The following is a 56,422-nucleotide window of genomic DNA, read 5'->3' as shown; positions in this document are numbered from 1 at the left end:
CGCAGCTGTTTGTGCCGGTCACGGTGGTCTTGCTGTGCTTCATCATGGGTTTGCAAAACGCGGTCATCACCAAAATCTCCAAAGCCGAAATCCGCACCACCCACATCACCGGCCTGGTGACCGATCTGGGCATCGAGCTGGGCAAACTCTTGTACATGAACCGGAGCCAGCCCGGCACCCCGGTGCGTGCCAACCGCCAGCGCCTTCGAGTGCACCTGGCACTGGTGCTGGGTTTTTTTCTGGGCGGGCTGATGGGGGCGCTGGGGTTCAAATACTGGGGCTACATCACCACCGTGCCCTTGGCAGCGCTGCTTTGGCTGCTGTGCCTGCGCCCCTTGTTGGACGACCTGCGCTGGCGTGCCGCATAACTTCTCTTTAAAAAAATTACGAAACACCTATGAACTGGATGCAGGCTACGTTTTTTTTCCGGCCCAAATTGTTGGACTGCTTGCATGCTTACAACCGTGATCGCTTCTCCCGGGACGTGGGCGCTGGCCTCACCGTGGGCGTGGTGGCCTTGCCCCTGGCCATGGCCTTTGCCATTGCTTCGGGCCTCAAACCCGAAGCAGGCCTGTTCACCGCGATCATCGCGGGCTTTTTGATTTCGGCCCTGGGGGGCAGCCGGGTGCAAATCGGCGGTCCGGCCGGGGCCTTCATCGTGATCGTCTACGGCATCGTCGAGCGCTATGGCCTGGCCAACCTGATTTTGGCCACCGCCATGTCGGGCGTGCTGCTGTTCCTGCTGGGTTTGTTCCGCCTGGGCACGCTGATCCGATTCATCCCGGTCGCTGTGTTGATCGGTTTCACCAACGGCATTGCGGTGCTGATCATGCTGTCACAAATCAAGGACTTGCTGGGCCTGAAAGTGGCCACCATGCCGGCCGATTTCTTTGGCATCCTGAAGACCCTGTGGCTGAACCTGCACACGGCCAATCTGGCCGCCTTGCTGCTGGCTCTGGCGTCCTTGTCGCTGGTGGTCGGCTGGCTGCGCATGAGCCGCCGCTTGACGGACACCCGCTACCGCTGGGCCAGCATGGTGCCCGGCTCCATCATTGCGCTGGTGTTTGCCACCGTGGTCACTTGGCTGCTGAACCTGCCCGTGGAGACGATTGGCAGCAAGTTTGGCGGCATTCCCTCTTCGCTGCCCGGGTTTTCTTGGCCCGAGTTCAGCTGGGACAGCGCCCGCTTTTTGCTCATGCCCACCTTGACTTTGACGCTGTTGGGGGCGGTTGAGTCGCTGCTGTGCGCCCGCATCGCCGACGGCATGATCGGTGACCGCCACAACCCCAACCAAGAGCTGATGGCCCAAGGCGTGGCCAACTTTGTCACGCCGTTTTTTGGTGGCATGCCCGCCACCGGCACCATTGCCCGCACCGTGACCAACATCAAAAGCGGCGGCACCACCCCGATTTCGGGCATGGTGCATGCCCTGACCTTGCTGGCCGTGGTGCTGGTGGCCGCGCCCCTGGCCGGGCACATTCCACTGGCGGCGCTGGCGGCCATCTTGATGTTTGTGGCTTGGAACATGGGCGAATGGCGCGAATTCATGCACTTGCGCCAGTACCGCCTGCCCTACCGCGTCACCTTGCTGGCGGTGTTTTTCCTCACCGTGGTGTTTGACTTGACGGTGGCCATCGAAGTGGGCCTGATCGCCGCTTGCCTGACCTTCATCTACCGCATCTCCAGCCTGAGTCGCAGCGAAGCCGTGACCCGCATGGAGCAGCCAAGTCTGGCAGGATTTGAGCACCAGGTTCAAGCCTGGCGCTTGTACGGCGCGCTGTTTTTTGGGGCGGTCAAACTGATCGAATCCATCGAGGACCAGATCAGCACACCCACGCTGGTGCTGGACCTTAAAAACGTCATTTACATCGACTCATCCGGAGCCGATGCGATGATGAGCCTGGTCGAGACCTGTCGCAAGAAGCAGGTGCACCTCATTGTGTGCGGCCTGGCGCACCAGCCATTGGACATGGCTCGGCGCAGTGGTCTGGTGGAACACCTGCAGGCCCACCTGCAACCTGACCTGCGCAACAGCGTGGCCTTGGCCGTCAGCCTGAGCGCAGACCCGGCCCGTTAAAATGCTGTCATTCTGGTTTTGGTGGTCTTCAGGGGCTGCCAAAACCCTTTTGTTTTTGCCCCTCACGGATTGCCTGCCATGTCCTTTTTCCGCCGCCCCGATTACAGCTCTGACGCCAGCCAGTTCATTGACCAGCTCAAAGCCCAGCGCCCCGAACTCGAGGCCGAACAGCGCCAAGGCCGCAGCTTGCTGTGGGACAAACCGATCGATCGCGACATCCAGGCCGAATTCAAGCAAGGTCGCGTGGCGCAAAAACCTTACGTGTACCAGACCTAGGCCTGAACTTCACGGGGTCAGCACGGCCCCTCCCAGCCTCATTTTCAAGCCCAACCCACCCGCGTGAGCACCGATACCCCCAAGCCCTTGCAGCTGCCCCAAGCCATGGCCAGCGCGGCCATGCCTGCCGTGGTCGACCAGGTGGCGCTGGCGCGCTTGTATGGCGAGCCGCTGTTCGCCATGCCCAGCGATCTGTACATCCCACCGGATGCGCTGGAGGTGTTTTTGGAGGCCTTCGAAGGCCCGCTGGACTTGCTGCTGTACCTGATCCGCAAGCAAAACTTCAACATCCTCGACATCCCCATGGCCGGCGTGACACGCCAGTACCTGAGCTATGTCGACGAAATTCGCCAGCGCAACCTGGAGTTGGCCGCCGAATACCTGCTCATGGCGGCCATGCTGATCGAGATCAAGTCACGCATGCTTTTGCCGCCCAAAAGAGCGCCTGAGGGCGAAGAGGCCGAAGACCCACGTGCCGAATTGGTGCGCCGCCTGCTCGAGTACGAGCAGATAAAACTGGCCTCGATGCAGCTGAACGTGATCCCGCAATACGGCCGCGACTTTCTGCAGGCCCAGGTCTTCATCGAGCAAAGCCTGCAACCTCGCTTTCCCGATGTGGGCATGGACGAGCTGCAATCGGCCTGGCGTGACATCCTCAAACGTGCCAACCTGGTGCAGCACCACAAGATCAGCCGCGAAGAGCTCAGCGTGCGCGAGCACATGAGCATCGTGCTCAAGCACTTGCAAGGACGCAAATTTGTGGAATTTGAACACCTGTTCGACCCGAGTCTGGGCGTGCCGGTGCTGGTGGTCACCTTCATCGCCTTGCTGGAGTTGGCCAAGGAAACCCTGATCGAAATCACCCAGGCCGAGGCCTTCGCACCGATTTACGTCCGCCTGGCCTACTCACCCCAGTGATCGCTCAGCGTCAATGGCTGCGCCCGCTGCGGAACATGCCGTGGGTTTTGCGGCTGAGCACGCCTTGCGCGGCCAGTTTGTTCATGGAAGGGCTGGCATGGGCGTGGGTGATGGCCATGCCCAAGGCATCGGCCGCGTCTTGCCGGGGCAGCACAGGCAACTGCAGCAAGCGCTTGACCATTTCCTGAATTTGCGATTTGGCTGCACGGCCATGGCCGGTGACCGATTGCTTCATTTGCAAAGCGGTGTATTCGGCCACGGGCAAGTCGCACGACACCAAGGCCGTGACGGCGCAGCCCCGCGCCTGACCCAAGAGCAAAGTCGCTTGCGGGTTGACGTTCACGAAAACAATCTCGACCGAAGCCACATCGGGTTGGTAACGCGCGGTGATTTCACGCACGCCGTCGTAGATGATTTTCAATCGGGCAGGCAGGTTGCCCATGTCACCGCGTGTGGTCTCGATCACGCCGCTGGCCACGTACTGCAAGCGCGAGCCGGTGATCTCGATCACGCCAAAGCCGGTGGTTTGCAAGCCAGGGTCGATGCCCAGGATGCGAATGCTGGCGGGGGGCGGGGTGCTCAGGCTCATGGCAGGACCACGTCGTTCATGCGGGCCATGATGGTCTCAGCGCGCCGCGCCAAATAGGCCGATTGCGCCAGCTTTTCAAAATAACGGGGGCGGGGCAGCATCACGGCCAGGCGGGCTGCCTCCCATGCGTTCAGGCGAGCGGCGCTTTTGCGAAAATAGTGCTGCGCAGCCGCCTCGGCACCAAAAACGCCCTCGCCCCATTCCACGCTGTTGAGGTAAATCTCCAAAATGCGCTCTTTGCTGAGCAAAGACTCCAGCATCAGCGCCAGCACCATCTCTTGCCCCTTGCGCAGCAGCGTGCGCTCACCCGACAAAAACAAGTTTTTGGCCAACTGCTGGGTGATGGTGGAGCCCCCCACAATTTTGACGTCCACCGGTTTGTCGGGTTGGCGTTGGACGCGTTTTTCGGCCTGCGCTTTGGCCTGGGCGTTTTTCTGCCATGCCTTTTCAAGGGACTGCCACCAGATGCCGTTGTGTTGGGTGAAGGCCGCGTCCTCAGAGGCGATCACGGCGCGCTGCAAACCTTTGGAGATGGCTTGCAATGCCACAAACTCTTGCCGCCAAGGCAGTTGGCCCTGACGCACCAGGATTTGCAAAACTTGCGAGCGCTGGAAGCTGGTCGACTCAGGCGCGAGCCAATTCATGCCCAAGATCCGCAGGGCAAAAAACAGCTGCAGGCACACACCCGCCATGGCCAGCAACAGCAACCAACGTCCCAAAGCGCGCATCAAGCCTTCTCCTTGTGGCGTGTGTTCAATCGCATCATGGTTTGCCCTGCACAGCCGTCATCACCTGGGTTCCCAATGTGTCATCACGCGAAAAATTAAAGCGCGTGACCACCACGATTTGATCGGCCTGGGCCCGCATGGGGGGGGTGAAATTGCCAAACGGTGCGGCATTGCGAACAATGGCCACCGCACGTTCATCGAGCAAGGGCCGGCCCGACGAGCGGGCCACTTCGGTGCTCAGCAACTGCCCCCGACTGTCCACTGCGATCACCATGGTCAACTGACCATAAAGTTTTTCCCCTGCTGCCTCCGGAAAGTTCAGTGTCCCCCGGTACTCGATGGTGCGGCGCATTTTGTCGTAGTACATCGCATAGACCACCTCTTGCGTGGCAGGGCTGATGTAGCGCTTGCGGGCCGCGCCCTGGGTTGGGTCCACGCGTTGCTCGATTTGCGCCAATTCGCGTGCCAGTTGCTGCTGACGTTGCACCTTGGCTTCACGATCAGGGCTATCGGCTTTGTCGCCTGCATTTTCACGGGTGATCTCGGCCAACTCATCCTTGAGTTGTGTCAACAAATGCATTTGCTGCATTTTGAGCACTTCGATTTTTTTTTGCGTCGCGCTGAGGTCCATGCCCGGGTCAGCGTTCATCGCAGCGGGCAAGGGCGAGCTGGACATGCGCGCCTGAGGCACCTCGCCGCCGCCCGCCAGACGCACCTGGGCCAAGGCCTGGGCTTGCTGGGGACGCTCTTGACTGCGCGCATTGACCAACATCACTTCCAGCGAGGTGTCCTGAAAGACACGGCCATGGGCCTCGGGTACCCCAAACCGGAAACCTACCAAACCCGCATGCACCGCCACAGACAGGCCCAATGCCCAGCTCAAGCCCCAGTGCGGTGAAGGCTGCAAACGACCCGCAGTGGGGCGAGCCCCCCTGGCGAACTGTGTGTTTTTTTCAGGGCGCATCAAGGGGTGTGCTGTCGTTCAGGTCCACCGCGATGGTCACCGGGCCCGCAGGCAGGTTGTCATCGTCCTCGGCCTCTTGTTCCGCTTCTTCGCTGCCCGCGCCTTGGCCCTCGGCATCCAGGTGCGCGAGCACGGTGCCGCGCACATCCAGGGCCATCAGGTCCACGTCGGCCAGCTTGACGCGCACGCGTGCACCACGTGGCAGGTTGTGTGCGCCCATGACGCTGAACATCAATGGCAAGGCGTCGGCGCGCACCAACCAGATGCCGCCACCCATCTCCTTGACCAGGCTGGCGTCCAGCGACTCGATGCTGTGCTGCTGCACATGGCGCAGCGTCCAGTAGCGCTCCATGCTGGACTGCACGCTGTTGTAGGCGCTGTAGGCCGCATCAAAACCGCTGATGATGGAAAACAACTCGGCGTCTTTGGGTTTGAAGGGCGCGGCCAATGCGGCCGTAGCGCCATGCTTGGCACAGGCGATGATTTGCCACTGGTTGACCAAGTCGGTGTAACGGCGCAGCGGCGAAGTGCTCCAGGCGTAGCTGGGCACGCCAATGCCCGCATGCGGCAACGCCTTGGTGCCCATGCGCACCTTGACGCCCGGCGCCAAACTGGCCTGGCTGCGGTAAATGCCAGGCACACCCAAACTGGCCATCCACTGGCCCCAGGTGCTGTTGGCCAGGATCATGGCCTCGGCCACCATCAAATCGAGCGGCGCACCGCGTTGGCGAGTACCGATGACCACGGTTTCGTCCCCGGAAGGCGGCGTATCGTTGTTGTCGCGCTCCAACTTGAAACTGTAGTCCGGTCGGTTGAAGTTTTCTGGCTTGCCGCGCACCACTTCGCGCCGCGCTTTCAGGGTCTGGGCCAGACGCCAAAAAAACGCCAGCGTGGCGCGGCTCACGGGCACGTCGGCGTGGTCGCTCTGGTCTTCGCCCTCCAGCCATTCGCGGGTGATGCGCCCGTCCAGCTGGTCATGGCGTAAGTTGACCAAAATCGGTACGCGCTCCAGGCGGGTGACAGCGCTTTGCACCTCCAGCGTGTCTTCGCTGAAGGTGACGTACAGCGACACCGCCGGGCAGTCACGTCCTTCGATCAGGGTGTAGGCCTGCACCACGCTGTCGGGCAGCATGGTGATTTTGTATCCCGGCATGTACACGGTGGACAGGCGGGCGCGGCCCAGCTGGTCAATCGGGCTGCCAGGGCTCAGGGCCAAGCCAGGTGCTGCGATGTGGATGCCCACGGTGACCGTGCCTGTGCCCAGGCCTTGCAGGGACAGGGCGTCGTCGATTTCGGTGGTGTGCGAATCGTCAATCGAAAACGCCTGCACCGGGGCCAGCGGCAAGTCGTCGGTGATGGCGGGCGCCTGCAAAGGGGGAAAGCCCGTGCCCTTGGGGAACAGTTCAAACAAGAACCGTTGCCAATGGAAATCCCAGGGCGAGGCGATGGCCCCTGCGTTTTGCAGCAAGTCCAAAGGCGCCGTCTGGCTGCTTTTGCTGGCCTCGACCACGGCCTTGTACTCGGCGGTGTTTTTGTCGGGGCGAAACAGGATTTTGTAGAGCTGCTCGCGGATCGGATCCGGGCAACTGCCCGCCACCAGATCGGCCGACCAGGCTTCGATCTGGGCCTGGACCTGCTTTTTCTTCTCGATGGCCTGCAAGGCCTGCTGCACGATGTCGGCCGGGGCTTTGCGAAAGCGCCCTTTGGCACCGCCCCGGCGGAAGTAATGCGGCGCTTCGTGCAAGCGCAGCAAGGCCGCCACCTGCTCGGTGGTGCTGGCGTTGTTGCTGAAATAGTCTTTGGCCAGGTCGCCAAAGCCAAACTCATCGTCCGGGGCGCATTCATAAGCCAGTTCCAACTCGATGGTTTGACTCAGCTCCCCGGCCTCGGCCAGCAAGGCGGCCGGGGCCGGTTTGTCGAACTTCAGCAGCATGTGGGCCGATTTGACCTTGACCCGTTTGCCGGAGTCGAGTTCGACCTGCGCGGAAGCCTCGGCTTCGGCCATGATCCGTCCGGCCATGAATTTGCCGGCATCTTCAAATAATACGTACATGGCCTGATTTTCCCATGCCGCCCAAGCATTCGGCCCGGTGGGCTTCACGCCAGTTGCAGAAATTCAAGGATTTGCGGCAAGTGCTCGTCAAAATCGCTCAAGGCGTGGTCGCTGCCCTCGATCAGCCGCACCTTCCCGGCCTGGTGGCGGGCCAGCATTTCGCGCCAGTCCAGCACCTCATCGCCCTTGGCGATCAAGGCCAGCGTGGCGGGAAAGGTTGGCAAGTGCTGACTTTCAAGCAGTTTGAGCTCTTGCAAATGAGCCGGCTCAAAAAAAATGCTTTGTGATGGGTCTTGCCAGACCGGGTGCTGGCCAATGTAGCGCGCCAGATCGCGCGAGGGGTGCACGGCCGGGTTGACCAGCACCGCAGGAACACCCCAGTGAGCCGACAGCCAGGCGGCATAAAAACCGCCCAGCGAAGAACCCATGACCGCCATCTGCCCACGCGGCCAAGCGGCTGTGCCCTGCCGCAACAGGTCAATGGCTTGGGCGGGCGATGCGGGCAATTGCGGGCACCACCAGGTGACACCAGGGTGGCGGGCCTGCACCCACTTGGCCATGATTTGGGCCTTGGCCGACTGGGGCGACGACCTGAAGCCGTGCAGGTAGAGCAAATGGGTGGTGCGCACAGGGCCTCAGATTTCGATTTTGGAGCCCAGCTCGACCACCGCATTCGTGGGCAGGTTCAAAAACGCGGCCGCGCCGCTGGCGTTGTGGTGCATGTTGGCAAACAATTTTTCGCGCCAAGTGGCCATGCCCCCGCCGATGGTGGGAATCACGATGTCGCGCGACAAGAAATAACTGGTCGTCATGGGGTCGAGCTTGTAGCCGTCGTCCTCAATGACGGCCAGTGCCGATGGCAAGTCGGGGTTGTCCTTGAAGCCGTAGTTGACGATGACTTGCCAGCAGTCATGCCCCAGCGGTGTCACATCCAGACGTTGACCGACGTCCACACGCGGCACCTCGTGGCTGCGCACGGTGACAAACAGATTGCGCTCGTGCAGAACCTTGTTGTGCTTGAGGTTGTGCAACAAAGCGTTGGGCACATTGCCAGACTCAGCCGTCAGAAACACGGCCGTGCCCTGCACCCGTGCCGGCGGCGAAATGAACACCGCCTCCATAAAATCCGTCAGGTGCAAAGCGTCCGAGCGCAAAGAGTCATTGAGCAAGCGACGTCCATCGTGCCAGGTGAGCATCAGTGTGAACACCGCCGCGCCGATGAGCAGCGGGAACCAGCCGCCGTCGAGCAACTTGAGCATGTTGGAGGCCCAAAACGCCAGGTCGACCACAAAGAAAAAGCCGGTGGCACCAATACACAGCGCCAGTGGCAACTTCCAAGCGTAGCGGATCACGAAGAAGGTGAGCACCGTGGTGATCAGCATGTCGGTGCACACCGCAATGCCATAGGCCGCCGCCAAGTTGCTCGACGACTTGAACATGACCACGGCCAGCACGATGGCGACAAACAAGCCCCAGTTGACGAAGGGCATGTAGATTTGTCCGGTGTCGGTTTCGCTGGTGTGTTGCACCTGCAATCGCGGCAGATAACCGAGCTGAATGACCTGTTTGGTCACGCTGAAAGCGCCAGAAATCAGGGCTTGCGAGGCGATGACCGTGGCCATGGTGGCCAGACCCACCAAGGGCACCAAGGCCCAGTCGGGGGCCATCATGAAAAACGGGTTTTTCACGGCCTCGGGCTCGGCCAAAAGCAAAGCGCCTTGGCCAAAATAGTTCAAGGTCAGGCAAGGCATGACCACGCTGAACCAAGCCAGGCGGATTGGTTTTTTACCGAAGTGGCCCAAATCGGCGTACAGCGCTTCGCCACCCGTGACGCACAAGACCACCGCCCCCAAAATGATGAAGGTGGTACCCGGGTTGTTCCACATGAAGCCCAAGGCATAGTGGGGGCTGATGGCCAGCAAAATCTCGGGGTGGTGGGCGATGTGTGTCACGCCCAGCACCGCGATGGTGACGAACCAGACCAAGGTGATGGGGCCGAAGAATTTGCCAATGCCCGCCGTGCCGCGCTTTTGCACCCAAAACAGCAGGAACAAGATGACCAAGGTGAGCGGGATCACCGCCTTCTTGAAGTTCGGGGAGATGATCTCCAGGCCCTCAACGGCGGAGAGAACGGAAATGGCGGGTGTGATCACGCCGTCGCCATAAAACAAGCAAGTGCCAAAAATGCCGACCACCAACAAGACTTTGCGCAACTGGGGCTTGTCCTTGACCGACTGTGAAGCGAGCGCCAACATGGCCACCAAGCCGCCTTCGCCGTGGTTGTCGGCGCGCAGCACCAGAACCACGTACTTGACCGACACGATGGTGGTCAGGGTCCAGAAAAAGATGGAGAGGATGCCGTAGACGTTGTTGTGCGTGAAGGGCACATGGCCGGAGCCAAAGACCTCTTTCATGGCGTACAGCACGCTGGTGCCGATGTCGCCATAAACCACGCCAATGGCGCCCAGCGTCAGGGCGGCGAGAGAGGATTTTGTTGAGGACACAAAAAAAGCCTGACTGAAGTCAGGCTTGGTGACTGAGATGCGCCCTATTTTGCGCCCACTTCAGGCGGTCTGTCATGGCCCCATCGGCAAATATGTTGCAGCGCAACAACTTTTGACAACTTCGAAAAACAGGCAAGGCCTCAAATCACCCCAATTGCAGATTTCAGGCCACCCAAACGCCAAAAACAGTCTCTTTCAGTCGTACACCTCGGCCTCGGGGTCGGTGGCTTCGAGCTCGTAGCTGGCCGCCAACATGGCCAGGCGGCCAATCACGCCGTACATGTAAAAGCGGTTGGGCACGCTGGCACCGGGTTTGACACCCGGCTGGGGCAGGTGCGGCGTGTCGGCAAAAGCCAAGGGCACAAAGCTGGCACCCGGGGCGTTCAGGTTCTCGTCCACGCCGCGCTCGGCATGCACCCGGTAAAAACCGCCCACCACATAGCGGTCCATCATGTAGACCACCGGCTCGGCCACGGCATCGTTGATGCGCTCGTTGGTGAGCACGCCTTCCTGGATGATCACGTCGTTCACCGTCTGACCGTCCTTGATGACGTTCATCTTGTTGCGGGTTTTGCGGTTCAGGACGTCCAAGTCCGCCACATCGCGCACCGTCATGATGCCCATGCCATAGGTGCCGTTGTCGGCTTTGACCACCACAAACGGCTTTTCGTTGATGCCGTATTCCTTGTATTTGCGCTTGATCTTGGTCAGCAATGCATCCACATTGCTGCGCAGGCAATCCATGCCTGTGCCTTCGGCAAAATTGACGTCGCCACATTGGCTGAACATCGGGTTGATGAGCCAAGGGTCGATGCCCAGCAGCTTGCCGAAGCGCTTGGCCACTTCCTCGTAGCTTTGAAAATGCTTGGTCTTGCGGCGCACGCTCCAGCCTGCGTGCAGGGGCGGCAACAAAAATTGCTCGTGCAACTCTTCCAGAATGCCCGGCGCACCGGCCGACAGGTCGTTGTTGAGCAAGATGGTGCAAGGGTCAAAGTCTTTCAGGCCCAAGCGGTGCTGAGTGCGCACCACCGGCTCCAGCGTCACACTTTCACCATTGGGCAATTCAATGACCGTGGTTTCCTTGATTTCAGGGCTGATCGAACCCAGGCGCACGTTCAGGCCCGCCATGTGGAAGATGCGCTGCAGCTGAACCACGTTGGCCAAATAGAAGGTGTTGCGCGTGTGGTTCTCGGGAATGATCAGCAGGTTTTTGGCCTCGGGACAGATCTTTTCGATGGCCGCTTGCGCCGCCTGCACGGCCAAAGGCAGCATTTCAGGCGTCAGGTTGTTCCAGCCGCCGGGGTAGAGGTTGGTGTCCACCGGGGCCAGCTTGAAGCCGGCGTTGCGGATGTCCACCGAGGTGTAGAACGGCGGGGTGTGCTCCATCCACTCCAGACGGAACCAGCGTTCAATCGCAGGCATGGAGTCCAGAATGCGTTGCTCCAGCTCATTGATGGGGCCGGTCAGGGCGGTGACGAGATGGGGAACCATGGGCATCCTTTGTCGGGAAAAATCAGGTCAAAACAGGAAAATCATATGGGGCCGTTCAGCGCCATTGCAAGCGCATCACGGACACTGTGCTGCCAGGCCAAGACCTGTGCACAAATATTGCGGCGCTCAAGCGCGCACCTCGCCCTCACCCAGCACCACGTATTTGAGTGAGGTCAGGCCTTCGATGCCCACGGGGCCGCGAGCGTGGAACTTGTCGGTGCTGATGCCGATCTCGGCACCCAGCCCGTATTCAAAGCCGTCCGCAAAGCGGGTGCTGGTGTTGACCATGACGCTGGCCGAATCCACCTCGCGCAAAAAGCGCTGGGCGTGCATGTGGTCGCGCGTCAGGATGGCATCGGTGTGGTGGCTGCTGTAGTGGTTGATGTGGGCAATCGCCTCGTCCAGGCCTTCGACCACCTTGATGCTGATGATGGGGGCCAGGTACTCCTCGAACCAGTCTTGCTCGGTGGCGTCTTGGAGCTTGGCTTTGGCGACCTGGCTCAAGATGGCCTTGGCCTTGGGGCAGCAGCGCATCTCCACGCCTTTGGCGGCGTATATTGCACCGATTTTGGGCAGAAATTCAGCGGCCACACCCCGTGCCACCAACAAGCTTTCGCTCGCGTTGCAGGGGCTGTACTTTTGGGTTTTGGCATTGTCGGCCACGTTCACAGCCATGTCGATGTCGCACGGTGCGTCCACATAGGTGTGGCAATTGCCATCCAAGTGCTTGATGACGGGCACTTTGGCCTCAGCGCTGATGCGCTCAATCAAACCCTTGCCACCCCGCGGGATGACCAAGTCCACAAACTGCGGCATGGTGATGAGCTGGCCCACGGCGGCGCGGTCGGTGGTTTGCACCAGTTGCACGGCGTCCACTGGCAAACCGCTCTCGGTCAGGGCTTGCTGCACCAGCAGCGCCAGGGCCTTGTTCGACTCGATGGCCTCGGAGCCGCCGCGCAAGATGCAGGCATTCCCACTCTTGATCGACAGGCTGGCCGCTTCGATGGTCACGTTCGGGCGGCTTTCGAAAATCATGCCGAACACGCCAATGGGCACGCGCATTTGGCCCACGCGGATGCCGCTGGGCACTTGTTTCATGCCCAGAATTTCGCCAATCACATCGGGCATGGCAGCCAATTGCTCGCAGCCTTGGGCGCAAGTTTCCAGCACTTGGGGGGTCAATTTCAAGCGGTCCACCATCGGCTCGGCCAGTCCGGCGGCGCGGGCGCGCTCCAGGTCTTTGGCGTTGTCCAGCTGCAAGGCATCGGTGTTCTCGCGCAGCAAGGCGGCCAGGCGACGCAAAGCCCTGTTTTTGGTGGCAGCAGAGGCCTTGGCCATCAGTGCAGACGCTTTTTTGGCCTGCTGGCCCAAGGCATGCATGTGTTCAGCGGTGTTCAATTCGGTCATGGGTTCATTTTCGCAGAAGCCAAAGACACTTTGGCCCCACCCTGCCATGCACCTGGCGGGTTATGGGCCGCTGGCGACCCTAGCGCACGATGCAAAAGCGCGAAAAGCGAACGGCAAGGCGCTGCAGCGCCTGCCAGGGGTCGGTGGGCCAGTCGGGCACTTTGAGCCCTTTGACGATGCCGTCCACATGATGAGCCGCTTGCAGCAGGCCGTTCAAGCGGGCTTCGCTCATGCGCGGCAGCACGCGCTCGAACAAGCGTTCACGCGGGCCCCAGACGCGCTGTTCGCGCAGCGCCATGGGCAGGGGTTTGCCAGCGGCCATGGCGTCTTTCACGCGCTTCAAGGCACGGATGTCTTCCGCAAGGGTGTAGTGCACCAGCACCGCCGCTTCGCCCTCGGCCTGCAGGCCGTCGAGCATGCGCTGCACCCGGGCGACCTGGCCCGACAAGACCGATTCGGACAACTTGAACACGTCGTAGCGGGCCACGTTGACCACGGCCGACTCGACCTGCGCCTGGCTGAGTTCGCCCGCGGGGTAGAGCAGGCCCAGCTTCTGGATTTCCTGGTGTGCGGCCAGCAAATTGCCCTCCACCCGGTCGGCAAAAAATTGCAGCGTACGCTGGCCCTCTTCTCCTGCAGCCACGCTTTGGCCCTGCAGTTGCAGGCGTTGGGCGATCCAGGGTGGCAAAGCGTTGCGCTCGACGGGATCGATCTGGATGGACACGCCACCGTTCTCGAGCGCACCAAACCAGGCCCCTTTGCGGGTGGCCGCATCCAGGCGCGGCAGCAAGACCAAGGTCAAGGTGCTGTCGTTGCCTTGAGCCGAAGCCACCAATTGCTGAATGGCGGTGCTGCCTTCTTTTCCCGGCTTACCTGAGGGAATACGCAATTCGACCATTTGTTTGTCGGCAAACAGGCTGAGCGAGCCGCCTGCGGCCAGCACCTCGCTCCAATCGAAATGGGCCCCAGACACGGTGTGCACACTGCGCTCGGTGTAGCCCTGCGCACGGGCGCTGGCGCGGATGGCATCGGCCGCCTCTTGCTGCATCAGGGGTTCGTCGCCGTGCAAGACGTACAGGCTGCGCAAGCCTTTTTGCAGGTGCGCACCGAGCTGGGGCAAGGCCAGTTGCATCTTGCGACTCAGGGTTTGGCCGAGGGCAAGGCCCGGGGCTTGACCGCCGACAACCGCCGCATGATCTGCTGCACGATGTCGGTCTGCATGTCGCGGTACATCGTGGCTTGCTCGATTTCTTTGGACAACGCTGCGGTTTCGGTGAAGCTCAGGTCGCGTTGCTGCGCCAGCCCGACGGGCTCGATCAAGTTCAGGCCTTGAGGAGTGCGCAGACGAAACCGCACCCGCAAGCGCAGTTGGAGCTCTCGCACTTGGCCCGAGGCGTTCACGCCCACCACCGCCTGCTCCCTGTTTTCGCTCAAGATGTCGAGAACCGCATCGGCTGTGGCCAATTGCTTGGGCTCGCTCAGCAGTGTGATGCGGCCTGTGCCCAGCAAATTGCGGCGCAGCTCCACGCCCAGGGGCGAGGTGGTCGAGAAATTGGCGTACAGGGTTTTGAACGGGTAATCGCCCGCGCTGCGCAGCTGAAAGCCGCAGGCCGACAAGCCGGCCAGCAAAGGCCCGGCACCGAGCAACAAGCCAAAGCGGCGGCGTGAAGTGTTCATCACAGGGCGATCATCGGGGTGTGCGGGCATCAGACCGTGAAATCACAACACGATGTTGACCAAACGGCCAGGCACCACGATGAGCTTCTTGGGCGCGGCACCCGCCGCCTGCTTGACGACAGCTTCATGGGCCAGTGCGGCAGCTTCGATCTGGGCCTTGTCAGCGCTGGCAAGCACCCAGATGGACCCGCGCAGCTTGCCGTTGATCTGCAGCATCAGCTCAATCTGGTCGCGCTCCAGTGCCGACTCGTCCACGGTGGGCCAGGGCGCGTCCAGCAACTCACCCACGGCCTTGACGTAGCCCAGTTGTTGCCAAATTTCGTCTGTGATGTGCGGGCAGGCGGGGTAGAGCATGCGCATCAAAATCGACACGCCTTCGCAAAGGGCGGCGGTATCGCTCTCTTTGAAAGGTCCACTGCCATCGGGCTTGAAGTCTTCCAGCGCGTTGAGCAACTTCATGCAACCGGACACCACGGTGTTGTACTGCATGCGCTCGTAGTCGTAACCCACCTGCTTGAGCACCAGGTGCATCTCGCGGCGAAGGGCCTTGGCCGCATCACCCAAGGTAGCCTGGCTCAGGTCTTGGCCTGTGGCCGAGCGCAGCAGTTCGTGGTGCTTGAAGGCGAAGTTCCAGACACGGCGCAAAAAGCGGTAGCTGCCTTCCACGGCCGAGTCGTTCCACTCCAGCGTCACCTCAGGCGGCGCGGTGAACATGGTGTACAGGCGCGCGGTGTCGGCACCGTATTTTTCAATCAGGTCTTGCGGGTCCACGCCGTTGTTTTTCGACTTGGACATGGTGCCCACGCCCTCGTAGTCGATGGCGGTGCCCACAGGCAGGCAGCCATCGCCGCTGTCGGCTTCGTTCTTGAGCTTGGCACCGATGACTTTGCCGGTCTCGTCCAGAACATGCTCCACATCGTGCGGCCAGAAGTAGTCCTTGCCGCCCTTGGCGGTGCGGCGCGAATAAATGTGGTTGAGCACCATGCCCTGCGTGAGCAGCTTGCTGAAAGGCTCGTCCACCTTCACCAAGCCAAGATCGCGCATGACCTTGGTCCAAAAACGTGCGTACAGCAGGTGCAAGATGGCGTGTTCGATGCCGCCGATGTATTGGTCCATGCCGCTGCCGCCCGCGGCCAGGTGTTGGTCACGCATCCAATAATCCGCGCCCTCGCCCACCATGCCATCGACCTTGGTCGGGTCGCAATAGCGCATGAAGTACCAGGACGAATCCACAAAGGTGTCCATGGTGTCGGTCTCGCGGCGGGCCGCTTTGCCGCACACCGGGCAAGTGACCCCAGCGTGAAAGCCTTCGTGCTTGTGCAGCGGGTTGCCCGAGCCGTCGGGGATGCAGTCTTGTGGCAACACCACGGGCAGGTCTTTTTCGGGCACGGGCACAGCGCCATGCTCGTCACAATGGATCATCGGGATCGGCGTGCCCCAGTAGCGCTGGCGGCTCACGCCCCAGTCGCGCAGACGCCAGGTGGTTTTCTTCTCGCCCAAGCCTTTGGCGGCCAACAATTCGGCCACTTTGGAGGCAGCGACTTTTTGGGTCAGTCCATCGAGTTCACCGGAGTTGACGCAAACGCCATCCTTGGTCGCATACCACTCAGACCAGGTGGAATCATCAAAAGCGGTCTTGGCGCTGCCTGCGTTGGGCAACGATGAGATAGCGTCTGTCGCACCCGACGCAGGCGACGACAAGGCCGCCCCACGCTGAGCCACCACCTGCTTGATCGGCAAGGCGTACTTCAAAGCAAAGGCGAAGTCGCGTTCGTCGTGCGCGGGCACGCCCATCACCGCACCATCGCCGTAGCTCATGAGCACGTAGTTGCCGACCCAAATTTCGACCTGCGCGCCCGTGATCGGGTGCGTGACGAACAGGCCCGTGGCCATGCCCTTCTTTTCTTGTGTGGCCAGCTCGGCCTCGGTCGTGCCCCCGCTCTTGCACTCTTCCAAAAATGCCGCCAAAACGGGATGGCTCTCAGCGGCATGCGTGCTCAGAGGATGCTCGGCCGCCACCGCGCAAAACGTCACGCCCATGATGGTGTCGGCGCGGGTGGTGAAGACGTACATCTTGCCGTCGCCAATCAAGCCGCCCGAGGCATCGCGGATGTCGTGCGGGAACGCGAAACGCACGCCTTCGCTCTTGCCAATCCAGTTTTCCTGCATCAGGCGCACTTTATCGGGCCAGCCGTTGAGCGTGGCCTTCTCGTTCCCGATTTGGACATGGTCCAGCAGCTCTTGTGCGTAGTGGGTGATGTTCAGGTAATAGCCCGGAATTTCGCGCTTTTCGACCGGAGCGCCCGTGCGCCAGCCTTTGCCGTCGATCACCTGCTCATTGGCCAGCACGGTCTGGTCCACCGGGTCCCAGTTCACGACCTGGGTCTTGCGGTAAGCAATGCCTTTTTCCAGCATCTTCAAAAACAGCCACTGGTTCCACTTGTAATACGTCGGGTCGCAGGTGGCGACTTCGCGCGACCAATCGATCGCCAGGCCCATCGCCTGCATCTGCTTTTTCATGTACGCGATGTTCTCGTATGTCCACTTGGCCGGGGGCACGCCGTTTTTCAGCGCCGCATTCTCGGCGGGCAGGCCAAAAGCGTCCCAGCCCATGGGCATCAAGACGTTGAAGCCCTTCATGCGCAGGCTGCGCGTGAGCATGTCGTTGATGGTGTAGTTGCGCACATGGCCCATGTGCAGCTTGCCGCTGGGGTAAGGCAGCATGGAGCAGGCGTAGAACTTCTTTTTGCTGGCGTCTTCGGTGACGCGGTAGGCATCGCGGGTGTTCCAACGGGATTGCGCAGCGGGTTCGACTTCGAGGTGGTTGTACTTGTCTTGCATAGGGCTAAATTGTAGGGGCTGGGCGGGTCATCGCCGGGTGCGGGCGCAGCAAGGCCACTGCCATATGCGCCAGCTTGGGTTCAGGGTGAAACCACCTCGGCGACAAAGCCGATCCGGCTCAAACCGGCTTTTTGGGCCAGACCCATGGCCTCGACCACCCGGCCGTAAGGCACTGACGCATCGGCACGCAGCTCCAGCTCAGTCAGTGGGTTGCGGCGGGCAGTTTTGGCCAGTTGTTCGCGCAAGGCGTTTTCGGCGATCGGCTGGTCGTTCAGGAACCAGCGGCCTTGCGCATCGACCACCAGGACCACAGCCTGAGGCGCAGCCCCCGGTTCACCGCCTTCGCTTTGGGGCAGGTCCAGGCGGATGGCGCTGGTCATCAAAGGTGCGGTCAGGATGAAGATAACCAGCAGCACCAGCATCACGTCCACCAGGGGCGTGACGTTGATGTCACTCATCGGCGCATCGACGGGGCGGCTGGACAGGCGACCAAAAGCCATGGCCGCTCAGTCTCGGGGGCCGACGAGCAAAGCGCGCACATCGTGAGCAAAGCCTTCGAGCTCGGCCTCGATCTGGCCAATGCGCCGACCCAACAGGTTGTAGCCCAGCACCGCCGGAATCGCCACCGCCAGACCAGCAGCGGTCATGACCAGGGCTTCGCCTACGGGCCCGGCAATCTGCTCCATGCGGACAGGGCCACCTTCGGCCATGCCACTCAGGGCATTGAAGATGCCCCACACCGTGCCCAACAAACCGATGAAAGGTGAGATGGAACCTGCCGTGGCCAGCAGCACCTGCCCCCATTGCAAGCGGCGCAGCACCGATTGCATGGCCTCGCGCAGCACGCGGGTGAGTTGGTGGTGGCGCTGACCCGCTGAGGCCAAAGTGCCGCCCAAGGGCAGCAAGGTGGCGTCGAGCAAGGGCAGCACACAGGCTTCGCGGTCAAACTGAGCCACGCGCTGGCGGGCATCGTCGAAACCCGGGGCCTGCCAGAATGCGGCCACGCTGCGCGGTACGTCTTGCGTGACTCGCGCGAGCAAACGCCATTTCCAGGCGATCACCACCCAACTGCCCACCGACAAGGCCAGCAACATGAGCGCCAGCACGCGGCTGACGACATCGCTGTGCAGCAAAAAGTCGTTCAGGCTCATGGGTAGCTTTCAGGTAGGGTGCATCAGCGCAGCTTGAGCACGTCGAACATGTCAAACAGACCACGCGGCTGACGGGTCAGGAAGCGCACGGCACGCAAACTGCCTTGCGCATAAGTGGCGCGGCTGGAAGATTTGTGCGTGACCTCGATGCGCTCGCCAATGCCCGCGAACAACACGGTGTGTTCGCCCACAATGTCGCCGCCGCGAATGGTCGAAAATCCGATGGTGGAGGGGTCGCGCTCCCCGGTGTGACCATAACGCTCGTAGACGGCGCACGCTTTCAAGTCGCGCCCGATGGCCTCGGCAATCACTTCGCCCATCTTCAGGGCCGTGCCCGAAGGCGCATCCACCTTGTGGCGGTGGTGGGCTTCGATGATCTCGATGTCGTAGCCTGTGGACATGGCCTGCGCGGCCATTTGCAGCAATTTCAAGGTGACGTTGACACCCACACTCATGTTCGGGGCCATCACGATGGCGATGTCCTGGGCGATCTCGGCGATCTCAGCTTTTTGTGCATCGGTAAAGCCGGTGGTGCCAATCACCGCCTTGACGCCCAGTTCACGACAGACTTTGAGGTGGGCCAGCGTGCCCTCGGGGCGGGTGAAATCAATCAGGCAAGATGCGCCTTGCAGGCCGGCATACAGGTCGGCGGTGACTGCGGTGCCTGTGACCCGGCCAAGCGCAGCGCCTGCGTCTTGCCCAAGCGCTGGGCTGGCTGCGATGTCCAGCGCACCAGCAAGGCGGCAGTCGTCGGTGGCCAAAATGGCTTCGATCAGCATATGCCCCATGCGGCCGGACGCGCCAGCGACGGTGATGGGCAAAAAGTTCGTTGAGGTCATGGCTTAAATGGGCAAAAAATGATGAGCTCGGTCCCAAAAGGGCTCTGCGGCTGGGCCCCCTTCAAGGACAACCAGCGCTGGGCGTTCAGCGTATGGCCGGCTCCAAAGGCGGGTAGCTGCGTGTCAAAGCTGCAGGCGCGGTGGGCATCTCGGTCCGAGTTGGGTTGGAGGCCGGTGAAAATTTCTTTAAATCCTCTTCGCTGGCCTGCAGGGGTGGCAGTTTGCCCACCGACTGGGGACGCACCAGGCGCCCGGCAAAATCCGACTCGCTGGGCAGCACGTCGCTGTCGACTTGTTCGAGCACATCGCCCTTGAAGTACACCGTGAGCCTGAAGTTTTGCGCTGGCACGCCCTGGCGCTGAATGCTGAAGGCGTAGTCCCAACGGTTGGCATGGAACAAACTGGCGATCAAGGGCGTGCCCAGGATGTCGCGCACCTGCGCGCGCGCCATGCCGGGGCGCAAGGCCTGGCGCTGCTCGTTGGAGACAAAGTTGCCCTGCACCACCTCGGGCACAAAGGGTTTGAAGGTGTCCCGGCTCACAGAGCCGGACAGGCCGCCACAACCGGCTAGGCTCGCACCCAGCAAGAGGGCTGCCAGGCCATGGACGGAAAGACGGAAAGTCAGGGAAGCTGTCATGGTTGAGGGTGTGCCGATATGATCAGGTCATTGTAGCGGCAGCCTTGCCGCAGGACCGCCCCTGGCGACCCCACCCACACAGCCCATGAGCCAGATCGACGAACTGAAAAACAACGGCCTCAAAGCCACCTTGCCGCGCCTGAAAATCCTGGAAGTTTTTCAAAACGGCTTGATGCGCCACATGACCGCCGAGGATGTGTTTCGTCAACTCCTCAAGGACAACGCCGACATTGGCCTGGCCACCGTTTACCGGGTGCTGACCCAGTTCGAGCAGGCAGGCATCCTCAGCCGCAACCACTTTGAAAGTGGCAAAGCCGTGTACGAGCTCAACGAAGGCCAACACCACGACCACATGGTGTGCTTGGACTGCGGTCGGGTGGAGGAGTTCTATGACGCGGAAATTGAGTCGCGCCAGCAAGCCGTGGCCCAGGCCAAGGGCTTTGTGATCGCCGACCATGCACTGAGCCTGTACGCCCACTGCACGCAACAGCCCTGCCCGCACCGCAACGCCCGCTGAAGAAGCGCTTGCCCCAACTTTCAGCCCATGGCGCGGCGCTGTCGCTCGATGAAGTCCTGGTAGGTGTCGATGCCACGCATTTGCAAGATGGTGTTGCGCACAGCCGCCTCCACCAACACCGCAATGTTGCGCCCGGCCATGACCTGGATCACCACCTTTTGCACCGGTATGCCCAGCACGTCTTGCCGCAAGGGCTCGGAGGGCAGGCGCTCGTAGTCACGCTCAAGGGTTTCACGCCGCACCAGGTGCACGATGAGTTTGAGACGCATTTTTCGGCGCACAGCCGTCTCGCCAAAGATGGCTCGGATGTCCAAAAGGCCAATGCCGCGCACTTCCAGCAGGTTTTGCAGCAGATCAGGGCAACGCGCTTCGATGGTGGTCTGGTTGATGCGGTACAGGTCTACCGCATCGTCGGCCACCAGGCCATTGCCACGTGAAATCAATTCCAAGCCCAGTTCGCTTTTGCCCAGACCTGACTCTCCCGTGATCAACACACCCATGCCCAAAATGTCCATGAACACACCGTGCATGGTGATGCGATCGGCAAAGTGTTTGGACAAATAAGCACGCAACACATCGATCACGAAGGCCGAGGACTGCTGGGTGGCAAACATGGGGATTTGCGCCCGCTCGCACATGGCCAGCAAGGCATCGGGCGCGGTTTGACCGTCGGCCAGTACCAGCACCGGCGGCTCCAGCGTCACGATGCGCGAAATGCGCCGGGAGCAGTCGTCAGGCGAGCCATTCGTCAGGTAAGCAACTTCGCGAGGCCCCAAAATTTGGACGCGGTAAGGATGGATGTAATTGAGATAACCCACCAGATCCGCGCCGGAGCGGGCTTGTCGCACGGCGACCTCGTCAAAGCGCCTCTCCGATGCACCCAAGCCTGCTTGCCACTGCCACCGTAGTTGTTGGCGGTGGTCCTCAAAGAGAACATCGGCGCTGATGACGGAGGGCTTCATCGCCTGCAGACTGTCAAAAAGGGATCAGGCGGTTTGAGCCGATTGCCACTGGGCGATCAACTGGTGCAGGCCGGCCTGGGCCGTGCTGCTTTTGATGCTTTCGCGCAAAGCGGTGTCGCTGAGCAACTCGGCAATCTCGGACAAAATTTCCAGGTGCTTTTGGGTCGCCGCCTCGGGCACCAGCAAAAAGATCAGCAAGTTGACCGCTTGCTCGTCCGGTGCATCAAAACCAATGGGCTGGGCCAACTGAAATACGGCGGCCATCGGGGCTTTGAGGCCCTTGATGCGACCGTGCGGGATGGCCACACCGTGGCCCAGGCCCGTGGAGCCTAAACGCTCACGGGCAAACAGGCTGTCGGTGACCAAGGCACGCGACAGGCCGTGCAGATTCTCAAAGAGAAGTCCGGCTTCTTCGAATGCACGTTTCTTGCTGGTGGCTTCCACCCCCACAAGAACTTGGGCAACAGGCAATATGGATGAGAGTCGGTTCATGGTCGAGGCAGGATTATGCACCCTATCCACCATCAGGCTTTGTCGCTGGCCCGATCGGTACTCAGCATGGGGTGTCTTGGTGCACCCAGGTCGCGAAAAAAGGGCCGCTTGCTGCGGCCCCAGTGAATCCATGGAGAGATCACATCATGCGCTTGGGCGCACTGTGGTGGTGGTCCGTCATGCGGTCCTTGTGTTTGACCACTTGACGATCGAGTTTGTCCACCAGATCGTCCACCGCGGCGTACAGGTCTTCATGAGCGCTTTCAGCAAACAGGTCATTGCCTTTGACATGGATGTTGCACTCTGCGCGTTGGCGCTTTTCCTTTTCCTTGATCTTTTCGACGGTCAGCAGCACTTTGACATCGACCACCTGATCAAAATGCCGGGTGATGCGGTCAAGTTTTCCCGTGACGTACTGGCGCAAAGCCGGGGTCACTTCCAAATGGTGCCCGCTGATGGTTAAATTCATAATCGTCGCCTCCATAGATTCAGGGTCGGGGAAAGCCCCGCTGGTGCGGGACTCTGAAACCACCTTTTCGGGGTGGCTCAACCCCACTATGCGCCCCCAAAAATGGAAAAGCAATACGCCCTCAACTAAACCTGTAAAGCCCGCCGCTTTTGGACTCAACGGGCCATTTCAGTGCTATTGTTCGACTTGAAGCCAAGATCTGTCCCACCGACTTGACCCCCTGCAAGACCCCAGCATCCCCTGCAACTCAGCCAACAACCGGCGCAGGAGCCCCATGCAGGCGCAAATGCCCGGCCAACCAGACGCTGAGCACACTGGCCAAAACCCCCAACAAGCCCGCCACCCAATACAAGGTGAGCTGCCCTTGCGCATCGCGCCCGATGATCAGCCCCGCCACCAAGGCCGCCAAGCCCATCGAGGTCGACTGCACGGCCGAGTTCAGGGTCATGAACGTGCCGCGCAAACGGGGCAGGGCAGCTGAAGAAATCATCGCCATGCCGGGAATCATGCGCCCGCTCATGACGGTGAAAAACAGCGTCGATATGACCAACAAGCCCCACAGGGGCAACCCTTGCGAGAGCGTGGTGGCCATCAAGGGCACGGTCACCGCCAAGGCCAGGCGCTGGAACATTCGGACTTTGCCGACCCGGTCCGTCAGGCGGCCAAAATAGCGCGCGCTCAGCAAGGTGGCCAAGCCGCCGCACAGGTAGATCCAGGGCACCTGAGCGGCCTGCATGCCCGCGTTGGACTGCAGGTAAATGGTGATGTACGGAATGACGGTGAAGGCTGCGAACATCATCAGGCCCGACACGGCAAACGCCTTGAGGTGGTTGGGCTCGGCCAGCACCTGGCCGATGCCGCGCCAAACGCTCACCCTCTCGGGGTGGTGCAAGTGCGCATCCAACCGGGGCAAGGTTTGCCAGGCCCCCAGCGCCAGGAGGCCCACCAGCACAGCGATGCCGACAAAAGGCGCGTGCCAGTTGAAATGCGCTGCCAAAAACAAGCCCAACGGCACGCCCGCCACGGTGGATACAGAGAATGAGGTCATGACCACACTCATGGCACGGCCCCGGCGCTCAAAGGGGATCACATCGGCCACGATGGTCTGCGACAGGGCCGACAAGACGCCACCAAATAAACCTGCGGCCACACGCGCCACCATCAACCACACATAGTCGGGCGCCAAGGCGCAAGCGAGCGTGGCCAACCCGAACAGGCTGTACATGGCCAGCAGCAACTGCTTGCGGCTGAAACGGTCAATGTAGGTGGCCGCCATCAAACCCGAAAAGCCCGCCGACAAGGTGTAGGCCGACACCAACAACCCAAACTGGGCGTTGCTGATGCCGAACAAAGCCGTGAAATGCGGCCCCAGCGGCATCATGATCATGAAGTCAAGGATGTGGGTGAACTGGATGCCAGCCAGTGTCAAAAGCAGCCAGCACTCGCGGCGCGGGGTCAAGTGGGGGGTGGTCATGGAACAATGCTATTGAATGGACTGAATCTAACACCCCGAGCCCTGCACAGCCACCCTCCCCCTCACATGCCCATTGACCCCTTGACGAGCGCCCGTCCAATGTCACCCCCTGCAGCCCACCGGGCTGCTCATCCGCACTCCATGCTGGGTCTGGTCCTGATGGGCGGCGGTGCGCGAACCGCTTACCAAGCGGGGGCGCTGCAGGCCATTGGCCAGTTGTTGAGCCACCAGGCTGGCTCTTCTAAAGCTTTTCCGTTCCAGGTGCTGGCGGGCACCTCGGCCGGTGCTTTGAACGCCACATTTTTGGCCAGCAAGGCCATGGATGGCTTGGCAGGACTGGACGCATTGGCCCATTTCTGGACCGGCATCCGCACGGAAGCGGTTTACCGCTTGCCCCAGACCCCGCTGGACAAGTTCAGCCGATGGGCCACCGCTTTAGGTTTGCTGCGCTCTGCCCGCGCCCATGCTGCAGCGATGGACAGCCTGGCCTTGGTCAACACCTTGCACCGGGCGATTGCCCTCGATCGGATCGACACAGCCTTGCAACACGGCGTGCTGCAGGCTCTGGCGGTCACCGCGTCCAGTTATTCCAGCGGTACTCATTGGACGTTTTGCCAAACCCGCGACGGCCAGCCCATCCCGTGGAGTCGCCCGGGCCGTCGCGCCGAACAGCAACCCATCACCATCGAACACTTGATGGCGTCCAGCGCCATCCCCTTTATTTTCCCGTCTACGCCCCTGTGGGTGGACGGCGGCATGGAGTTTTTCGGAGACGGCTCGATGCGCCAAATCTCGCCCTTGTCCTCGGCGGTGCAGCTCGGGGCCGACCGGATTTTGGCCATTGGCGTGAGCCAACCGCCACGCGCCAGCCAGGTGGCTTCAGCCCGCACCGCAGGGCCCCCTTCCTTGGGCACCATCGCTGGCCACGCCATGGCCAGCGTCTTCCACGACACCCTTGAGGCCGATGTGGAGCAGATCGAACGCATCAACAAGGCCCTGCAGCACCTGCCCGAGGCGCTCCGCGGGGGTCTACCTCTGCGCCCAGTTCAGGTCTTAACACTGCAGCCCAGCGCCTCGCTCGACGCCTTAGCACAAGACCACGCTCACACGCTGCCCCGGCCCATTCTTCGGGTGCTGGAGGGGCTGGGCGCCCTGCGCGGCAGTGGTGCGTCGCTGGCCAGTTATTTGCTGTTCGAGCCGGGCTTCATCGGGGCGCTGATCGCCCTGGGCCAAGCCGACGTACAGGCCCGCGCTGACGAAATCCTGTCTTTTCTCAACCCAGCAGGGGAACATCCGGTGCGATAATCCGCCGATTCATTCTGGAGACACATTGCCGTGGAAACTACCCCGAGTCGGTAGCTTTCGGACGCCTTGAGCATGGGCCCATCGTTCGAAAGCTGCAGAAAATATCCCTTCGCCGCCCCTTTGAACCTTTGGCACCTGGCCATTTTTCGGATTTGCCATGCTCAACATCTTCACCCTTGTCAACGGCCGCCTCTTCCAGGAAGAGATCGAGTCACTGGAAGAGCTCTCCCGTTTCCAGCCCATCTGGGTTGACCTGGAATCGCCTACGCTGGAAGAAAAACGCTGGATCAAGCAGTACTTTGGCTTGTTGATCCCCGAAGACGCGATGGACGAGGACATCGAAGAATCCGCGCGCTTTTACGAAGAGGACAACGGCGAGTTGCACATCCGCTCGGACTTTTTGATCGCCGACGATGACGAGCCCCGCACCGTGCGCTGCGCTTTCATCTTGAACCAGCACAACGCCGACCTGAAAAGCCAGGGCGTGCTTTTTTCCATCCACGACGAGGACGTGCCGGTGTTTCGCCTTTTGCGCATGCGTGCACGGCGGGCACCCGGACTGATCGAAGACGCCAAAGAAGTGCTGCTCAAACTGTTTGACGCCGACGCTGAATACTCAGCGGACACACTCGAGGGCATTTACGACCAGCTGGAAAAAGTGGGCAACACCGTGCTTTCGGGCAATGTGACCGACGCCATGGCCAGCGAAGTGCTGGGCGCGATTGCACGGCAAGAGGACATGAACGGCCGCATCCGCCGCAACGTGATGGACACGCGCCGCGCCCTGAGCTTCATGATGCGCTCCAAAATGCTCAACGCCGACCAGTTTGAAGACGCACGCCAGATCATGCGCGACATCGACTCGCTCGACTCGCACACGGCCTTTCTGTTTGACAAGATCAACTTTTTGATGGACGCCACCGTTGGTTTCATCAACATCAACCAGAACAAAATCATCAAGATTTTTTCGGTGGCCAGCGTCGCCTTGCTGCCGCCCACCTTGATCGCCAGCTTGTACGGCATGAACTTTCAGTACATGCCCGAGCTGTCCCAAAAATGGGGTTACCCCTATGCCCTGGCGCTGATGGCCGCCAGCGCCGTGGTGCCCATGTGGTACTTCCGCAGGCGCGGTTGGCTCAAATAAAACCCACTCAGGCGGTTGGGCGTTTGGCCAACCACTGCGACAAAATGGCCCGACTGTAGCGGCTGGCCACCTCACGAATGAAATGATTGAAATCGGTGTGCGCTGTGTCGTCTGCGCGGTCCGAAATGGTGCGCACAGCTGCAAACGGCACGCCATAGTCCCAGCACACCTGCGCCACTGCTGCGCCCTCCATCTCCACCGCCAAAGCCTCTGGCAAGGCCTCTCGAAGCGCCTGACTTTCGGCGTTGGTCGAGACAAAGCGGTCACCGCTGACGATCAAGCCCTGGTGCACCGTGGGCGTACTCAGCTGAAACTGGGCCAAGGTGTCAGGACCCAAATGTCGCTCAGCCGCCTGTAGCACCTGCTGGGAGGCTTCGGCCAGTTGCACCGACAAAGCGGCGTCAGCCTTAAATAGAGCCCGACCATACAGCGGCACTTCGTGCCTGGGAAACAGTGGCGACGCATCCATGTCGTGCTGAATTAAGCCACTGGCCACCACCACATCGCCCACGCGCACCCCCGGACCCAATCCACCCGCCGCGCCAGTGAACACCAGCGCATCCACCCCAAAGCGCTCCAGCATCACCGTGGCGGTGGTGGCCGCCGCCACTTTGCCAATGCGCGAGAGCACCGCCACGACCGCATGGCCTTGCCAATGTCCCCGCCAAAAGTCGCGCCCCGCCACCACCACCCGCCGCTCATCGGGCATGTCGGCCAGCACAGCCGCCAACTCTTCGTGCAGGGCACTCATGATGCCGATCACCGCCATGGCTCATCCTTTGTTCTGTGCGTCAAAAAGAGGCGTCAAATTGACAACGGCCACAAGAAAAATTGTGGCCGCCAAACTCAGCCCCGGCGCATCAGGGGCAGCCCGACATCAAGCATTGTTGCGCAACTCACGCCGCAAAATTTTACCCACAGGCGTTTTGGGCAACTCGGTGCAAAACTCGATCACGCGCGGCTGCTTGTAAGCGGTCATGTGCTGTCGGCAATAGGCCATGATTTGCTCGGCGGTCAGGGCGGGGTCTTTCTTGACCACCACCAGCTTCACGGCCTCACCGGTTTTCTCATCGGGCACACCTATGGCCGCGCATTCCAGCACACCCGGACAAGCCGAAGCGACTTCCTCGACCTCGTTGGGGTAGACGTTGAAACCACTGACCAGAATCATGTCTTTCTTGCGGTCAACAATTTTGAAGAAACCCCGCGCATCCACCGTGCCGACATCGCCGGATTTGAAGTACCCATCGGCCGTCATGACCTTGGCGGTCTCATCAGGACGCTGCCAGTAACCGGCCATCACCTGCGGGCCTTTGATGGCGATCTCGCCGGGTTGCCCCACTTCGGTCACTTCATGGCCATCGTCGTCCAGCAACTTCATCCAGGTCCCGGGCAAGGGCACGCCGATGGTGCCGGTGAACTCGGTACTGGTGGTCGGGTTGCAACTGGCCGATGGGCTGGTCTCGGACAAGCCGTAACCTTCGCAGATCGGGCAACCGGTTTTCTCTAGCCAGAGCTTGGCCACGTTGGGCGTGACGGCCGTGCCGCCACCCAAAGACACTTTCAGGTTGGACCAGTTAACCGTGTTGAAATCCGGGTGGTTTGCCAAACCATTGAACAAGGTGTTCACGGCCGGGAGGCTGTGAAAGGTGTGCTTGGACAACTCCTTGAGCACAGCTGGCAGATCACGCGGATTGGGAATCAGGATGGTCTTGCCACCCATGCGCAGACCCAACATCATGTTCACCGTGAAAGCAAAGATGTGGTACAGCGGCAAAGCACACACACTGGTGGGCTGCTCACCAGCCGGGATGCGCTTCATGACGGGCGCATTCCAGGCCTCGGACTGCAAAACGTTGGCAATGACGTTGCTGTGCAGCAGGACCGCACCTTTGGACACGCCGGTGGTGCCGCCTGTGTACTGCAGCACCGCGATGTCATCGGCTGTCAGCTCGGGCTTGCGAAAGGCTTGTTGGCGCCCTTTGGACAAAGCGTCATTGAAACGCACCGCCCGGGGCAGGCGAAAGGCAGGCACCATTTTCTTGACGTTGCGCACCACGTAATTGACCAAGCCGCCCTTGAGCAGGCCCAGCCGGTCACCCATGGCCGCCAAAATCACATGCTGAACCGGGGTTTGTGCGATGCACTTTTCAAGGGTGGCGGCAAAGTTCTCGATGATGACAATCGCCTTGGCCCCCGAGTCCTTGAGCTGGTGTTCCAGTTCACGGGCGGTGTACAACGGGTTGACATTGACCACCACCAAACCGGCCCGCAAAATGGCCGCCACCGCCACGGGGTACTGCGGCAAATTGGGCATCATGACCGCAACGCGATCGCCTTTGCTCAGGCCCAAGGATTGCAAGTAAGCCGCCAGGCCCAAGCTTTCCTGATCGGCTTGGGCAAAGCTCATCTCTTTGCCCATGAAGCTGTAGGCCGGGCGGTCCGCGTATTTGGAAAAACTCTCCTCAAGCAAGCCCACCAGCGAACTGTATTGGGTGGGGTCGATGTCGGCGGGGACATCTTCGGGGTAACTCTTGAGCCAAACAGGGTTCAGGTTCATGTGGGGTTCTCCTGTGGACCAGTCTAACGTACTCCTGACGTCAAACTGACCCTTGCAGATGCTGGATTTCCCGAGGTTTGCCCGCAAAGGCCATGCGCTCTTGGCGCCCCACTGTGCACGATGAAAGGACCGTGCATAAATGACCCATGAACCCGGGACAACGGACACCAAGGAAAAGACCGGATCGCATGCTTGCGTCGTGAACCTGGCCGATGCAGGCAGGGGCGCAAGGGGTGGCCGCAAACCCCCATCAGACCCAAGGGGCCACAGGGGGCCCTTGTCTGAAGTGCAACGCCAGCATCAAGCCTTCAAGGCCATCAGCACCTCGTCCAGCATCTTCTTGGCATCGCCAAACAGCATGCGGTTGTTGTCTTTGTAAAACAGCGGGTTGTCCACGCCGGCGTAGCCGCTGGCCATGGAACGCTTCATCACGATGCTGGTGCGGGCCTTCCAAACCTCAAGCACCGGCATGCCAGCGATGGGACTGGTCGGGTCGTCTTGCGCGGCCGGGTTCACGATGTCGTTGGCACCGATCACGATGGCCACGTCGGTGTCAGGGAAGTCGTCGTTGAGTTCGTCCATCTCAAACACGATGTCGTAAGGCACTTTGGCTTCGGCCAAGAGCACGTTCATGTGACCGGGCATGCGGCCGGCCACGGGGTGGATGCCAAAGCGCACGTTCACGCCTTTTTCACGCAGGTGCTTGGTGATTTCAAACACCGTGTGCTGAGCCTGCGCCACCGCCATGCCGTAGCCCGGCACGATGATCACGTTCTTGGCGTCGCGCAGCAACTCTGCGGTCTCGGCAGCCAGCACAGGGTTGACTTCACCGACCGGCTCGGCCGGGCCACCCGCGGGCTTGGGCGTGGCTGCGGTGGTGCCAAAGCCCCCCGCGATCACACTGATGAAGCTGCGGTTCATGGCGTTGCACATGATGTAGGACAGGATCGCGCCCGAGGAGCCGACCAAGGCACCCACCACGATCAGCAAGTCGTTGCTCAGCATGAAGCCGGTGGCCGCAGCGGCCCAACCGGAATAGCTGTTGAGCATGGACACCACCACCGGCATGTCGGCGCCACCAATGGCCATGACCATGTGGATGCCAAACAGCAAAGCAATGGCCGTCATGATGAACAGCGGCAGCATGCCCTCTTGCACGGTTTCGGCCAGCATGAATTCGCGGCCAAAGTAAACCACCGCAATCAGCCCGGCCAAATTCAGCCAATGGCGCGCAGGCAGCAACAAGGGGCTGCCGCCCATGCGGCCAGACAACTTGCCAAACGCGGCAATAGAGCCCGAGAAAGTCACCGCACCAATGAAGATACCGAGGTAGATTTCACCCGCGTGAATGGCGTGCGCCGCGCCTTCCAAACTCTTGGCGGCTTCTGGGTCCACATAGGTGGCGTAACCCACCAGCACCGCGGCCATGCCGACCATGCTGTGCATGAGCGCCACGAGTTCGGGCATTTGGGTCATTTGCACCGAGCGTGCGGCGTACAGGCCAATGCCCCCGCCGATCGCCAATGCGCCGATGATCCAAGGGATGCCCGCGGCCGTCACCTGGGGGCCCAATACCGTGGCCAACACGGCCAGGGTCATGCCCAACATGCCGTAAAGATTGCCACGCCGAGCGGTTTCCTGCTTGGACAAACCGCCCAGGCTGAGGATGAAAAGAATGGTCGCGCCAATGTAGGCGACCGTGGCCAAGCTTGAAGTCATAACTGTCTCGTTTCTTAATCGGTTGGGGACAGCGCTAAAAATCCGTCCCCAAAGTCTTATTCAGTCGGGGACAGAGCTGAAGATCCGTCCCCAAAGTCTTAGTCAGTCGGGGGCAGCGCTGAAGATCCATCCCCAAAATCATTATTTTCGGAACATCGCCAGCATGCGCTGGGTCACGGCAAAGCCGCCAAACATGTTGATGGCGGTGAGCACCAAGGCCGCCGATGCCAGGACGATGATCAGCGTGTTGGGGCGGTCAGCGGCGGTGGCGATGGGCGAGATTTGCACCAAGGCGCCGATGGCGATGATCGAACTGATGGCGTTGGTCACGCTCATGAGCGGCGTGTGCAGCGCAGGCTTGACGTTCCACACCACCATGTAGCCCACAAAGCAGGCCAACACAAACACTGTGAAGTGCGACAAAAATTCGGCCGGGGCATACGCGCCGACCACCGCAAACAGCACCGCCGTGACAGCCGCCACGATGAGCAGTTTGCCCGCGGGCATGGGGCCCGAAGGCTCGCCGTGACCGTGGCCTTTTTTGGCCGCAGGGGCAGTGGCGGGTTTGGGCGCAGGCTTGGGTGCAGCGGCCAAAGGGGGCGCAGGCCAAGTGATTTCGCCGTTTTTCACCACGGTCAGGCCGCGGATCGCGTCGTCTTCCATGTTGACGTTGATGACGCCGTCCTTGGTCTTGCACAGCTCTTCGGTCAAGCGGTACAAGTTGGTGCCGTACAGCGTAGACGACTGGCGTGCCATGCGCGAAGCCAGGTCGGTGTAACCGACGATGGTCACGCCGTGCTTGACCACCGCCTTGCCGGGTTCGGTCAACTCGCAGTTACCGCCTTGCTCGGCCGCCATGTCCACGATCACGCTGCCGGGCTTCATGCTTTGCACCATCGCGGCGGTGATCAGCTTTGGCGCGGGCTTGCCGGGAATCAGCGCGGTGGTGATGATGATGTCGCACTCTTTGGCCTGCTGCGCGTACATCTCGCGCTGCGCAGCCTGAAAGCCTTCGCTCATGACCTTGGCGTAACCGCCGCCGCCCGAGCCCTCTTCTTCGTAATCCACCTTGACGAACTCACCACCCAGCGAGACGACCTGGTCGGCCACTTCGGCGCGGGTGTCGTTGGCGCGCACGATCGCGCCCAGGCTGGCAGCCGCACCAATGGCGGCCAAACCGGCCACACCGGCACCGGCGATGAACACCTTGGCCGGGGGCACTTTGCCAGCGGCCGTGATCTGGCCGTTGAAGAAACGGCCAAAAGCGTTGGCGGCTTCGACCACCGCGCGGTAGCCGCTGACACCGGCCATGGAAGTCAGCGCGTCCATTTTTTGGGCGCGGCTGAGCGTGCGGGGCAAAGCGTCGATGGACAGCGCAGTGATCTTTTTGGCCACGAGCTGCTGCATCAAATCGGGGTTTTGAGCAGGCCACAAAAAGCCGATCAGCGTCTGGCCTTCGTGCATCAGCGCCACTTCGTCAGGCGTGGGGGCACGCACCTTGAAGACGATGTCGCTGCCGCTCCACAGCGCAGCAGCGTTGGGGGCAATGGCCGCGCCAGCTTCGATATAGGCCGCATCGGACAAGTCGGCGAGTTCTCCCGCGCCTTGCTCCACGACCACGGCAAAGCCGAGTTTGACCAGTTTGGTCACCGCATCGGGGACCGTGGCCACCCGTTTTTCGCCAGGGAAAACCTCTTTGGGCACGCCAATGCGCTGCGGCATGGGGGCGTTATCGCCTGTCTGCATGTCTGTCTCCTCACTCAATCCACAAAAAAAATACGGCTAATGTGAAAGCTTAACCGAAGTCAATCCATTCGAGCCCAAAGCAAGTCCTTCGCAAGCGTATTGGGTCGTCAGGGCCCTAAAAGATCAATAAAGACTGATGCAAAGGGGTTTAATTGGCCCACCCGGGCACTTTTTGGGTGCCAAAGCGGGGATGCCAGGCATTTTGACAAGTTGGGCCAAGGATAATGGAGGTCATGGACACACGCTGGAAACCCAATGTCACCGTGGCCGCCATCATCGAACGTGATGGTCGCTACCTCTTGATCGAAGAGCACACCCAAGAGGGCTTGCGCCTGAACAACCCGGCTGGGCACCTGGACCCCGGCGAATCGCCCGCGCAAGCCTGCGCACGCGAAGCGCTGGAGGAAACGGCCCAGCCGTTCACGCCCACCGCGTTGGTGGGCATTTACCTCTCACGCTTTCAGCGACCGGCTACGGGCGAAGACATCACCTATGTGCGCATGGCCTTTTGCGGCGACATCGGCGAGCTGCAACCCCATTTGAGTCTGGACGAGGGCATCGTGCGCACGCTGTGGATGACACCCGAGGAAGTGCGCGCCAGCACTGAGCGACACCGCAGCCCCCTGGTGTTGCGTTGCATCGAAGACCACCTGGCCGGACAACGCTTTCCAATGGGTGTGATCCACACCGACCCGGCCGTGGCCGATTTACCCCCTCTGTCAACATGAGCGCAGCCTGCCCGCCGAAGCACTGCGGCGGCTAACGGGCGTGACCGCTTTCGCCGCAGGCGTGATCAATTCCTTCGCCGTAGGTGGCAGCTTCATCACCTTTCCTGCCTGGGGGGTTACCGGAGAGCCGCCCTTGGAAGCCACACCAGCACCATGGCCGTCAGCCCAGATTGATTTGACTCACTGCACCGGCACGATGACGCCTGCAGCCACCTGATCGAGCAAGGCCTGCTCCGCCAGCACCTTGGCCACATAGCCGCCGTCTTCGGTCAGCTCGTAGCCCCCCAGATAAAACTTGAGGCCGTCTTCGATGGAGCCACCCCGAAGTTTGATGGCGTCCGACAGCACGCCCACACCGACACGCAAATTGCTGATGGGATCAAAAGCAGCCAATTTGCCCCCATAGGCTTCGTAGCGTTGGGCATGAATGCCGGTGACGACTTGCATCAGCCCTTGTGCACCGGCTTGGCTTTGCACGTAAGGGTGGAAATTGGACTCGATGGCCATCACTGCCAAGATCAGATGGGGCGGCAGCTTGCTCTTTTTGGACAGCACATGCGCCTCAGCCACCAGCGCGGCCAAAGGCTCCGGGGCCACTTTGTATTTGCGGCCCAACCACTGCGCCACGGCCGCCTGGGACTGGGGCAAAGCATTCAAGTCAACCGCGGTGGCACGCTCGGCGGTGTTTTCAGGCAACCAAGACATCAACACCTGGCGATCGCGCAACCAATCAAAAAGTGCCCTTTCAGCTTGGTTCAACCAATGGGGCTGCCACCACAACGCCACCAGCAAGGCTGCCACGCTCAGGCCCACCATGGCCAAGCCACTGTGGGTCACGATGAACAGGCCTCGCGCCGTGTCGCGCAAGAAAGTTCGAATGGGGAGGCACCATGTGCAATGCAAGGTCATGAATTTGAACCAACTGCGCATTATAAATTTTCGCCAACCGCTGACCGTGGCACCGTGCGCTGGATAATTCGGTCATGTCACACTTTTCACGCGTGGTCGTCGGCTTGTCCGGCGGCGTCGACTCTGCCGTTACCGCCCACCTGCTCAAACAACAGGGCCACGAGGTGATTGGCATCTTCATGAAAAATTGGGAAGACGACGATGACAGCGAATACTGCTCGTCCAACATTGACTTTGTGGATGCCGCTGCCGTAGCCGATGTGCTGGGCATCGAGATCGAACACGTCAATTTTGCAGCCGACTACAAGGACCGGGTCTTTTCCGAGTTTGTGCGCGAATACCAAGCCGGACGCACGCCCAACCCGGACATCCTGTGCAACGCCGAGATCAAATTCAAATCATTTCTGGACCACGCCATGCGCCTGGGGGCCGAAAAAATCGCCACCGGCCACTATGCCCGCGTGCGGCAGAACACTGCCAGCGGTCTTTTTGAGCTGCTCAAGGGCCTGGACCCCAGCAAAGATCAAAGCTATTTCCTGCACCGCCTGAACCAGGCCCAGCTGTCCAAAACCCTGTTTCCGGTGGGCGAGTTGCACAAGACCGAAGTGCGCCGCATTGCCGAAAAGATCGGTTTGCCCAATGCCAAAAAGAAAGACTCCACAGGTATCTGTTTCATTGGCGAGCGGCCCTTCCGCGATTTTTTAAACCGCTACATCAGCAAGGAACCGGGCCCGATCAAGGACCCCACAGGCCGCAGCATTGGCCGACATGTGGGGTTGAGCTTTTACACCTTGGGCCAGCGTCAAGGTTTGGGCATTGGCGGCATCAAGGCCAAAGGTGACGACATGAAAGCCCTGGAGGCGCGCGGCTTGCGTGGCGCGGGCGAGCACTCACCCTGGTTTGTGGCCCACAAGGACATCCCAAACAACACCTTGTGGGTGGTGCAAGGCCACGACCACCCCTGGCTGTTGTCGCCGCAACTGCAGGCCACCGATCTGAGTTGGTGCGCAGGCCAGCCCCCTGCGCCCGGGGCCTACGCCGCCAAGACCCGTTACCGGCAAGCCGATGCGCCTTGCCGCTACCGCCCCCTGCACCTGGCAGAGGGACAAGTGGGCTCTGAACTGGGCTTTGAGTTGGACTTTGCACAAGACCAATGGGCCGTCACGCCCGGGCAAAGCGCTGTGCTGTACGACGGCGAGGTGTGCCTGGGCGGCGGCGTCATTGCCAGCCGGAAAACCACCCAGACTTGAGTCTGGTGCAGGTCTTCACGGCAGTGCGTCTCACTCTGATGGCTTACACCCAAGCCTGGATCACGTAGTCGTAAGCGGCTTGGCCATTGGTCATGTCCACGCGCTGCAACAGGATCTTCCAGTCTTCGCCTTGCTTGACCAGGGTGTGGCGGTAACTGCCGCCGAAATGGCGCACTTGGTCACGCCGCATCTCCATCATCTGAAAGCGCGAACAGACCTCCATGGTGGTGGGCGTGGCCGCTTCAATCACGATGTTGCCCACGATGTGGTTGGTACCCCATTGCGCCGCTTGCGACCAGGCATTGGGGTGCAGCAATCGGCCCATGCGCACTTCCATCAGCAAACGGTCTTCTGCAAAGATGGAGGCCTCGCGCCGCCAGTCGGTTTGCAGCGGGGTCGAGGGCATCCAGTAGACGCCGTCTTCGCTGAACAACTCGGCCCACTCGCCCCAGGCCTTGTTGTCAAGCAAGGCGGCTTGGTGGAAGAGCAATTCTTCGACCTGGCGACGCAAACCGGCATCGACCGCAATGGCTTTGGGGATGTAGCCCTGGCTGGGCATGCGCCCACGGCCCAAGTGGTCGGGCGCGATGGACTCGGCACCCGACATGGACTGGATGGCTTCGATCACCACACCCGTGCCCAGGGCCTCTTTGACTTCTTTGGGTTGCATGAATCATGACTCCTGTTCAGGCCGTGGCCTTGGGTTGAATGGCAGCGCGAATGTACGACTCCCAGGCGATGAACTGGTTGCGCATCACCACTTCGCTGGTGCCGTTGTTCGAATAAAGCACGCCGTCTTTTTCGGTGTCGCCCCCGTAGTTGCGGTGAAAGCTCACCCACTCGCCGCCTTTGGACTCCAGACCCAGCTGGCCCTTGGTCCAATTTTCCAGATCGTCTGCGTTGATCATGGTGGCGGGCGAATTGACCAGGTTGAAATACCACAGCGAACGCTCGTAAATCGCCTCGGGCACGCCTTTGAGGCGGAAATGCCAGATCTCGGACAGCGTCTTGTTGGGCGCCATCGGGCGCAAGCAACGCAGTTGCTGCAGCGGCGACTGCACCGACAAATAGGGGTAGATCAGCACATGGTGGATGCTGCGCGCCAGGTACTCCTCGCCCTTTTCTTCGCCATAGGCTTTCTTGATCAAGGCCTCGTATTCGACCGTGTCCGGGTCGGTGGGGCGCAGGCCCATATAAGCCTTCAAAATGCCGTGACCGTATTTGAAGTTGACCGTCTGCACCGAATCCCACTGGTCAAAGCTAGAGGCAAAGGTCGACAGGTAATGGAAAAACAAGGGGGCCGAGCCTTTGTCTTTCTTGAGGCGCTGCTCCACACGGCGGGCCGAGACCCCGGTGGACTGGTGCGTGACCGAAGGGTGCAAGGCATCGAGCTGGTTCTCCATGAAGAACTTCCAATTGGAGTGCTGCACCACCCGGTGGCACACCGGTACGGCTTCCACCTCGCCCACAGGCGAGCGGTCGCACATGTCGTCAAACGCTATTTTTGCATCACCCAAAAAGTCGATCAGACTCGGGCCTTCCTTGCCCAGGCTGGCAAACACAAAGCCACGGTAGCTGTCCACACGGGCGGCCGGCACCATGCTGCAATCGGCATCGTCGGTGTGCATGCGGGTGCCGTCATAGCCCTTGACCAAGGGGATGGCCTTGACTTTGCCATTGAGGTGAAAACTCCAGGCGTGGTACGAGCAGACAAAACCCTTGCCCGTGTTGCCGCTTTGGTTGCCACACAGCTCAACGCCCCGGTGCGGACAGCGGTTGTAGAGCACGCGCACACTGCGGTCAGTGTCACGCACCATCACCATCGGTTGACGGCCAATCTGCATGGTGAAGTAATCCCCCACCTCTTTGACCTGTGATTCATGGCCGCAGTAGACCCAGGCTTTCTCAAAAATGTGCTCCATCTCCAGATCAAACAGCGCTTGATCCGTGTAGACACTTTTATGAACGCGGTCCGGTTGAACCAGGTTCGCCAAATCGATCGGTTGCATGAAAACTCCTTGGCAGGCTTCGGGGTGGATGTCGGCCCTCAAGTTAACAAAGTCCAATCGCTTGACCTACAACCTGCCATGCTTTTTCCATTACCATGGGTTATGGATTACCGAAAAGTTCAGCTCTTTCTGGCAGCCGCGCGCTTGGGCAACATGACCGAAGCCGCCGCGTCGCTGGACATTTCCCAACCGGCCCTGTCCAAAAGCATCAAGTCGCTGGAAAAAACCCTGGGCGTGCGGCTGCTCGAACGCGGGCGCTTCGGGGTCAGCGTGACACCTTTTGGGCAGGCCCTGATGCAACACGGCCAGGTGATGGAGGCGGAAATGCGCAATGCGGTCGGCGAAATCCAGGCCATGCGCGGCGCACAACGTGGCCATGTGCTGATGGGATGCGGCCCCACCGAAGCCACCCGCTTGTTGCCCCTGGCGCTGCAGGCACTGGCCCAAGACCAACCCGAGATCCAGGTCACGGTGTTGTACGGGCTGAACGAGGCCCTGATGCCCTGGGTCAAACAAGGCGAGGTGGATTTCGCCTTGTCCTCGGTGCCCGCGCGCGCCACCGATCCGGACCTGTCCCACGAACGCCTGTTGACCGAAACGGCCACCGTGGTCGCCCGGACCGGACACCCCCTGGCGCAACACAAAAGGGTCACCCCCGAGATGCTCACCCCGTACCCCTGGGTCCTGCCACGAAAGCGTGAGCTCGAGCGACTGGCATTTGACGAATACTTTGTGGCGCAAGGCCTGGAGCCTCCGACCGCCCAAGTCGAAACCACCTCCACCGTGCTGATGAAATCCATGGTGATGCAAAGCGACGCCCTCACCTTCATTCCGGCAGAATTGATTTACTGGGAAGTCCGTGCAGGCCAGCTCCTGGCGCTTCAAGCCTCGGGCAACCAGTGGGCCCGGCAGGTGGGCATCACGCGCAGACGCAAGGGCTCCATGAGCCCGGCCAGCCAACGGCTGCTGGCGGCGGTGAAGTCGGTGGCCAAAAACTTTTGAGCTTCAACCGCTCACCCCACATACCTCAAACACCCAAATAGCGCGTCCACAGCTCGCGATGGTCCTTAAGCTTCTGGGAATTGCCCGCCCAAGCCACCTGGCCGCGCTCCAGGATCACATGGTGGTCGGCAATCTCCACCAAGCGGTTGACGTATTTATCGACCACGATCAGGGTCTGACCCTCCTCGCGCAACAAACGCAAACAGCGCCAGATTTCTTCCCGAATCAAGGGCGCCAAGCCTTCGGTGGCCTCGTCCAAAATCATCAGGCGTGGGTTGGTGACCAGCGCCCGTCCAATGGCCAGCATTTGTTGCTCGCCGCCCGACAATTGCGAACCCATGTTGGCACGGCGCTCGGCCAAACGTGGAAAGAGGTTGTAAACCCGTACAGGCGTCCAAGGCGTGCGGCTTTGGTGGCGGTTGCTGGCAAACGCCGTGAGGTGCTCGTCCACCGACAAATTGGGGAAGACTTGCCGACCTTCAGGCACCACCGCCAGACCCATCCGCGCCACCCGATCGGCCGCCACGTTGGTGATGTCCTGGCCATCAAAAATCACCTGCCCAGATTTGACCGACTTGAGCCCCAGAATGCTGCGGATCAAGGTGGTCTTGCCCATGCCGTTGCGGCCCAGCAGGCCCATGACCTCGCCAGGCTGCAGGCTCAGGCCCATGCCAAACAAAACCTGGCTTTCACCATAAGCGGCTTGCACATCGCGCACTTGCAGCAAACTCATGCGTGCTCCTCACCCAGGTAAGCGGCAACCACTTGCGGGTTGAGCCGAATGGCCTGCGGTGTGCCGGTGGCGATCAAAGCGCCATTGACCATCACCGAGATGCGGTCGGCCAGGCGAAACACCGCGTCCATGTCGTGCTCGATCAACAAAATGGCCACGTCGGCGCGCAGCTTCTGAATCAGCTGGAGGATGCGTTCGGACTCCACCGGCCCGGCACCTGCCATGGGCTCGTCCAGCAACAGCAACTTGGGCTGCGTGGCCACGGCCAGGCCCAGCTCCAAAATACGCTGCTCGCCGTGCGAAAGTTCGCTGGCCGGGTCCTGCGCCCGGTCCTGCAAACCCAACTCGTGCAACGCGGCCATGGCCTGCACCGTCAAGGCTTTTTCTGAGTGCACCGGACGCCAGAAAGAAAAATTGTTGCCGCTGCGCGCTTGCACCGAAAGCGCCACGTTGTCCAGTACCGTGAACGACTTGAACAAGCGGGTGATCTGAAACGAGCGGGCCAAGCCGCTGCGCACGCGCGCGTGGGTGGGCAATGCGGTGACATCCTGGCCATCGAAAAAAATCTGCCCACTGTCGCTAGGCAGGTGGCCAGACAACTGCGCCACCAAGCTGGTCTTGCCCGCCCCGTTCGGGCCAATCAAGGCATGGATTTCGCCGGGTTGCACATCCAACGTGACGTGGTCAGTGGCCCGCAAGGCACCAAAATTTTTGACCAGGTCATTCACCTGCAGCAAGGCTCCTTCGTTCATGCGTGCCCTCCTTTGCGGGTCGACTTGCGGCGCAGCAAGCCTGCCAGTCCTTTGGGGGCCAGCAAGACCACCGCGAGCAGAAACCAGCCCACATAAAACTGCCAATGCAAGGTGTATTCGGCCAGCACATCCTCCAAAATCAGCAGCACCAGTGCACCCCACAGACCGCCCGTGAGCGTGCCCACGCCACCCAGAATGACCATGACCATCAGGATGCCCGATTGGGTCCAGTGCATCAGGTTCGGGCTGACATAGTTCTGATGGTTGACCATCAAGGCACCCGCCAATCCCCCCAGGGTACCGGCAATGACAAACAACACCCATTTGTAGCGGTAAGACGCAAACCCGATGGCATCGACGCGCACATCGTCATCGCGTATCGCCAAAATCACACGGCCAAAGCGTGAGGCCATGATGCGGGAAATCAGCACCAAGCTCAGCACCAGCACAAACAGGACAACGAAATAAAAAGTCACATCGTTTTTCAGGTCCAAGCCCAGACCGAAGTCCGAGCGCTGCTTGATGTTCAAGCCTTCGTCGCCCCCATAGGCTTTGATGGAGTTGACCAGGTAATAAATCATCTGGGCAAAGGCCAAGGTGATCATGATGAAGTACACCCCCCGTGTGCGCAGCGAAATGGCACCGATGATGGCGGCCACCAAAGCCGACAAACCCATGGCGATGGCAAAACCCACCCAGCCATTGGTGACGCCTTCGGTGATCAAAATGCCCACCGTGTAAGCCCCGATCCCCAAAAAGGCCGCATGCCCAAAAGACACGAGGCCCCCGTAACCGAGTATCAGGTTGAGACTGCAAGCGGCGATGCCATAAATCATCATGCGGCTGAGCATGCTGACGTAAAAATCCATGTCTCGCGCGTGCAAAAACAGGGGCAAGGCGATCGCCCCCGCCAGCACCAGGCCCCAGACCCAGAAAGGTGTTTTGTGGTTCATTGCACCCGTGCCTCAACGACCGGAAAAAAGTCCCTGAGGACGGACAAACAGCACAACCGCCATCAGCAGGTACACCGCAATCGACGCCACCGCAGGCCCCGCCGCGCTGGCGAACTGGGGCGAGAAAATTTCGCGGAACAACATGGGCAGCAAGGTGCGCCCCACGGTGTCGACAAAGCCCACCAGAATGGCGCCAACAAATGCGCCCCAGACCGAGCCGATGCCGCCGATCACAATGACCACAAAAGCCAGAATCAGAATGTTCTCGCCCATGCCCACCTGGACCGCCAGCAGCGGCCCCAGCATGGCCCCCGCCACCGCACACAGGGCAGCGCCAATGCCAAACACCCCGGTGAACAAACGCCGAATATTGATGCCCATGGCCATGGCCATCTCGCGGTTCGAAGCCCCCGCCCTCACCCAGGCCCCCATGCGGGTCCGAGTGACCATCAGGTAAAGCAAAAGCGCAATGACCAGGCCCACGGCAATGATCACCAACCGGTAGCTCGGGTAGCGCAAGCCAGGCAACAACTCCACCGGGCCAGACAAAGCTTTTGGCATGGACAAAGGCAGATCGGAGCCCCAGATCATGCGCACGGATTCGTTGATGATCAGGATCAGGGCAAAGGTGGCCAGCACCTGGGACAGGTGATCGCGGGCATACAGCGTTCGCAGCAAAGTGGCTTCAAGAACCATGCCTATCACGGCTGTGAGCATGACCGCCAACACCACACCCAGCCAGAACGACTGGGTCAACTGAACCAACCAGGCCGTCAGGAACGCCCCCACCATGTAGAGGGCGCCGTGGGCCAGGTTGATCATGTCCATGATGCCGAAGACCAGCGTGAGCCCGGAGGCCAGCAGGAACAACATCAAACCGAACTGCAGGCCATTCAAGGCCTGCTCCAACAGCAAAATTCCAGTCATGAGAAGACGCGAGCGTCCTTACTTCATGGGGCAGTCTTTGACGTAGGCGTCACCATGGTTGACCAGCAAAGGTTGGCCCACGATGCGGTTGACCAGGCGGCCCTGACCGTCCTTGACGATCTCGCGCAGGTAATAGTTCTGGATCGGGTACTGGTTGGTGTTGAACCGGAAATCGCCACGCACCGAATTGAACTTAACGGTCTTGAGGGTCTTGATCAAGGCCTCTTTGTCGTCGATCTTGCCGTTGGCCGCGCGCACAGCGGCATCGATCAGCAATGCTGTGTCATAGCCCTGGGCTGCGTAAATGGTGGGCAGGCGCTTGTATTCTTTTTCGAACTCAGCCACAAATTTCTTGTTGGCTTCGTTGGGCAGGTCAAGGCCCCAATGCGCGGTGTCAAACACCCCCAGCATGTCGTTGCCCACGGCACGGATCACGTCTTGGTCAGCGCCAAATCCGGGCTGGATCAAACGGGTGTCTTTGTTCAGGCCAGCGGCCATGAACTGCTTGATGAAGTTGATGCCCATGCCTCCGGGCAGGAAGGTGTAGACCACTTCGGGCTTGGCCGCACGGATGGCCGCCAATTCGGCCGAATAATCCAGCTCGCCGAGTTTGGTGTAAACCTCACCCGACACATTGCCCTTGAAAAATCGCTTGAAGCCGGCCAGCGAGTCCTTGCCCGCCTGGTAGTTGGGGGCCAGCAAATAAGCCGACTTCACCTTGAGATTGGTCGCATATTGGCCTGCAGCCTCGTGGTAGGCGTCGTTGGGCCAGGACACGGCAAAGAAATAAGGTGTGCACTGCGCGCCTGCAATCGGCGAGGGTGCCGCGTTGGGGCTGAGGTAAATCGTTTTGGCGTTCACCGCTTCAGGCAAACCCGCCAGCATGATGTTGGAGAACACCACGCCGGTCAAAAAGTCGACCTTGTCACGCTTGACATAGCGCTCGAACAGCTGCTTGCCCACGTCGGGTTTGAACTGGTCGTCCGAGATCGACACGTCGGCAGACAGACCGCCGAGCTTGCCGCCGTTGAGTTTGACGGCCAGCATGAAGGCATCGCGAATGTCCACACCCAAAGCCGCCGAAGGGCCGGAAAGGGTACTGACAAAGCCGATTTTGACCTTGTCCTGCGCCAGGGCAGGGGCACAGGCCAAAGCCGCCAAAATGGAAACCGTCAACAGACTTTTGATCACCGGAAAACGCATGAATGACTCCTGGCAAAACCATCAAAAAAGAAAAAAGCCATCTCAAAGAAGGCAAGTCCCATTCTGTGCCAAAAATCAACCCGCCATGAATGAGGGTTTACCCTTTTGACTCATTCACCGCCCAGACCCAGCCGATTGGGCTGCCGCTTTTCGATGGCAAAGCGCAGCAAAGCGGCCATGCGGAAAATACCGTGTGCGAATTTTCCGTACGGCAAAGTCAGGAACAAGGCCATCACCGCGCCCAGGTGCACCGCCAACATCAACGGCATGGCAGCCGTTTGGCCCAGCAACCACAACAACAAGCCAGTCACGCTGACCAGAAACAACAAGGCGATGAACCCCCGGTCCATGGGCTTTTGCGCCGCATCGCCATGGTCTGGGTGGCGTCGCAGGTTCAAGCGCCACAACCCAGCTGTGCCCACCGTCAGACTCACCCCGCCAATGACGCCAAGCAGCTTGGGCAAAGTCGTCAAGTCGTAAGGCGCTGGCCAATCCAGCACATAGTGGTACAGCGTGGCCACACTGGTGGCGGCAAAACACAACATGAAGCCGTAAAAGGTCAGGTGGTGGTAGCGTTTGCGGGCATGCGTCCAGGCGTCGTCTTCGTTGTGGCAGCCTTCGCCGTGTCCACCGTCCAAGTACTTCAATTGCAGCGCAGCGTGCGTGGCCTCGGCCGCAGCGGGGGATGTCAAACCCGCCCCGCTGGTGGCGGGCGTGACATCGCGCCAAAAGCGCATCACACCGAGTGCCAGCGCCAGCACAGCAAACAAGAAGATGGGCGCAAACAGGCTCACCATCAGGTTGTGCGGAAACACCGCATAAAAGCCGCCCGACACCGGTGCGCCCCACAGCGTGCCTTGGCGCAGCATGGCCAGCGCCAAAAACAAGGCCAATCCGAACGCCAAGGCCACCGACAAGGTCAAACCATTGCGCTGGTACAAAGCACCCAGGGCCGGTGGCCAGGCGTAGTCGGCATAGGTCTGGCCGCGCACCTGGGCCATGGCCTTAGGCACATTGATGGCAAAGTCATGCGGCGGCGCGTACTGACAGGCGTGCAAACACGCGCCGCAGTTGTGGCACAGGTTGGCCATGTAATGGACATCGGCTTTGCCAAATTCCAAGCGGCGCGTCATGGCCGGGAAAACCGCACAAAAGCCCTCGCAATAACGGCAGCCATTGCAAATTTGCATTTGCCGCGCCACTTCGGCTTCGGGCGCGGTCATCTCGCCACGCGCCAGCGCTCGGGCATCCTGGGTCAGAGCTTCAAGCGTTTGCATGGAAAGCGCCTTCTTTCTGGGCCATGACCGCTTTGGCCGCCTGTTCGCCCGCGATGCGGCCAAAGGCCGTGCCAATCGTCATGCCCACCCCCGCGGTGTAGCCCTTGCCCAGCACATTGCCCGCCATCATTTCGCCCGCCACAAACAGGTTGGGGCTGGGCTGGTCGTTGAATCGCACAGCGGTGGTCTCATCGGTTTTCAAGCCCAGATAGGTGAAAGTCACGCCGGGTCTGACGGCATAGGCGTAATAAGGCGCAATGTCCAGCGGCCGGGCCCAGTGGGTCTTGGCGGGCGCGACCCCTTCGGTGTGGCAATCGTCCAGCGCCGTGTGGTCAAAGGTGCCCACGCGGCAGGCCGCGTTGTAGTCGTTCAGGGTTTGCATGAAAGTCGCTTCATCCAGGGCCAGCTTGCGGGCCAACTCGGGCAGGCTTTGGGCCTTTGTGCCTTCAAAAACAGGGGGCATGAAGCGGCCCACGGCCTTGGCGTCGATGATGGAATAGGCCAACTGGCCCGGCTGCTGCGCCACCAAACGGCCCCAAATGGCGTAGCGCTTGGGCCAGAAGTCTTCGCCTTCGTCGTAAAAACGCCGGGCCTCGCGGTTGACCACCACGCCCAAGGACACGCAATCGATGCGGGTGCAAATGCCGCCATCGTACAAAGGCGCGCGCGCATCAATGGCCACCATGTGCGCCTGCGTCGGGTCACCAATGCGGTCTGCCCCCTGCTCGAGCATGTGTTTGAGCAAAACGCCTTGGTTGAAGCGCGTGCCGCGAATCAAAAACTGGTCGGACGGGTATTCGCCGCGCTCGTTTTGGCCCCAAGCCTCACGCAACCATTCACGGTTGGACTCGAAGCCCCCCGCAGCCAACACGCAGGCACGGGCCTCGATGCGTTCGCGCCGCACGCTGCCATCGGCCTGCTTGTGCATGACCGATGCGGCCACAAAACGGCCCTCGTCCAATTCGACGTTATCCACCTCGGCGTTGTAGTGGATCTGCACACCCAGTTTTTCGGCGCTGCGGTAAAAGGCATTCACCAAGGCCTTGCCCCCGCCCATGAAAAACGCGTTGGTGCGCGCCGTGTGCAAAGCGCCCGACAAAGAAGGCTGAAAACGCACACCATGCTTGACCATCCAGGGCCGGCAAGTGGCCGAGTGGCGGATCGCCAGCCGGGCCAGATGTTCGTCGGTCAAGCCGCCCGTGACCTTGAGCAGGTCTTGCCAGAACTCTTCTTCCGAATAGGCATCGACCAACACGTCTTGCGGCGCATCGTGCATGCAACGCAGATTGCGCGTGTGGCCCGAATTGCCGCCGCGCCACTCGCGCGGTGCCGATTCGAGCAGCATCACGCTGGCCCCGGCTTCGCGGGCCATGAGCGCTGCGCACAGCGCGGCGTTGCCACCGCCAATCACCAAAACATCCACCGTCATAAACACTTTCAGGGCACTGTGCCCAAGCTGGATCAGAACTGGTACTTGCGCAATCCGCCGTCGACAGGAATCACGGCGCCGGTGATGTAACTGGCCAAGGGCGATGCCAAAAAGGTGACCAAATTGGCCATGTCTTCGGGCTCGCCGTAGCGTCCCATGGGGATCTCGTTGTCGCACTGCCACTGGCGGTATTCAGGCGTGTAGTTGCGAAAAATTTGCTCGGAATGGATACGGCCGGGCGGCACGCAATTGACCGTCACACCATGCTTGCCTACCATGCGCGACAAACCTTTGGCCCAGCTGTGCATGCCCGCCTTGGCGCAAAACGCGCCGTTGGTGTGCTCGGGCTCGCTCTTGCCAGTGATGTTGATGATCCGGCCCCATTGGCGCTCAATCATCTGGTCAATCAGGGCATCGGCCACTTGGCGCGGACGGTGAAAGTTCAAGGTGATGGCCTCTTGCCAAGCTTCCTCGCTCACATGCAGCTCTTTGAAGCTGCGTGAACCGCCAGCGTTGTTCACCAAAATGTCCACGCTGCCCAAACCCGCCAAAGCCGCATCGGTCAAGCGTTTGGCCGCATCGTCGGCGTACAGGTCCGACTCGATGATCACGGGGGCATGGCCGCCGGCTGCCACGATCTCATCGGCCAGCTCACGCAGTTTGTCCACACGACGGGCCGACACGGCCACGCGCACGCCTTCAGCGGCCAAGGCTTTGGCAATGCCGCGCCCAATGCCCACACTGGCTCCGGTGACCAAGGCGGATTTGTTTTTGAGTTGCAAGTCCATGGTTGTCTTTGAAAAATGATGGTGATGTGACTTTAGCCACGCCATACGCCCTTGCGCAGCCCCTGGCAGGCATGGGGCCATCACAAGTCGTGAACCCCCTAAGCAGGCCCAGTTTGTTCCGGCGCCCAACCGGTCGGCATCGGCACTGACCCTCAGGCCTGCGGGCTCAGTGCTGCGCCCTGCCAAGCGCCGCTCCCCACCAGGGTGCGCACGCAGTCGAGCAAAACCACCCGCGCGGCCAAGGCGGCGGTAGACAACTCACCCTCAGACAAACCACACAGCCAATTGCTGCGCTTGACCTGGTGATCGGTGATGCGCGCCATGCGCAAAGACTGGGCAGCATCGCCTTGCCGGGCCACAGCGGCCCAAGGCTGCAAGGTGGCACCCATGCCCGCCTGCACGGCGTCCATCAGCATGGCCAGGGAATCGACCTCCAGCGCCACCAGGGGTTTGAGTTTGGCGCGCAAAAAAGCGGCGTCCAGCGTGCTGCGCAATCCGTGTGGACCGGTGGGCAAAATCAGGGGATGGTCCTTGAGTTGGGCCATGCGCAAAGAGGTCGGCACCCCGGGCTTGCTGGTGTGCCGTGCACTGATCAAAAAAATATCCTCTTCGATCAGGGGCAGCACACTCCAGCGGCGGGCCGCCTGCACCGACGGGCTGGCGCCCATCGGCAGGTCAAACAGCACGGCCAAGTCCAGTTGCCGCGCATTGAGCATGGTCGACAAGTGACCCGACAAACCCTCGACCATGTGCAGGCGCACATCCGGGTAACGCTCGCGCATGGCCTGCATCAAGGGCAAACCCAACACCGCCGCCGTGGTGGGGGCCAGGCCCACGCTCACCGTACCGGTCAGCCGTGCCTGCTGCGCAGCACGCACGGCCTGTTCGGCATGGCGCAGCGTGAGCTGCGCCTCCGTGAAAAAAGCCGCGCCCGCCTCGGTGGGCGTCACACCCTGGGGACTGCGTTGCAACAGGCGGGTGCTCAACTCGCCTTCGAGCTTGGTAATTTGTTGGCTCAAGGCCGACTGCACCAAGTTCAAGTCCAGCGCGGCGCGGCTGATGCTGCCCAGCTCGACCACCCTCACAAAATAACGCAATTGCCTCAGTTCCATGGCAACAGGCACTGGGGGGCTGCGCCTAGGCGTGAATCGGCAAATCGTGGTGCCAGCGCCTGGGCAGCATCGGCAAGCGGGGGCAAGCTGGCGTTGGGGCTGGTGAGCCCAGCATGGTGGTGGCGTGCGCGCGGCTGAGCGCCATCGGGCGACCGTGAGCAGGTGGTGAGGTCTTGCATGACCCGATTTTGACCGAACTGGCCATTGCGCTCAGGCGTAGCCCCAAGGCGGGGCCTGATCCACAAGGGTTGGGGGCCAAGGCACTGGCCCTTTGGGCAACAAAAGTTGCCCCTGCATCAGGCTGCGCAGCGTAGCCAGAAGCCAGGCAAAACACAGGGGATGAAAAAAAGAAGCGGACGCTCGTTCGGTCATGGGGGAATGGGGTCGATAAAAAAACCCGTGGGGTGAGCCACGGGTTCGAGCACGGATCCGCGCCCGGCGCAGCGGCCGAATTTCAGAACGGGATGTCGTCGTCCATGTCATCGAAGTTGCTGGCCGCTGGCTTGGGCGCAGCGGCTGGGCGCTGCGCAGGCGCAGCCGCTGGACGCGCAGGCGCCTGGCGGGGGGCATAACCACCACCGCCCCCCCCACCGCTGCCGCCATCTTCGGGCGGACCGCCCATGCCTTGGCGGCTGCCCAGCATCTGCATGCTGTCGGCGCGGATGTCGGTGGCGTATTTTTCGACGCCATTTTTGTCGGTGTATTTGCGTGTACGCAGGCTGCCCTCAACGTACACCTGGCTGCCCTTGCGCAGGTACTGGCCCGCGATCTCGGCGAGCTTGGCAAAAAAGCTGATGCTGTGCCACTCGGTGGCCTCTTTCATCTCCCCTGTTTGCTTGTCTTTGTAGCGGTCGGTGGTGGCCACTCGGATGCTGGTGACCGCATCGCCCGAAGGCAAATAACGGGTTTCAGGGTCGGCTCCCAGGTTGCCGACGATGATGACTTTGTTGACGGATGCCATGAAAACTCCTCAATGATGCCCAATTATGCGGCCAATCTTATGCGGCCAATCGCCCCCAGACCAAGGCCCGGGAGTCGGCCCCATGCCCCACCCCTTACTGACCCATCAGGTCTGCACCACAGGCACACCCCGAACTGGGTTTCGCATGGGCAAGGCCAGCAGCAACCACAGCAGCATGGCCGCGCCACAGCTCAAAAACAGCACCGGGCTTCCCCAGGATTTGACCACCCAGCCGCCCACCAGACCGCCCACAAAAAAGCCCAAAGACTGCACGGTGGTGTAAACCCCCAGGGCCGCACCACGCGAGGCCTGGGGTGCGATGAGCAAGGCCAGACTGGGCAGGGTCGCCTCCAGCGCATTGAAGCCGCAGAAAAACACCAGCAACAAGACGGCCAGACCGCCGAGGCTGGGCGTGCCCAGCGACTGCACCAACAAACCCACCTGCACCACAGCGATCAGGCCAATGGAGAGCAAAAACACTTTTTTCAAGTGTCCTTGCCGTTCCATGGCAACCACCACGCCTAAAAACAACCAGGACAGCAGCACCACTGGCAAATACAACTGCCAATGCAGCGCCTTGTTCAGGCCCGCCTGCACCAGCAAGGACGGCACCGCCACCCACATGGCCAATTGCACCGCGTGCAACACAAACACCCCCAGATTCAGGCGCATCAAATCAGCATGGGCCAGCACATCGGCCAGCCGCCCACGCCCTTGTCCCGGCGCCAGAGGCGGTGCCGGCGGTGCCGAAGGTACCCACCAAATCACCACCCCCACGCCCACCAGCGCCAGCACTCCGGTCAACCAGAACAGCCCAGAAAAGCCAATCCAGACCGTCAGCACAGGGGCCACCACCCAAGACAGTGCCAACATCAGCAGGGTGGTGCTGCCGACCCGGGCCATGGCCCGAGTGCGCACCTCGTCCCGCGTCAAATCGGCCAGCAAGGCGGTCACCGCCGCCGACACGGCCCCTGCCCCTTGCAAACTGCGCCCCAACAGCAGGTGCGTCAGATCGGTGGCGGCAGCCGCCCAAAAACTGCCCAAGGCAAAAACGACCAGGCCCAGCACGATCACCCGCTTGCGCCCAAAACGGTCCGAAGCCATGCCCAACGGCCACTGCAACAGGCCTTGCGTCAGCCCGTAATTCCCATGGCCAGACCCAGCCAAAGGGGGTCTTCGCCCCCAGGGTATCGGCGTGCTTCCAGGGCGAACACCGGCAAAACCAGAAACAGCCCCAACATGCGCAAAGCAAAAATGCCCCCCAGAGAAGCACTGGCGCGCCGCTCGGTGGGCGTCATATCTAAATAAGAAGATGTCTGCGAAAGGTCGGCCAAACAAAGCCCAAAACAGGGGAAATGAAGCATGCGATTGTCCTTGATTGGCAGCACCCAGTGCCTGTCAATGCCCCAGCGGGGATAATCAAAGGTTTTGCCGATCTGACCGCCGCCGTGAAACTTGCTGACTCCCCTCTTTTGCCTGACGAACCCGAACCCTCGCGGTATCTGGCGTCAGCGCTGCGGCAAACCCACATCAGCGTTCGCGGGGCGCGCACCCACAACCTGAAAAACATCGACCTCGACATCCCGCGCAACCAGTTGGTGGTGATCACCGGCTTGTCGGGTTCGGGCAAGTCCAGCCTGGCCTTTGACACGCTGTACGCCGAAGGCCAACGCCGCTATGTGGAAAGCCTGTCGGCCTATGCGCGGCAGTTTTTGCAGCTGATGGACAAGCCCGATGTGGACCTGATCGAGGGCCTGTCGCCCGCGATTTCCATCGAGCAAAAAGCCACCAGCCACAACCCACGCTCCACCGTGGGCACGGTGACCGAGATCCACGACTACCTGCGCCTGCTGTTTGCCCGCGCAGGCACGCCGTATTGCCCCGACCACGACCTGCCCCTGCAAGCGCAGACCGTGAGCCAAATGGTGGACGCTGTGCTGGCCCTGCCCGAAGACACCAAGCTGATGATCCTGGCCCCCATTGCGCGAGAGAAAAAAGGCGAGTTTGAAAAAGTCTTTGAGCAAATGCAGGCCCTGGGTTATGTGCGCTTTCGCATCAACGGCCAGACGGTAGAGGTAGATGAACTGCCCACACTCAAGAAAACCGAGAAGCACAACATCGACGTGGTGGTGGACCGCATCAAAGTCAGGTCAGAAGAAGACGCGAAAGCACGCGACGCCCTGCGCCAGCGCCTGGCCGAGAGCTTTGAAGCGGCGCTGCAACTGGCCGAACACCGCGCCGTGGCTCTGGAGATGGACACGGGCAAAGAACACCTGTTCAACGCCAAGTTCTCTTGCCCGGTGTGCACCTATTCCATCAGCGAGCTCGAGCCGCGCCTGTTCTCATTCAACTCGCCCATGGGCGCTTGCCCCACCTGCGACGGCATTGGCAGCATGGCGTTTTTCGACCCGGAGCGGGTGGTGGCCTTTCCCTCGCTCAGCCTGGCCAGTGGCGCCATCAAGGGTTGGGACCGGCGCAACGGCTTTTACTTCAGCATGCTCGAAAGCCTGGCCAAGCATTACCAGTTCGACATCGAGGCGCCCTTTGAAAAATTGGCACCCGCACACCAGCAGGTTTTGCTGAACGGCTCGGGCGATGAAGAGATCAAATTCAGCTACGTGATGGAGTCTGGCGCCTCGCAAGGCAAAAAGATCAGCAAGAAGCACCCCTTCGAAGGCATCATCCCCAACATGACGCGCCGCTACCGCGAGACCGACTCGGCCGTGGTGCGCGAAGACCTGGCGCGTTACCGCAACATGCAGGCCTGTACCAGCTGCCAGGGCACGCGTCTGCGGCGCGAGGCGCGCCATGTGCGCATTGGCGAAGGCGCGCAAGCCCGCGCGATTTACGAGATCAGCCACATCACGCTGGGCGAGTCGCAACAGTATTTTCAGGGTCTGAAAATGCACGGGGCCAAGGCCGAGATTGCCGACAAGGTGGTGCGCGAGATCGCTTTGCGCCTGAAGTTTTTAAACGACGTGGGCCTGAATTATTTGAGCCTGGACCGCAGCGCCGACACCTTGTCAGGCGGCGAGTCGCAACGCATCCGCTTGGCCAGCCAGATCGGCTCGGGCCTGACGGGCGTGATGTACGTGCTGGACGAGCCCAGCATCGGACTGCACCAGCGCGACAACGACCGCCTGATCGGCACGCTGCAACACCTGCGCGACATCGGCAACAGCGTGCTGGTGGTCGAGCACGACGAAGACATGATCCGCGTGGCCGACCATGTGATCGACATGGGGCCGGGCGCGGGCGTGCACGGCGGGCGCGTGATGGCGCAAGGCACCTGCGCCGACATCCTGGCCGCGCCCGATTCGGTCACGGGCCAGTACATGTCGGGCCGCAAAAAAATCGAGATCCCCAAACGCCACAAAGCGGCCAAGGACTTCATCGAGATCGTGGGCGCATCGGGCAACAACCTGAAAAGTGTGAATGTGAAATTCCCAGTGGGCCTGCTGACCTGCGTGACGGGCGTGTCCGGCTCGGGCAAGTCCACTTTGGTCAACGACACCCTCTACACCGCAGCGGCGCACCAAATTCACCGCGCCCACGATGAGGCCGCCGCGCACGAAGCCATCTTGGGCCTGGAACACTTCGACAAAGTCATCAACGTGGACCAGTCGCCGATTGGCCGCACGCCACGCAGCAACCCGGCCACCTACACGGGTTTGTTCACCCACATCCGCGAGCTGATGGCCGAAGTGCCCGCGGCCCGTGAGCGCGGCTACGGCCCCGGACGCTTCAGTTTCAACGTGAGCGCATCGTCGGGTGGGGGCCGCTGTGAAGCCTGCCAGGGCGACGGCATGGTGAAAGTGGAAATGCACTTTTTGCCCGATGTGTATGTGCCCTGCGACGTGTGCCATGGCATGCGCTACAACCGCGAAACGCTCGAGGTGCAATACAAGGGCCAGAACATCGCGCAGATCCTGAACATGACGGTGGAAGCCGCGCACCAGTTCTTCAGCGCCGTGCCCAACATCGCGCGCAAGTTGCAAACCCTGCTCGACGTGGGCCTGACCTACATCCGCCTCGGCCAAAGCGCCACCACCTTGTCGGGCGGCGAAGCGCAACGCGTCAAGCTCGCGCTGGAATTGTCCAAGCGCGACACGGGCCGCACGCTCTATATTCTGGACGAACCCACCACCGGCCTGCACTTTGCCGACATCGACCTGCTGCTCAAAGTCCTGCACCAGCTGCGCGACGCGGGCAACACCATCGTCATCATCGAACACAACCTGGACGTCATCAAAACCGCCGACTGGCTGATCGACATGGGCCCAGAAGGCGGTGCGGGCGGCGGCACGGTGCTGGGCGAAGGCACGCCAGAGCAGCTGGCCAAAAACAAGGCGAGCTTCACAGGGCACTATTTAAAGCGCTTGCTTTAGAAAGCGCCGCGCCTTCACCCCTGCCCCTTGCTCAGTTCACACCCATTAGATTTCCCACCACTTTTGAACCATTGAATGTCATCATGAGAACTGTCATCCGTGCTTTCTTCCGAACCCTGCGCGTTGTGCTGGGCCCCGTCATGCTGTTGAAAGAACGCCTGACCCAACCGGTTGGCGTGCAACGTGCACCCGCCGCACAAGCCGCGGTCGATCAACAATGCCAAAGCCTGGCGCTGTACCAGTTCAGCACCTGCCCGTTTTGCATCAAGGTGCGCCAGGAAATGCGCCGCCTGTCGCTGCCCATTGAAAAGCGCGACGCCCAGCACCACACAGACAATCGCAACGCCTTGCTGCAAGGCAGCGGGGCCACCAAAGTGCCTTGCCTGCAAATCAACGAAGCCAATGGCCAAACCCGGTGGCTGCAAGACTCGACCGAGATCGTGGCGTATTTGCGCGAGCGCTTTGCAACGCCTGCAGCTTAAGGGCCAGGGCCATCGCTACAAGTTGAAAAACATTTACTGGTCATGCCCCCGACAGGCAATCACGGTCAGCTCCAAATCGTCCACGGCATAGACCAGTCGATGCACGTCGTCGATGCGACGTGACCAATAGCCTGACAGATTACCCAGCAATGGCTCGGGCTTGCCGATACCTTGAAAGGGGTCGCGCCTGACGGCATCGATCAACAGATTGATTCGCTTGAGCGTCTTTTTATCTTGCCCTTGCCAATACACATAATCGGTCCAGGCAGGCGAGGTGAAGGCAATCCCTCGGCTCATGGGTTGATCAGTTCACGTCGTTTGGCTTTGCCGGCTTTATGCTCGGCAATGGATGCCGCCAAGTGCGCTGCGTTGGCGGGACTCGAAAGCAAGTACAAGGTTTCGGCCATGCTCTGGTAGTGCGCCATGGACATGACCACCGCGTCACCGCCATCTCGGCGGGTGATGATGGTGATGTCGGCATCGTTTTCTACGCCGTCCAGAACAGCCTTCAAACCATTGCGGGCCTCTGAGTAACTGATGATTCGCCTGATGGTGACTTGTTCAATAAATTGGACAAGTATGGTAGCTTTTCCAGCCCCTTGGCGGCAATGGTCATTCAAGGGCATTGGCCACGCTGCATCTCTCAGGCTGCGATCACCGTCAGCAAAGTCTGACCGTTCGCGACCAGCTTCTCGCCCCCTGCATCCACCGCAAACAAATCACAGCTGGTGAACACCTGTGCTTTGCCGGGTTTGACCACCCGCGCTCGGGCAATGAACTTTTGGCCCACGGCGGGGCGCAAGCAGTTGACCGAAAAGTGGGCAGCCAACAAATTCGGCCCCGCCACGGTCCCGGCTGCAAAGCCGCAGGCGGTGTCGATGAGTGTGCCAATCAAGCCTGCGTGCAAATAACCCGAGTACTGACCCACCTCTGCACGCCAGGGCATCTGGATTTCCACAAAGCCGGGTTCGGCCACCGTCACCTCGATGCCGCACCAGCGGTTGAATTCGGCCATGGCGTTGATTTTTTTCAGCATCTCCAGTGGGCTCATGGTTTTCTCCTGGCTTGGGTTTTGAACCACCCGATGTGGTCCATCAGTTTTTGACGAAGTGCTTGTTGCTCGCTGATCAGCTGGTCGATCTCGGCCACACGCGCCAGGATCGCGTCGATCATGTCTTGTGCTGACAACTTGCCCGCTTTGAAGCGCGGCAAATACTCGGCAATCAAGGGCAGTGAGAAACCCATCTCCCGAGACATGGCGATGAAGATGACGTGCTTCAAGGTTTTCTCGTCGTACACACGGTAACCATTGGGCAGTCGCTGGCTTTCAATGAGGCCGTCGGCCTCGTAGCGCCGCAAGCGGTGCACCGACACCTGGGTCTTGGCAGAGAGTTCTGAAATGCGCATGAATTCAGTCTAGCAAGGCTCGCACTGCGCGAGGGTTATGGACTCTGACGCATGGGCGACAAGCCAAAGTGACTGCTGCGCCGCAGGCGATACCCCCTCAGCGGTCACTGGTGTACAAAACACCCTTCAACCGGAGCCATTCATGACTGCCCAAACACCTTTGCCCCACGCCCAACCCACCGATATCGGCCTTTGCCCCGATCGGACCCAGCGCCTGATGGACGTGCTGCGCCACGAAGTGGCCAGTGGCAGGTTACCCGGCGCGGTGACCATGATCGCCCGGCGCGGGCAGATCGGCTTGTTCGAAGCCGTGGGCCAGCAAGACCCTGGCACGGGCGCACCCATGCAGACCGACAGCATCTTCCGCATTTATTCCATGACCAAGCCGGTCGTGTCGGTGGCGGTGATGATGCTGATGGAGCGCGGTCAGTTGCTTTTGAGTGACCCGGTCAGCCGCTGGTTGCCCGAATACGCCAACCAGCAGGTGGCCACGGCCAGCGGGTTGGAGCCTGTTAGGCAAGAGGTAACGGTGCAAGACCTGTTGCGCCACACGGCGGGGCTGACTTATGAATTTTTGGGCGACTCGCCCGTGCAGCGCCAATACGGCGCGGTGAAGATCGCCTCACGCGAGCGCACCAACGCCGAGTTCTCGCAAACGCTGGCCGCTGTGCCACTGCAGTTTCAACCCGGCACCGTGTGGGCCTACAGCCGCGCCACCGATGTGCTAGGTCGGCTGGTGGAGGTGGTCAGCGGGCAAGGCCTGGGTGCCTTCCTGCAAGCCGAAATCTTGGGCCCATTGGGCATGGTGGACACGGGCTTTGCCGTGCCGCCCGATCAGCAGCACCGCATTGCCGAACCTTTTGCGCACGATCCTGACGGCGGCGTGCCGATGAAAGTGCTGGAGCCGCGCCAAGTGCCCGCCATGGAAGCCGGTGGCGGTGGCCTGATGTCCACCGCCATGGACTACACCCGCTTTTTGCAGTGCCTGCGCAACCGGGGCGAATTGAACGGCGTGCGCCTGCTCGGCCCGCACACGGTGGACTTCATGACAGCGGACCACCTGGGCGGCATGCCGTCCGACGGCACCTTGCTGCCACCCGGCCACGGCTTTGGTTTGGGGTTTGCGGTGCGCACGCAATTGGGTCTGTCGCCTGTGCCTGGCTCGGTGGGTTTGTATTACTGGGGCGGCATCGCAGGCACCACTTTCTTTGTGGACCCGACGCTCGACCTGTATGCGCTGCTGATGGTCCAGGCACCCAACCAGCGGGATTACTATCGGCCCTTGTTCCGCGACTTGGTGTATGCGGCGCTGGTCTGAATTCGGTAGGTCGGCGGCCTTAGCTCCGTTTAACCCCGACATGAATCTGCCGCGCCACCGCCATGTCGGGGCTGAAGCCACCGACCTACAAAAATCAATCACTTTTTGGAGACAAACCATGTCCACATCCGGCCTCATGATGAATCGCCCTTTGCTCATTTCGGGCATCCTCGAGCACGCCGCTGCGCAGTTTGGTGACCAGGAAATCGTCTCGCGTGAGACGCACGGCCCGCTGCACCGCACCACTTATGCCG

The 56,422-nt window shown here is 60.8% G+C and carries 54 protein-coding genes and 1 pseudogene (1 of these 55 cut by a window edge); 13 read left to right on the top strand and 42 right to left on the bottom strand.

Going from position 1 to position 56,422, the window contains the following annotated elements; translation table 11 throughout:
• The 4 genes from Q0O99_RS12120 to Q0O99_RS12105 form a co-directional block, all read left to right on the top strand.
• A protein-coding gene (locus tag Q0O99_RS12120) for a YoaK family protein (RefSeq protein WP_293751840.1) crosses the window boundary here: on the top strand, positions 1-368 show its end. 370 nt of this gene lie to the left of the window's left edge; the window shows 368 of its 738 coding nt (coding positions 371-738); the start codon falls outside the window, past its left edge; it ends in the stop codon at positions 366-368.
• Between the two features lie 29 nt (positions 369-397).
• On the top strand, positions 398-2,077 hold the full coding sequence (locus Q0O99_RS12115) for a SulP family inorganic anion transporter (protein WP_293751838.1): 1,680 nt from the start codon (positions 398-400) through the stop codon (positions 2,075-2,077).
• Between the two features lie 78 nt (positions 2,078-2,155).
• Complete coding sequence (locus Q0O99_RS12110) at positions 2,156-2,353, top strand: DUF3460 family protein (protein ID WP_293751836.1); 198 nt, start codon at positions 2,156-2,158, stop codon at positions 2,351-2,353.
• 105 nt (positions 2,354-2,458) lie between these two features.
• A complete protein-coding gene (locus Q0O99_RS12105; protein ID WP_293751858.1) occupies positions 2,459-3,271 on the top strand; it encodes a ScpA family protein in 813 nt (270 codons plus the stop codon).
• Between the two features lie 10 nt (positions 3,272-3,281).
• On the opposite strand, the gene ruvC is transcribed toward Q0O99_RS12105, so the two are convergent.
• The 15 genes from ruvC to Q0O99_RS12030 form a co-directional block, all read right to left on the bottom strand.
• Complete coding sequence (gene ruvC, locus Q0O99_RS12100; protein ID WP_293751856.1) at positions 3,282-3,830, bottom strand: crossover junction endodeoxyribonuclease RuvC; 549 nt, start codon at positions 3,828-3,830, stop codon at positions 3,282-3,284.
• 26 nt (positions 3,831-3,856) lie between these two features.
• Positions 3,857-4,588, bottom strand: coding sequence for a monofunctional biosynthetic peptidoglycan transglycosylase (mtgA, locus tag Q0O99_RS12095; RefSeq protein WP_293751834.1), 732 nt, complete (start codon positions 4,586-4,588; stop codon positions 3,857-3,859).
• Positions 4,589-4,622: 34 nt separating this feature from the next.
• Positions 4,623-5,552 carry an energy transducer TonB gene (locus Q0O99_RS12090; RefSeq protein ID WP_367185244.1) on the bottom strand — a complete coding sequence of 310 codons (930 nt, stop codon included), beginning with the start codon at positions 5,550-5,552 and terminating at the stop codon, positions 4,623-4,625.
• Positions 5,542-7,605, bottom strand: coding sequence for a ribonuclease catalytic domain-containing protein (locus Q0O99_RS12085; protein WP_293751830.1), 2,064 nt, complete (start codon positions 7,603-7,605; stop codon positions 5,542-5,544). The genes Q0O99_RS12090 and Q0O99_RS12085 overlap by 11 nt, the downstream gene beginning before the upstream one ends.
• Before the next feature lie 44 nt (positions 7,606-7,649).
• The gene (locus Q0O99_RS12080; RefSeq protein WP_293751828.1) at positions 7,650-8,234 is read right to left on the bottom strand and encodes a YqiA/YcfP family alpha/beta fold hydrolase; all 585 of its coding nucleotides are present in this window, start codon (positions 8,232-8,234) and stop codon (positions 7,650-7,652) included.
• 6 nt (positions 8,235-8,240) lie between these two features.
• Positions 8,241-10,109 (bottom strand): potassium transporter Kup, encoded by a 1,869-nt coding sequence (locus Q0O99_RS12075; RefSeq protein WP_293751826.1) that lies wholly within the window; start codon positions 10,107-10,109, stop codon positions 8,241-8,243.
• A 195-nt stretch (positions 10,110-10,304) separates the two neighbouring features.
• Entirely contained in the window at positions 10,305-11,600 is a 1,296-nt protein-coding gene (gene gshA / locus Q0O99_RS12070; protein ID WP_293751824.1) for a glutamate--cysteine ligase, read from the bottom strand.
• 126 nt (positions 11,601-11,726) lie between these two features.
• Entirely contained in the window at positions 11,727-13,007 is a 1,281-nt protein-coding gene (locus Q0O99_RS12065; protein ID WP_293751822.1) for a glutamate-5-semialdehyde dehydrogenase, read from the bottom strand.
• Positions 13,008-13,086: 79 nt separating this feature from the next.
• Positions 13,087-14,139, bottom strand: a complete 1,053-nt coding sequence (gene holA / locus Q0O99_RS12060; protein WP_293751820.1) for a DNA polymerase III subunit delta — start codon at positions 14,137-14,139, stop codon at positions 13,087-13,089.
• Between the two features lie 8 nt (positions 14,140-14,147).
• Positions 14,148-14,684: an LPS assembly lipoprotein LptE gene (gene lptE / locus Q0O99_RS12055; protein ID WP_293751818.1), complete on the bottom strand. Its 537-nt coding sequence runs from the start codon at positions 14,682-14,684 to the stop codon at positions 14,148-14,150.
• Between the two features lie 42 nt (positions 14,685-14,726).
• Positions 14,727-17,525 carry a leucine--tRNA ligase gene (gene leuS / locus Q0O99_RS12050; RefSeq protein ID WP_293751816.1) on the bottom strand — a complete coding sequence of 933 codons (2,799 nt, stop codon included), beginning with the start codon at positions 17,523-17,525 and terminating at the stop codon, positions 14,727-14,729.
• An 80-nt stretch (positions 17,526-17,605) separates the two neighbouring features.
• Positions 17,606-18,025 carry a biopolymer transporter ExbD gene (locus Q0O99_RS12045; RefSeq protein WP_293751814.1) on the bottom strand — a complete coding sequence of 140 codons (420 nt, stop codon included), beginning with the start codon at positions 18,023-18,025 and terminating at the stop codon, positions 17,606-17,608.
• Positions 18,026-18,031: 6 nt separating this feature from the next.
• Complete coding sequence (locus Q0O99_RS12040; protein WP_293751812.1) at positions 18,032-18,676, bottom strand: MotA/TolQ/ExbB proton channel family protein; 645 nt, start codon at positions 18,674-18,676, stop codon at positions 18,032-18,034.
• 23 nt (positions 18,677-18,699) lie between these two features.
• Positions 18,700-19,515: a 4-hydroxy-tetrahydrodipicolinate reductase gene (gene dapB, locus Q0O99_RS12035; RefSeq protein ID WP_293751810.1), complete on the bottom strand. Its 816-nt coding sequence runs from the start codon at positions 19,513-19,515 to the stop codon at positions 18,700-18,702.
• A gap of 85 nt (positions 19,516-19,600) precedes the next feature.
• Positions 19,601-20,152, bottom strand: coding sequence for an outer membrane protein assembly factor BamE (locus tag Q0O99_RS12030; RefSeq protein ID WP_293751808.1), 552 nt, complete (start codon positions 20,150-20,152; stop codon positions 19,601-19,603).
• Between the two features lie 85 nt (positions 20,153-20,237).
• Between Q0O99_RS12030 and fur the strand changes: the two genes are divergently transcribed.
• Complete coding sequence (gene fur / locus Q0O99_RS12025) at positions 20,238-20,669, top strand: ferric iron uptake transcriptional regulator (RefSeq protein WP_293751806.1); 432 nt, start codon at positions 20,238-20,240, stop codon at positions 20,667-20,669.
• Between the two features lie 20 nt (positions 20,670-20,689).
• On the opposite strand, the gene hprK is transcribed toward fur, so the two are convergent.
• The 4 genes from hprK to Q0O99_RS12005 form a co-directional block, all read right to left on the bottom strand.
• Entirely contained in the window at positions 20,690-21,631 is a 942-nt protein-coding gene (gene hprK, locus Q0O99_RS12020; RefSeq protein WP_293751804.1) for an HPr(Ser) kinase/phosphatase, read from the bottom strand.
• A gap of 24 nt (positions 21,632-21,655) precedes the next feature.
• Positions 21,656-22,123, bottom strand: coding sequence for a PTS sugar transporter subunit IIA (locus tag Q0O99_RS12015; RefSeq protein WP_293751802.1), 468 nt, complete (start codon positions 22,121-22,123; stop codon positions 21,656-21,658).
• 139 nt (positions 22,124-22,262) lie between these two features.
• Positions 22,263-22,592, bottom strand: a complete 330-nt coding sequence (gene raiA, locus Q0O99_RS12010; protein WP_293751800.1) for a ribosome-associated translation inhibitor RaiA — start codon at positions 22,590-22,592, stop codon at positions 22,263-22,265.
• Positions 22,593-22,839: 247 nt separating this feature from the next.
• The gene (locus tag Q0O99_RS12005; protein WP_293751798.1) at positions 22,840-24,066 is read right to left on the bottom strand and encodes an MFS transporter; all 1,227 of its coding nucleotides are present in this window, start codon (positions 24,064-24,066) and stop codon (positions 22,840-22,842) included.
• 141 nt (positions 24,067-24,207) lie between these two features.
• Between Q0O99_RS12005 and Q0O99_RS12000 the strand changes: the two genes are divergently transcribed.
• Both Q0O99_RS12000 and corA read left to right on the top strand, forming a co-directional pair.
• Positions 24,208-25,371 carry a patatin-like phospholipase family protein gene (locus Q0O99_RS12000; protein WP_293751795.1) on the top strand — a complete coding sequence of 388 codons (1,164 nt, stop codon included), beginning with the start codon at positions 24,208-24,210 and terminating at the stop codon, positions 25,369-25,371.
• A 157-nt stretch (positions 25,372-25,528) separates the two neighbouring features.
• On the top strand, positions 25,529-26,515 hold the full coding sequence (gene corA / locus Q0O99_RS11995) for a magnesium/cobalt transporter CorA (protein WP_293751793.1): 987 nt from the start codon (positions 25,529-25,531) through the stop codon (positions 26,513-26,515).
• A gap of 7 nt (positions 26,516-26,522) precedes the next feature.
• Here corA and Q0O99_RS11990 read toward each other — a convergent pair whose 3' ends face one another.
• From Q0O99_RS11990 to Q0O99_RS11975, 4 genes are all read right to left on the bottom strand, one after another.
• Positions 26,523-27,284, bottom strand: a complete 762-nt coding sequence (locus Q0O99_RS11990) for a 5'-methylthioadenosine/adenosylhomocysteine nucleosidase (RefSeq protein ID WP_293751791.1) — start codon at positions 27,282-27,284, stop codon at positions 26,523-26,525.
• Between the two features lie 108 nt (positions 27,285-27,392).
• Positions 27,393-29,075 carry a long-chain-fatty-acid--CoA ligase gene (locus tag Q0O99_RS11985; protein ID WP_293751789.1) on the bottom strand — a complete coding sequence of 561 codons (1,683 nt, stop codon included), beginning with the start codon at positions 29,073-29,075 and terminating at the stop codon, positions 27,393-27,395.
• Between the two features lie 300 nt (positions 29,076-29,375).
• Positions 29,376-30,794: a Re/Si-specific NAD(P)(+) transhydrogenase subunit beta gene (gene pntB, locus Q0O99_RS11980; protein ID WP_293751787.1), complete on the bottom strand. Its 1,419-nt coding sequence runs from the start codon at positions 30,792-30,794 to the stop codon at positions 29,376-29,378.
• A gap of 141 nt (positions 30,795-30,935) precedes the next feature.
• Complete coding sequence (locus Q0O99_RS11975) at positions 30,936-32,540, bottom strand: Re/Si-specific NAD(P)(+) transhydrogenase subunit alpha (protein WP_293751785.1); 1,605 nt, start codon at positions 32,538-32,540, stop codon at positions 30,936-30,938.
• Between the two features lie 233 nt (positions 32,541-32,773).
• Between Q0O99_RS11975 and Q0O99_RS11970 the strand changes: the two genes are divergently transcribed.
• Positions 32,774-33,268, top strand: a complete 495-nt coding sequence (locus Q0O99_RS11970; protein WP_293751783.1) for an NUDIX hydrolase — start codon at positions 32,774-32,776, stop codon at positions 33,266-33,268.
• Positions 33,269-33,448: 180 nt separating this feature from the next.
• On the opposite strand, the gene Q0O99_RS11965 is transcribed toward Q0O99_RS11970, so the two are convergent.
• A complete protein-coding gene (locus tag Q0O99_RS11965) occupies positions 33,449-34,198 on the bottom strand; it encodes a lytic transglycosylase domain-containing protein (protein WP_293751781.1) in 750 nt (249 codons plus the stop codon).
• Between the two features lie 38 nt (positions 34,199-34,236).
• Here Q0O99_RS11965 and mnmA point away from each other — a divergent pair, with 38 nt between their 5' ends.
• Entirely contained in the window at positions 34,237-35,427 is a 1,191-nt protein-coding gene (gene mnmA / locus Q0O99_RS11960; RefSeq protein ID WP_293751854.1) for a tRNA 2-thiouridine(34) synthase MnmA, read from the top strand.
• 43 nt (positions 35,428-35,470) lie between these two features.
• Here mnmA and Q0O99_RS11955 read toward each other — a convergent pair whose 3' ends face one another.
• Positions 35,471-36,097, bottom strand: coding sequence for an aromatic-ring-hydroxylating dioxygenase subunit beta (locus tag Q0O99_RS11955; RefSeq protein ID WP_293751779.1), 627 nt, complete (start codon positions 36,095-36,097; stop codon positions 35,471-35,473).
• Between the two features lie 16 nt (positions 36,098-36,113).
• A complete protein-coding gene (locus tag Q0O99_RS11950; RefSeq protein WP_293751777.1) occupies positions 36,114-37,436 on the bottom strand; it encodes a Rieske 2Fe-2S domain-containing protein in 1,323 nt (440 codons plus the stop codon).
• 102 nt (positions 37,437-37,538) lie between these two features.
• Here Q0O99_RS11950 and Q0O99_RS11945 point away from each other — a divergent pair, with 102 nt between their 5' ends.
• Positions 37,539-38,438, top strand: coding sequence for a LysR family transcriptional regulator (locus Q0O99_RS11945; protein ID WP_293751775.1), 900 nt, complete (start codon positions 37,539-37,541; stop codon positions 38,436-38,438).
• 25 nt (positions 38,439-38,463) lie between these two features.
• Here Q0O99_RS11945 and Q0O99_RS11940 read toward each other — a convergent pair whose 3' ends face one another.
• The 12 genes and pseudogenes from Q0O99_RS11940 to Q0O99_RS11885 all read right to left on the bottom strand — a co-directional run bounded on the left by Q0O99_RS11940 (position 38,464) and on the right by Q0O99_RS11885 (position 49,871).
• Entirely contained in the window at positions 38,464-39,165 is a 702-nt protein-coding gene (locus tag Q0O99_RS11940) for an ABC transporter ATP-binding protein (RefSeq protein WP_293751852.1), read from the bottom strand.
• A gap of 2 nt (positions 39,166-39,167) precedes the next feature.
• Entirely contained in the window at positions 39,168-39,923 is a 756-nt protein-coding gene (locus Q0O99_RS11935) for an ABC transporter ATP-binding protein (RefSeq protein WP_293751773.1), read from the bottom strand.
• A complete protein-coding gene (locus Q0O99_RS11930; protein ID WP_293751771.1) occupies positions 39,920-40,876 on the bottom strand; it encodes a branched-chain amino acid ABC transporter permease in 957 nt (318 codons plus the stop codon). The genes Q0O99_RS11935 and Q0O99_RS11930 overlap by 4 nt, the downstream gene beginning before the upstream one ends.
• A 12-nt stretch (positions 40,877-40,888) precedes the next feature.
• Positions 40,889-41,803: a branched-chain amino acid ABC transporter permease gene (locus tag Q0O99_RS11925; protein WP_293751769.1), complete on the bottom strand. Its 915-nt coding sequence runs from the start codon at positions 41,801-41,803 to the stop codon at positions 40,889-40,891.
• Between the two features lie 18 nt (positions 41,804-41,821).
• Positions 41,822-43,006, bottom strand: a complete 1,185-nt coding sequence (locus Q0O99_RS11920; RefSeq protein ID WP_293751767.1) for an ABC transporter substrate-binding protein — start codon at positions 43,004-43,006, stop codon at positions 41,822-41,824.
• Positions 43,007-43,116: 110 nt separating this feature from the next.
• The gene (gene tcuB, locus Q0O99_RS11915; RefSeq protein WP_293751765.1) at positions 43,117-44,283 is read right to left on the bottom strand and encodes a tricarballylate utilization 4Fe-4S protein TcuB; all 1,167 of its coding nucleotides are present in this window, start codon (positions 44,281-44,283) and stop codon (positions 43,117-43,119) included.
• Positions 44,270-45,712, bottom strand: coding sequence for an FAD-dependent tricarballylate dehydrogenase TcuA (gene tcuA, locus Q0O99_RS11910; protein ID WP_293751763.1), 1,443 nt, complete (start codon positions 45,710-45,712; stop codon positions 44,270-44,272). Before tcuA ends, tcuB begins: the two co-directional genes overlap by 14 nt.
• A 32-nt stretch (positions 45,713-45,744) precedes the next feature.
• Positions 45,745-46,500 carry an SDR family oxidoreductase gene (locus Q0O99_RS11905; protein ID WP_293751761.1) on the bottom strand — a complete coding sequence of 252 codons (756 nt, stop codon included), beginning with the start codon at positions 46,498-46,500 and terminating at the stop codon, positions 45,745-45,747.
• Between the two features lie 152 nt (positions 46,501-46,652).
• Positions 46,653-47,612, bottom strand: a complete 960-nt coding sequence (locus tag Q0O99_RS11900; RefSeq protein ID WP_293751759.1) for a LysR substrate-binding domain-containing protein — start codon at positions 47,610-47,612, stop codon at positions 46,653-46,655.
• Positions 47,603-47,791: a hypothetical protein gene (locus Q0O99_RS11895; RefSeq protein WP_293751757.1), complete on the bottom strand. Its 189-nt coding sequence runs from the start codon at positions 47,789-47,791 to the stop codon at positions 47,603-47,605. The genes Q0O99_RS11900 and Q0O99_RS11895 overlap by 10 nt, the downstream gene beginning before the upstream one ends.
• Positions 47,792-48,066: 275 nt before the next feature.
• The gene (ssb, locus tag Q0O99_RS11890; RefSeq protein WP_293751755.1) at positions 48,067-48,573 is read right to left on the bottom strand and encodes a single-stranded DNA-binding protein; all 507 of its coding nucleotides are present in this window, start codon (positions 48,571-48,573) and stop codon (positions 48,067-48,069) included.
• Positions 48,574-48,678: 105 nt separating this feature from the next.
• Positions 48,679-49,871: pseudogene (locus tag Q0O99_RS11885) on the bottom strand (MFS transporter).
• Positions 49,872-50,045: 174 nt separating this feature from the next.
• Between Q0O99_RS11885 and uvrA the strand changes: the two are divergent.
• Together uvrA and Q0O99_RS11875 are read left to right on the top strand one after the other, a co-directional pair.
• Positions 50,046-52,961 (top strand): excinuclease ABC subunit UvrA, encoded by a 2,916-nt coding sequence (gene uvrA / locus Q0O99_RS11880; protein ID WP_293751753.1) that lies wholly within the window; start codon positions 50,046-50,048, stop codon positions 52,959-52,961.
• A gap of 83 nt (positions 52,962-53,044) precedes the next feature.
• A complete protein-coding gene (locus tag Q0O99_RS11875) occupies positions 53,045-53,443 on the top strand; it encodes a glutathione S-transferase N-terminal domain-containing protein (protein WP_293751751.1) in 399 nt (132 codons plus the stop codon).
• Between the two features lie 33 nt (positions 53,444-53,476).
• Here Q0O99_RS11875 and Q0O99_RS11870 read toward each other — a convergent pair whose 3' ends face one another.
• From Q0O99_RS11870 to Q0O99_RS11855, 4 genes are all read right to left on the bottom strand, one after another.
• Positions 53,477-53,740, bottom strand: a complete 264-nt coding sequence (locus Q0O99_RS11870; protein WP_293751749.1) for a Txe/YoeB family addiction module toxin — start codon at positions 53,738-53,740, stop codon at positions 53,477-53,479.
• Positions 53,737-53,994, bottom strand: a complete 258-nt coding sequence (locus Q0O99_RS11865; RefSeq protein ID WP_293751850.1) for a type II toxin-antitoxin system Phd/YefM family antitoxin — start codon at positions 53,992-53,994, stop codon at positions 53,737-53,739. Before Q0O99_RS11865 ends, Q0O99_RS11870 begins: the two co-directional genes overlap by 4 nt.
• 92 nt (positions 53,995-54,086) lie before the next feature.
• Positions 54,087-54,494, bottom strand: coding sequence for a PaaI family thioesterase (locus Q0O99_RS11860; protein ID WP_293751747.1), 408 nt, complete (start codon positions 54,492-54,494; stop codon positions 54,087-54,089).
• Positions 54,491-54,850 carry a MerR family transcriptional regulator gene (locus Q0O99_RS11855; protein ID WP_293751745.1) on the bottom strand — a complete coding sequence of 120 codons (360 nt, stop codon included), beginning with the start codon at positions 54,848-54,850 and terminating at the stop codon, positions 54,491-54,493. The genes Q0O99_RS11860 and Q0O99_RS11855 overlap by 4 nt, the downstream gene beginning before the upstream one ends.
• Positions 54,851-54,992: 142 nt before the next feature.
• Here Q0O99_RS11855 and Q0O99_RS11850 point away from each other — a divergent pair, with 142 nt between their 5' ends.
• A complete protein-coding gene (locus Q0O99_RS11850) occupies positions 54,993-56,168 on the top strand; it encodes a serine hydrolase (protein ID WP_293751743.1) in 1,176 nt (391 codons plus the stop codon).
• Positions 56,169-56,422: the final 254 nt, after the last annotated feature.

Origin of the sequence: Limnohabitans sp. Rim8, assembly GCF_945901735.1 — a bacterium.
Lineage (GTDB): Bacteria > Pseudomonadota > Gammaproteobacteria > Burkholderiales > Burkholderiaceae_C > Limnohabitans_A.
Note: the sequence above shows the minus strand (reverse complement) of the source record. Positions and strands in the feature narration are given on the sequence as shown.

Bases quoted from the DNA above. Each gene is read 5' to 3' on its own strand.
- Q0O99_RS12115 (WP_293751838.1), top strand. From the start codon at position 398: ATGAACTGGATGCAGGCTACGTTTTTTTTCCGGCCCAAATTGTTGGAC.
- Q0O99_RS12110 (WP_293751836.1), top strand. From the start codon at position 2,156: ATGTCCTTTTTCCGCCGCCCCGATTACAGCTCTGACGCCAGCCAGTTC.
- Q0O99_RS12105 (WP_293751858.1), top strand. From the start codon at position 2,459: ATGGCCAGCGCGGCCATGCCTGCCGTGGTCGACCAGGTGGCGCTGGCG.
- mtgA (WP_293751834.1), bottom strand. From the start codon at position 4,588: ATGCGCGCTTTGGGACGTTGGTTGCTGTTGCTGGCCATGGCGGGTGTG.
- Q0O99_RS12090 (WP_367185244.1), bottom strand. From the start codon at position 5,552: ATGCGCCCTGAAAAAAACACACAGTTCGCCAGGGGGGCTCGCCCCACT.
- Q0O99_RS12085 (WP_293751830.1), bottom strand. From the start codon at position 7,605: ATGTACGTATTATTTGAAGATGCCGGCAAATTCATGGCCGGACGGATC.
- gshA (WP_293751824.1), bottom strand. From the start codon at position 11,600: ATGGTTCCCCATCTCGTCACCGCCCTGACCGGCCCCATCAATGAGCTG.
- Q0O99_RS12065 (WP_293751822.1), bottom strand. From the start codon at position 13,007: ATGACCGAATTGAACACCGCTGAACACATGCATGCCTTGGGCCAGCAG.
- holA (WP_293751820.1), bottom strand. From the start codon at position 14,139: ATGCAACTGGCCTTGCCCCAGCTCGGTGCGCACCTGCAAAAAGGCTTG.
- lptE (WP_293751818.1), bottom strand. From the start codon at position 14,684: ATGAACACTTCACGCCGCCGCTTTGGCTTGTTGCTCGGTGCCGGGCCT.
- leuS (WP_293751816.1), bottom strand. From the start codon at position 17,525: ATGCAAGACAAGTACAACCACCTCGAAGTCGAACCCGCTGCGCAATCC.
- Q0O99_RS12045 (WP_293751814.1), bottom strand. From the start codon at position 18,025: ATGGCTTTTGGTCGCCTGTCCAGCCGCCCCGTCGATGCGCCGATGAGT.
- Q0O99_RS12040 (WP_293751812.1), bottom strand. From the start codon at position 18,676: ATGAGCCTGAACGACTTTTTGCTGCACAGCGATGTCGTCAGCCGCGTG.
- dapB (WP_293751810.1), bottom strand. From the start codon at position 19,515: ATGACCTCAACGAACTTTTTGCCCATCACCGTCGCTGGCGCGTCCGGC.
- Q0O99_RS12030 (WP_293751808.1), bottom strand. From the start codon at position 20,152: ATGACAGCTTCCCTGACTTTCCGTCTTTCCGTCCATGGCCTGGCAGCC.
- fur (WP_293751806.1), top strand. From the start codon at position 20,238: ATGAGCCAGATCGACGAACTGAAAAACAACGGCCTCAAAGCCACCTTG.
- hprK (WP_293751804.1), bottom strand. From the start codon at position 21,631: ATGAAGCCCTCCGTCATCAGCGCCGATGTTCTCTTTGAGGACCACCGC.
- Q0O99_RS12015 (WP_293751802.1), bottom strand. From the start codon at position 22,123: ATGAACCGACTCTCATCCATATTGCCTGTTGCCCAAGTTCTTGTGGGG.
- raiA (WP_293751800.1), bottom strand. From the start codon at position 22,592: ATGAATTTAACCATCAGCGGGCACCATTTGGAAGTGACCCCGGCTTTG.
- Q0O99_RS12005 (WP_293751798.1), bottom strand. From the start codon at position 24,066: ATGACCACCCCCCACTTGACCCCGCGCCGCGAGTGCTGGCTGCTTTTG.
- Q0O99_RS12000 (WP_293751795.1), top strand. From the start codon at position 24,208: ATGCTGGGTCTGGTCCTGATGGGCGGCGGTGCGCGAACCGCTTACCAA.
- corA (WP_293751793.1), top strand. From the start codon at position 25,529: ATGCTCAACATCTTCACCCTTGTCAACGGCCGCCTCTTCCAGGAAGAG.
- Q0O99_RS11990 (WP_293751791.1), bottom strand. From the start codon at position 27,284: ATGGCGGTGATCGGCATCATGAGTGCCCTGCACGAAGAGTTGGCGGCT.
- Q0O99_RS11985 (WP_293751789.1), bottom strand. From the start codon at position 29,075: ATGAACCTGAACCCTGTTTGGCTCAAGAGTTACCCCGAAGATGTCCCC.
- pntB (WP_293751787.1), bottom strand. From the start codon at position 30,794: ATGACTTCAAGCTTGGCCACGGTCGCCTACATTGGCGCGACCATTCTT.
- Q0O99_RS11975 (WP_293751785.1), bottom strand. From the start codon at position 32,540: ATGCAGACAGGCGATAACGCCCCCATGCCGCAGCGCATTGGCGTGCCC.
- Q0O99_RS11970 (WP_293751783.1), top strand. From the start codon at position 32,774: ATGGACACACGCTGGAAACCCAATGTCACCGTGGCCGCCATCATCGAA.
- Q0O99_RS11965 (WP_293751781.1), bottom strand. From the start codon at position 34,198: ATGCGCAGTTGGTTCAAATTCATGACCTTGCATTGCACATGGTGCCTC.
- Q0O99_RS11955 (WP_293751779.1), bottom strand. From the start codon at position 36,097: ATGCAACCCAAAGAAGTCAAAGAGGCCCTGGGCACGGGTGTGGTGATC.
- Q0O99_RS11950 (WP_293751777.1), bottom strand. From the start codon at position 37,436: ATGCAACCGATCGATTTGGCGAACCTGGTTCAACCGGACCGCGTTCAT.
- Q0O99_RS11945 (WP_293751775.1), top strand. From the start codon at position 37,539: ATGGATTACCGAAAAGTTCAGCTCTTTCTGGCAGCCGCGCGCTTGGGC.
- Q0O99_RS11935 (WP_293751773.1), bottom strand. From the start codon at position 39,923: ATGAACGAAGGAGCCTTGCTGCAGGTGAATGACCTGGTCAAAAATTTT.
- Q0O99_RS11930 (WP_293751771.1), bottom strand. From the start codon at position 40,876: ATGAACCACAAAACACCTTTCTGGGTCTGGGGCCTGGTGCTGGCGGGG.
- Q0O99_RS11925 (WP_293751769.1), bottom strand. From the start codon at position 41,803: ATGACTGGAATTTTGCTGTTGGAGCAGGCCTTGAATGGCCTGCAGTTC.
- Q0O99_RS11920 (WP_293751767.1), bottom strand. From the start codon at position 43,006: ATGCGTTTTCCGGTGATCAAAAGTCTGTTGACGGTTTCCATTTTGGCG.
- tcuB (WP_293751765.1), bottom strand. From the start codon at position 44,283: ATGCAAACGCTTGAAGCTCTGACCCAGGATGCCCGAGCGCTGGCGCGT.
- tcuA (WP_293751763.1), bottom strand. From the start codon at position 45,712: ATGACGGTGGATGTTTTGGTGATTGGCGGTGGCAACGCCGCGCTGTGC.
- Q0O99_RS11905 (WP_293751761.1), bottom strand. From the start codon at position 46,500: ATGGACTTGCAACTCAAAAACAAATCCGCCTTGGTCACCGGAGCCAGT.
- Q0O99_RS11900 (WP_293751759.1), bottom strand. From the start codon at position 47,612: ATGGAACTGAGGCAATTGCGTTATTTTGTGAGGGTGGTCGAGCTGGGC.
- Q0O99_RS11895 (WP_293751757.1), bottom strand. From the start codon at position 47,791: ATGCAAGACCTCACCACCTGCTCACGGTCGCCCGATGGCGCTCAGCCG.
- ssb (WP_293751755.1), bottom strand. From the start codon at position 48,573: ATGGCATCCGTCAACAAAGTCATCATCGTCGGCAACCTGGGAGCCGAC.
- Q0O99_RS11875 (WP_293751751.1), top strand. From the start codon at position 53,045: ATGAGAACTGTCATCCGTGCTTTCTTCCGAACCCTGCGCGTTGTGCTG.
- Q0O99_RS11870 (WP_293751749.1), bottom strand. From the start codon at position 53,740: ATGAGCCGAGGGATTGCCTTCACCTCGCCTGCCTGGACCGATTATGTG.
- Q0O99_RS11860 (WP_293751747.1), bottom strand. From the start codon at position 54,494: ATGAGCCCACTGGAGATGCTGAAAAAAATCAACGCCATGGCCGAATTC.
- Q0O99_RS11855 (WP_293751745.1), bottom strand. From the start codon at position 54,850: ATGCGCATTTCAGAACTCTCTGCCAAGACCCAGGTGTCGGTGCACCGC.
- Q0O99_RS11850 (WP_293751743.1), top strand. From the start codon at position 54,993: ATGACTGCCCAAACACCTTTGCCCCACGCCCAACCCACCGATATCGGC.